At 41.5% G+C, this 57,671-nt stretch carries 56 protein-coding genes (2 of these 56 running past the window's edge); 33 read left to right on the top strand and 23 right to left on the bottom strand.

Annotated features, from left to right (window positions below):
* The 4 genes from argH to argC all read right to left on the bottom strand — a co-directional run.
* Positions 1-908, bottom strand: partial view of an argininosuccinate lyase gene (gene argH / locus G6R09_RS14275; RefSeq protein ID WP_065177349.1) — the beginning only. It extends 970 nt beyond the left edge of the window; only the first 908 of its 1,878 coding nucleotides appear in the window; it begins with the start codon at positions 906-908; the stop codon falls past the left edge of the window.
* Between the two features lie 98 nt (positions 909-1,006).
* Positions 1,007-2,212: an argininosuccinate synthase gene (locus tag G6R09_RS14270; RefSeq protein WP_065169313.1), complete on the bottom strand. Its 1,206-nt coding sequence runs from the start codon at positions 2,210-2,212 to the stop codon at positions 1,007-1,009.
* Positions 2,213-2,296: 84 nt separating this feature from the next.
* A complete protein-coding gene (gene argB / locus G6R09_RS14265; protein ID WP_065169312.1) occupies positions 2,297-3,076 on the bottom strand; it encodes an acetylglutamate kinase in 780 nt (259 codons plus the stop codon).
* A gap of 10 nt (positions 3,077-3,086) precedes the next feature.
* The gene (gene argC, locus G6R09_RS14260; RefSeq protein ID WP_065169311.1) at positions 3,087-4,100 is read right to left on the bottom strand and encodes an N-acetyl-gamma-glutamyl-phosphate reductase; all 1,014 of its coding nucleotides are present in this window, start codon (positions 4,098-4,100) and stop codon (positions 3,087-3,089) included.
* Between the two features lie 625 nt (positions 4,101-4,725).
* Here argC and ppc point away from each other — a divergent pair.
* Together ppc and G6R09_RS14250 are read left to right on the top strand one after the other, a co-directional pair.
* Positions 4,726-7,356 carry a phosphoenolpyruvate carboxylase gene (gene ppc, locus G6R09_RS14255; RefSeq protein WP_163923175.1) on the top strand — a complete coding sequence of 877 codons (2,631 nt, stop codon included), beginning with the start codon at positions 4,726-4,728 and terminating at the stop codon, positions 7,354-7,356.
* A 417-nt stretch (positions 7,357-7,773) separates the two neighbouring features.
* Positions 7,774-8,340, top strand: a complete 567-nt coding sequence (locus tag G6R09_RS14250) for a PadR family transcriptional regulator (RefSeq protein WP_065169309.1) — start codon at positions 7,774-7,776, stop codon at positions 8,338-8,340.
* Between the two features lie 66 nt (positions 8,341-8,406).
* On the opposite strand, the gene G6R09_RS14245 is transcribed toward G6R09_RS14250, so the two are convergent.
* Positions 8,407-10,821 (bottom strand): bifunctional aspartate kinase/homoserine dehydrogenase II, encoded by a 2,415-nt coding sequence (locus G6R09_RS14245; protein WP_163923172.1) that lies wholly within the window; start codon positions 10,819-10,821, stop codon positions 8,407-8,409.
* Complete coding sequence (locus G6R09_RS14240) at positions 10,821-11,987, bottom strand: O-succinylhomoserine (thiol)-lyase (protein ID WP_163923168.1); 1,167 nt, start codon at positions 11,985-11,987, stop codon at positions 10,821-10,823. Before G6R09_RS14240 ends, G6R09_RS14245 begins: the two co-directional genes overlap by 1 nt.
* Positions 11,988-12,292: 305 nt before the next feature.
* On the opposite strand from G6R09_RS14240, the gene metJ reads away from it, so the two are divergent.
* Positions 12,293-12,610: a met regulon transcriptional regulator MetJ gene (gene metJ, locus G6R09_RS14235; protein WP_036789456.1), complete on the top strand. Its 318-nt coding sequence runs from the start codon at positions 12,293-12,295 to the stop codon at positions 12,608-12,610.
* Positions 12,611-12,730: 120 nt separating this feature from the next.
* Here metJ and rpmE read toward each other — a convergent pair whose 3' ends face one another.
* Complete coding sequence (gene rpmE, locus G6R09_RS14230) at positions 12,731-12,943, bottom strand: 50S ribosomal protein L31 (RefSeq protein WP_036789455.1); 213 nt, start codon at positions 12,941-12,943, stop codon at positions 12,731-12,733.
* Between the two features lie 268 nt (positions 12,944-13,211).
* On the opposite strand from rpmE, the gene priA reads away from it, so the two are divergent.
* The 7 genes from priA to rraA all read left to right on the top strand — a co-directional run bounded on the left by priA (position 13,212) and on the right by rraA (position 21,060).
* Positions 13,212-15,413 (top strand): primosomal protein N', encoded by a 2,202-nt coding sequence (gene priA / locus G6R09_RS14225; protein WP_065169307.1) that lies wholly within the window; start codon positions 13,212-13,214, stop codon positions 15,411-15,413.
* Positions 15,414-15,594: 181 nt separating this feature from the next.
* The gene (gene cytR, locus G6R09_RS14220) at positions 15,595-16,620 is read left to right on the top strand and encodes a DNA-binding transcriptional regulator CytR (RefSeq protein ID WP_255454574.1); all 1,026 of its coding nucleotides are present in this window, start codon (positions 15,595-15,597) and stop codon (positions 16,618-16,620) included.
* A 168-nt stretch (positions 16,621-16,788) separates the two neighbouring features.
* Positions 16,789-17,388: an SPOR domain-containing protein gene (locus G6R09_RS14215; protein ID WP_065169305.1), complete on the top strand. Its 600-nt coding sequence runs from the start codon at positions 16,789-16,791 to the stop codon at positions 17,386-17,388.
* Between the two features lie 178 nt (positions 17,389-17,566).
* The gene (hslV, locus tag G6R09_RS14210; RefSeq protein ID WP_045028916.1) at positions 17,567-18,100 is read left to right on the top strand and encodes an ATP-dependent protease subunit HslV; all 534 of its coding nucleotides are present in this window, start codon (positions 17,567-17,569) and stop codon (positions 18,098-18,100) included.
* Positions 18,101-18,110: 10 nt separating this feature from the next.
* Positions 18,111-19,442, top strand: coding sequence for an HslU--HslV peptidase ATPase subunit (hslU, locus tag G6R09_RS14205; protein ID WP_065169304.1), 1,332 nt, complete (start codon positions 18,111-18,113; stop codon positions 19,440-19,442).
* Between the two features lie 150 nt (positions 19,443-19,592).
* The gene (locus G6R09_RS14200; protein ID WP_065169303.1) at positions 19,593-20,501 is read left to right on the top strand and encodes a 1,4-dihydroxy-2-naphthoate polyprenyltransferase; all 909 of its coding nucleotides are present in this window, start codon (positions 19,593-19,595) and stop codon (positions 20,499-20,501) included.
* A 73-nt stretch (positions 20,502-20,574) separates the two neighbouring features.
* Positions 20,575-21,060 (top strand): ribonuclease E activity regulator RraA, encoded by a 486-nt coding sequence (gene rraA / locus G6R09_RS14195; RefSeq protein ID WP_065169302.1) that lies wholly within the window; start codon positions 20,575-20,577, stop codon positions 21,058-21,060.
* A 103-nt stretch (positions 21,061-21,163) separates the two neighbouring features.
* Here the strand turns inward: rraA and zapB are convergent, their stop codons facing one another.
* Positions 21,164-21,406: a cell division protein ZapB gene (gene zapB, locus G6R09_RS14190; RefSeq protein WP_065169301.1), complete on the bottom strand. Its 243-nt coding sequence runs from the start codon at positions 21,404-21,406 to the stop codon at positions 21,164-21,166.
* A gap of 250 nt (positions 21,407-21,656) precedes the next feature.
* Entirely contained in the window at positions 21,657-21,812 is a 156-nt protein-coding gene (locus tag G6R09_RS14185) for a hypothetical protein (protein ID WP_156673570.1), read from the bottom strand.
* 175 nt (positions 21,813-21,987) lie between these two features.
* On the opposite strand from G6R09_RS14185, the gene G6R09_RS14180 reads away from it, so the two are divergent.
* The 7 genes from G6R09_RS14180 to tpiA all read left to right on the top strand — a co-directional run bounded on the left by G6R09_RS14180 (position 21,988) and on the right by tpiA (position 28,667).
* Positions 21,988-22,839 (top strand): MIP/aquaporin family protein, encoded by an 852-nt coding sequence (locus G6R09_RS14180; protein WP_065169300.1) that lies wholly within the window; start codon positions 21,988-21,990, stop codon positions 22,837-22,839.
* 92 nt (positions 22,840-22,931) lie between these two features.
* On the top strand, positions 22,932-24,461 hold the full coding sequence (glpK, locus tag G6R09_RS14175) for a glycerol kinase GlpK (RefSeq protein WP_065169299.1): 1,530 nt from the start codon (positions 22,932-22,934) through the stop codon (positions 24,459-24,461).
* A gap of 206 nt (positions 24,462-24,667) precedes the next feature.
* On the top strand, positions 24,668-25,675 hold the full coding sequence (glpX, locus tag G6R09_RS14170) for a class II fructose-bisphosphatase (RefSeq protein ID WP_065169298.1): 1,008 nt from the start codon (positions 24,668-24,670) through the stop codon (positions 25,673-25,675).
* A gap of 205 nt (positions 25,676-25,880) precedes the next feature.
* A complete protein-coding gene (locus G6R09_RS14165; protein WP_065169297.1) occupies positions 25,881-26,498 on the top strand; it encodes a metalloregulator ArsR/SmtB family transcription factor in 618 nt (205 codons plus the stop codon).
* A gap of 13 nt (positions 26,499-26,511) precedes the next feature.
* The gene (locus tag G6R09_RS14160) at positions 26,512-27,255 is read left to right on the top strand and encodes a ferredoxin--NADP reductase (RefSeq protein ID WP_065169296.1); all 744 of its coding nucleotides are present in this window, start codon (positions 26,512-26,514) and stop codon (positions 27,253-27,255) included.
* A gap of 123 nt (positions 27,256-27,378) precedes the next feature.
* Complete coding sequence (locus G6R09_RS14155) at positions 27,379-27,675, top strand: DUF3135 domain-containing protein (protein ID WP_065169295.1); 297 nt, start codon at positions 27,379-27,381, stop codon at positions 27,673-27,675.
* A gap of 221 nt (positions 27,676-27,896) precedes the next feature.
* Positions 27,897-28,667 (top strand): triose-phosphate isomerase, encoded by a 771-nt coding sequence (gene tpiA / locus G6R09_RS14150; RefSeq protein WP_065169294.1) that lies wholly within the window; start codon positions 27,897-27,899, stop codon positions 28,665-28,667.
* Positions 28,668-28,821: 154 nt separating this feature from the next.
* Here tpiA and pfkA read toward each other — a convergent pair whose 3' ends face one another.
* Positions 28,822-29,784 (bottom strand): 6-phosphofructokinase, encoded by a 963-nt coding sequence (gene pfkA / locus G6R09_RS14145; RefSeq protein WP_065169293.1) that lies wholly within the window; start codon positions 29,782-29,784, stop codon positions 28,822-28,824.
* 497 nt (positions 29,785-30,281) lie between these two features.
* A complete protein-coding gene (locus G6R09_RS14140; protein WP_163923165.1) occupies positions 30,282-30,755 on the bottom strand; it encodes a CpxP family protein in 474 nt (157 codons plus the stop codon).
* Positions 30,756-30,956: 201 nt separating this feature from the next.
* Here G6R09_RS14140 and G6R09_RS14135 point away from each other — a divergent pair, with 201 nt between their 5' ends.
* The 3 genes from G6R09_RS14135 (at position 30,957) to G6R09_RS14125 (ending at position 33,582) form a co-directional block, all read left to right on the top strand.
* Positions 30,957-31,649, top strand: a complete 693-nt coding sequence (locus G6R09_RS14135; protein ID WP_065169291.1) for a response regulator — start codon at positions 30,957-30,959, stop codon at positions 31,647-31,649.
* Positions 31,649-33,022: an envelope stress sensor histidine kinase CpxA gene (cpxA, locus tag G6R09_RS14130; RefSeq protein WP_065169290.1), complete on the top strand. Its 1,374-nt coding sequence runs from the start codon at positions 31,649-31,651 to the stop codon at positions 33,020-33,022. The genes G6R09_RS14135 and cpxA overlap by 1 nt, the downstream gene beginning before the upstream one ends.
* A 95-nt stretch (positions 33,023-33,117) precedes the next feature.
* A complete protein-coding gene (locus tag G6R09_RS14125) occupies positions 33,118-33,582 on the top strand; it encodes a tRNA (cytidine(34)-2'-O)-methyltransferase (RefSeq protein WP_065169289.1) in 465 nt (154 codons plus the stop codon).
* 85 nt (positions 33,583-33,667) lie between these two features.
* Here the strand turns inward: G6R09_RS14125 and cysE are convergent, their stop codons facing one another.
* From cysE to G6R09_RS14105, 4 genes are all read right to left on the bottom strand, one after another.
* Positions 33,668-34,483 (bottom strand): serine O-acetyltransferase, encoded by an 816-nt coding sequence (gene cysE / locus G6R09_RS14120; protein WP_065169356.1) that lies wholly within the window; start codon positions 34,481-34,483, stop codon positions 33,668-33,670.
* A gap of 198 nt (positions 34,484-34,681) precedes the next feature.
* The gene (gene gpsA / locus G6R09_RS14115) at positions 34,682-35,695 is read right to left on the bottom strand and encodes an NAD(P)H-dependent glycerol-3-phosphate dehydrogenase (RefSeq protein WP_065169288.1); all 1,014 of its coding nucleotides are present in this window, start codon (positions 35,693-35,695) and stop codon (positions 34,682-34,684) included.
* 19 nt (positions 35,696-35,714) lie between these two features.
* Positions 35,715-36,185, bottom strand: a complete 471-nt coding sequence (gene secB, locus G6R09_RS14110) for a protein-export chaperone SecB (RefSeq protein ID WP_060997786.1) — start codon at positions 36,183-36,185, stop codon at positions 35,715-35,717.
* 130 nt (positions 36,186-36,315) lie between these two features.
* Positions 36,316-36,753, bottom strand: a complete 438-nt coding sequence (locus tag G6R09_RS14105; protein WP_065169287.1) for a rhodanese-like domain-containing protein — start codon at positions 36,751-36,753, stop codon at positions 36,316-36,318.
* Positions 36,754-37,127: 374 nt separating this feature from the next.
* Between G6R09_RS14105 and gpmM the strand changes: the two genes are divergently transcribed.
* Positions 37,128-38,669 (top strand): 2,3-bisphosphoglycerate-independent phosphoglycerate mutase, encoded by a 1,542-nt coding sequence (gene gpmM, locus G6R09_RS14100; protein ID WP_163923162.1) that lies wholly within the window; start codon positions 37,128-37,130, stop codon positions 38,667-38,669.
* 7 nt (positions 38,670-38,676) lie between these two features.
* The gene (gene envC / locus G6R09_RS14095; protein ID WP_163923159.1) at positions 38,677-39,969 is read left to right on the top strand and encodes a murein hydrolase activator EnvC; all 1,293 of its coding nucleotides are present in this window, start codon (positions 38,677-38,679) and stop codon (positions 39,967-39,969) included.
* Between the two features lie 56 nt (positions 39,970-40,025).
* Here envC and G6R09_RS14090 read toward each other — a convergent pair whose 3' ends face one another.
* Positions 40,026-40,697: a TetR/AcrR family transcriptional regulator gene (locus G6R09_RS14090; protein ID WP_065169284.1), complete on the bottom strand. Its 672-nt coding sequence runs from the start codon at positions 40,695-40,697 to the stop codon at positions 40,026-40,028.
* 289 nt (positions 40,698-40,986) lie between these two features.
* Here G6R09_RS14090 and lpxM point away from each other — a divergent pair, with 289 nt between their 5' ends.
* Genes lpxM through G6R09_RS14050 form a run of 8 tightly spaced genes read left to right on the top strand, consistent with a single transcriptional unit; the run spans position 40,987 to position 48,632 of the window.
* Positions 40,987-41,940 carry a lauroyl-Kdo(2)-lipid IV(A) myristoyltransferase gene (gene lpxM, locus G6R09_RS14085; protein WP_304622191.1) on the top strand — a complete coding sequence of 318 codons (954 nt, stop codon included), beginning with the start codon at positions 40,987-40,989 and terminating at the stop codon, positions 41,938-41,940.
* Positions 41,941-41,947: 7 nt separating this feature from the next.
* On the top strand, positions 41,948-43,132 hold the full coding sequence (locus G6R09_RS14080; RefSeq protein ID WP_163923154.1) for an O-antigen ligase: 1,185 nt from the start codon (positions 41,948-41,950) through the stop codon (positions 43,130-43,132).
* Position 43,133: 1 nt separating this feature from the next.
* Positions 43,134-43,883 (top strand): glycosyltransferase family 25 protein, encoded by a 750-nt coding sequence (locus tag G6R09_RS14075; RefSeq protein ID WP_163923151.1) that lies wholly within the window; start codon positions 43,134-43,136, stop codon positions 43,881-43,883.
* Positions 43,884-43,885: 2 nt separating this feature from the next.
* Entirely contained in the window at positions 43,886-44,968 is a 1,083-nt protein-coding gene (locus G6R09_RS14070; RefSeq protein WP_163923148.1) for a glycosyltransferase family 4 protein, read from the top strand.
* Positions 44,969-44,985: 17 nt separating this feature from the next.
* The gene (locus G6R09_RS14065; protein WP_065169280.1) at positions 44,986-45,366 is read left to right on the top strand and encodes an HAD hydrolase family protein; all 381 of its coding nucleotides are present in this window, start codon (positions 44,986-44,988) and stop codon (positions 45,364-45,366) included.
* Positions 45,357-46,946, top strand: a complete 1,590-nt coding sequence (locus tag G6R09_RS14060) for a capsular biosynthesis protein (protein ID WP_163923145.1) — start codon at positions 45,357-45,359, stop codon at positions 46,944-46,946. Before G6R09_RS14065 ends, G6R09_RS14060 begins: the two co-directional genes overlap by 10 nt.
* On the top strand, positions 46,943-47,674 hold the full coding sequence (locus G6R09_RS14055) for a glycosyltransferase family 2 protein (RefSeq protein ID WP_163923143.1): 732 nt from the start codon (positions 46,943-46,945) through the stop codon (positions 47,672-47,674). Before G6R09_RS14060 ends, G6R09_RS14055 begins: the two co-directional genes overlap by 4 nt.
* The gene (locus tag G6R09_RS14050) at positions 47,667-48,632 is read left to right on the top strand and encodes a WavE lipopolysaccharide synthesis family protein (protein ID WP_163923140.1); all 966 of its coding nucleotides are present in this window, start codon (positions 47,667-47,669) and stop codon (positions 48,630-48,632) included. Before G6R09_RS14055 ends, G6R09_RS14050 begins: the two co-directional genes overlap by 8 nt.
* A 51-nt stretch (positions 48,633-48,683) precedes the next feature.
* Here G6R09_RS14050 and G6R09_RS14045 read toward each other — a convergent pair whose 3' ends face one another.
* Genes G6R09_RS14045 through G6R09_RS14035 form a run of 3 tightly spaced genes read right to left on the bottom strand, consistent with a single transcriptional unit; the run spans position 48,684 to position 51,472 of the window.
* The gene (locus G6R09_RS14045) at positions 48,684-49,454 is read right to left on the bottom strand and encodes a glycosyltransferase family 2 protein (protein ID WP_163923137.1); all 771 of its coding nucleotides are present in this window, start codon (positions 49,452-49,454) and stop codon (positions 48,684-48,686) included.
* Positions 49,444-50,406 carry a capsular polysaccharide synthesis protein gene (locus G6R09_RS14040; protein WP_163923135.1) on the bottom strand — a complete coding sequence of 321 codons (963 nt, stop codon included), beginning with the start codon at positions 50,404-50,406 and terminating at the stop codon, positions 49,444-49,446. The genes G6R09_RS14045 and G6R09_RS14040 overlap by 11 nt, the downstream gene beginning before the upstream one ends.
* 1 nt (position 50,407) lies before the next feature.
* Complete coding sequence (locus G6R09_RS14035; RefSeq protein ID WP_163923133.1) at positions 50,408-51,472, bottom strand: CDP-glycerol--glycerophosphate glycerophosphotransferase; 1,065 nt, start codon at positions 51,470-51,472, stop codon at positions 50,408-50,410.
* A gap of 121 nt (positions 51,473-51,593) precedes the next feature.
* On the opposite strand from G6R09_RS14035, the gene waaA reads away from it, so the two are divergent.
* The gene (gene waaA, locus G6R09_RS14030; RefSeq protein ID WP_163923130.1) at positions 51,594-52,874 is read left to right on the top strand and encodes a lipid IV(A) 3-deoxy-D-manno-octulosonic acid transferase; all 1,281 of its coding nucleotides are present in this window, start codon (positions 51,594-51,596) and stop codon (positions 52,872-52,874) included.
* Here the strand turns inward: waaA and G6R09_RS14025 are convergent.
* Positions 52,871-53,599, bottom strand: coding sequence for a 3-deoxy-D-manno-octulosonic acid kinase (locus tag G6R09_RS14025; protein WP_065169354.1), 729 nt, complete (start codon positions 53,597-53,599; stop codon positions 52,871-52,873). The two genes, waaA and G6R09_RS14025, sit on opposite strands and share 4 nt — an antisense overlap.
* 89 nt (positions 53,600-53,688) lie before the next feature.
* Here G6R09_RS14025 and G6R09_RS14020 point away from each other — a divergent pair, with 89 nt between their 5' ends.
* Together G6R09_RS14020 and coaD are read left to right on the top strand one after the other, a co-directional pair.
* Positions 53,689-54,756 (top strand): glycosyltransferase family 9 protein, encoded by a 1,068-nt coding sequence (locus tag G6R09_RS14020; RefSeq protein ID WP_163923128.1) that lies wholly within the window; start codon positions 53,689-53,691, stop codon positions 54,754-54,756.
* Between the two features lie 10 nt (positions 54,757-54,766).
* Positions 54,767-55,252: a pantetheine-phosphate adenylyltransferase gene (coaD, locus tag G6R09_RS14015; RefSeq protein ID WP_163923126.1), complete on the top strand. Its 486-nt coding sequence runs from the start codon at positions 54,767-54,769 to the stop codon at positions 55,250-55,252.
* Positions 55,253-55,301: 49 nt separating this feature from the next.
* On the opposite strand, the gene G6R09_RS14010 is transcribed toward coaD, so the two are convergent.
* From G6R09_RS14010 to G6R09_RS14000, 3 genes are all read right to left on the bottom strand, one after another.
* The gene (locus tag G6R09_RS14010) at positions 55,302-56,306 is read right to left on the bottom strand and encodes an NAD-dependent epimerase (protein WP_107204554.1); all 1,005 of its coding nucleotides are present in this window, start codon (positions 56,304-56,306) and stop codon (positions 55,302-55,304) included.
* 133 nt (positions 56,307-56,439) lie between these two features.
* Entirely contained in the window at positions 56,440-57,249 is an 810-nt protein-coding gene (gene mutM, locus G6R09_RS14005) for a bifunctional DNA-formamidopyrimidine glycosylase/DNA-(apurinic or apyrimidinic site) lyase (protein WP_065169270.1), read from the bottom strand.
* Positions 57,242-57,671, bottom strand: the 3' portion of a protein-coding gene (locus tag G6R09_RS14000; RefSeq protein ID WP_163923123.1) for a hypothetical protein. 92 nt of this gene lie beyond the right edge of the window; only the last 430 of its 522 coding nucleotides appear in the window; its start codon lies off the right edge, out of view — the gene reads right to left on this strand; the stop codon is at positions 57,242-57,244. The genes mutM and G6R09_RS14000 overlap by 8 nt, the downstream gene beginning before the upstream one ends.

The raw sequence follows: 57,671 nt of genomic DNA, 5'->3' as shown, positions 1-57,671 counted from the left end.
ATAGCACCATAAACACGACCACATTTACCTCGAATAAGCTCCAGCGCGTCTGGATTTTTCTTTTGTGGCATTAACGATGAGCCCGAAGTAACTGCATCATCAAGTTCAATAAAATTAGATTCACCTGAATTATAGAAAATTAAATCTTCTGCCATTCGCGATAGATGTAACATTGAGATCGAGGCGGTTGATAATAATTCCATCACATGATCACGATCAGAGACAGAATCAAGGCTATTACGGGTCGCACGATGGAATCCAAGGCTATGAGCCAACACTTCGCGATCAATCGGATAAGCGGTCCCTGCCAACGCGCCAGAGCCTAATGGGCAAGTATCTAACCGTGCCATGGCATCATTTAGACGCGAGTGATCTCGCTCTAGCATTTCAACATACGCTAAGCACCAATGAGCAAATGTCACAGGTTGCGCTCGTTGTAAGTGAGTATAACCAGGAAGCACCGTTGCTTGATGCTGACGAGCAACGGTCACTAATTGCTGCTGCAGTTTATCGAGCATTAATAATAATTGCTGTCCTTGCTGACGACACCAGAGTTTAAGATCGGTTGCGACCTGATCATTACGTGAACGACCCGTATGAAGCTTTTTGCCCAAATCCCCGACTTTAGCAATCAGTTGTTGCTCAACCCAACTATGAATATCTTCAGCATCTGAGGTCAATATTTGTTCAGGATCTTCCATCACCGCCAGCTTGAGTTCATTGAGTGCTAACTCAAGTTGTTGTTGCTCTTGTTCGGTCAGCACATTCACTTGGCGTAGGGCTTTTGACCAAGCTATTGAACCGACAATATCTTGCTCTGCGAGTCGATAGTCAAAACGCAGCGAATCATTAAATTGTTTGAATCTGATGTCAGCTGCCTGACTAAACCGTCCGCCCCATAATGCCATGGTGAATCTCCTTTACTGCCTAACTCTAATAATATAAATACGCGTAACATGGCAGCGAGAGTGGCACTCGCTGCGATACAGAAATTATCTTAAATGACTTATTTTTGATTGTTCAGCGCACGAATTCGACTCGCCAGAGAGTACAAACGGATAAAGCCACCCGCATGACTGTGATCATAAACATCATCTTCACCAAAAGTGGCAAATTCTTCTGAATACAAACTATTAAGTGAACGCTTCTGAGTCACGGTTGCTTGACCTTTATAAAGTTGGATCACCACTTCACCAGTCACATCTTGGGCTAGCGTGTCAGCAGCCGCGAGTAACGACTGGCACAATGGCGTAAACCAGCGGCCATCATAAATAAGGTGTGAAGCTTTAAGACCAAGGGTTTGACGGAACTCAAACGATTCTTTATCGAGCACTAATTGCTCAACTGCACGCAGGGCTTCCATCATAATGGTGCCACCGGGAGTTTCATAACAGCCACGAGATTTCATACCGACTAACCGGTTTTCAACAATATCAATCCGGCCAACACCGTGCTCTGCCCCTTTTTCATTGAGGTAATTAAGCGCGTTATACGGTGTCATTGGCTCACCATCAACCGCAACCACTTCGCCTTTTTCAACTAAAATAGACACTGTTTCCGCGGTATCAGGTGCTTGTTGTGGATCTTTGGTCCATACCCAACATAAATCGTTAGGAGCATTCCACGTATCTTCTAACACGCCGCCTTCGGTTGATACATGCCATGCGTTAGCATCACGTGAGTAAATTTTTTCCAATGATGCGGTACAAGGAATATTACGCTCAGCCAAGTAATCAAGTAGCGCCTCACGACTACGTAAATCCCACTCACGCCACGGTGCAATCACGGTAAGTTGTGGTGCTAGAGCAGCAAAGGCACCTTCAAAACGTACCTGATCATTCCCCTTACCAGTACAACCGTGGCATAGAGCATCGGCCCCTACTTCCAATGCACATTCAACCTGTGCCTTAGCGATAATCGGGCGGGCCATTGAAGTACCTAGCAAGTATTTACCTTCGTAAATAGCGCCCGTTTTCAAAGATGGATAAATATAATCTTTAACCATCTCTTCTTTTAGATCGGCGATGTAACATGACGATGCGCCTGATGCGATAGCTTTTTCTTCAATGCCAATCAGCTCTTCTTCACCTTGACCGACATCAGCCACAAAGGCGACCACTTCACAGTCATAATTTTCTTTCAGCCACGGAATAATGGCTGAGGTATCTAAACCACCTGAATAGGCTAATACCACTTTATTAATCTTACTCATCTGCTGCACTCCTTTCAGCCTTGTCGCGGTCATCCCGTTGAGGCACATTTCCAAAAATAAAAATCAGTCTTTATTGATAGCGTATTAGGGGGTAAATTTAGTACCAATACTGCTGCCCGCTAATAACGCATTGAGTTTTTCAGGGTAACGCCAACTTGCAACTTCAATCGCGCGTCCTAGTGCCTTAGCTGCTGCAAATGCGGCGCGCACTTTAACGATCATGCCATCGGTGATCACCGCTTGAGTAATTAACGCTTCTGCTTCTGTCTCTGTCAGTTGGTGAATTAAATTACCTTTACCATCAAGCACACCACTCACATCCGATAACAGCACTAACTCACCATCAACGGCGGCTGCGACTGCCACTGCGGCTTGGTCTGCATTTACATTCATCATGTTGCCATTATCATCAAGCCCGATTGAACTGATGATCGGCACAAAACCAAGTTGCATCATTTGAGTGACTAAAGTGCCGCTATTAGGCTCAGCATGACCAACTGCCCCTAATTCTGGATCTAATTGGCTAACACGGCATAATCCACCATCAGCTAAACTGAGCCCAACAGCTGCCACACCCGCTTTTAATGCTTGGCCCTGCAACATTTTATTGGCCGTACCGGCTAATGCACCGGTGATTAAACCAATTTGATCAGCTGGCGTTACCCGTAAACCTTGCTTTTTTATGGTCGGTAATTGCAACTTTGCCAGTAACTCATCCACCAAATAGCCACCACCGTGAACAAATAAAATGGGTCGCTGACAACTGGCTTGATAAGTATTAATAGTGGAAAACAACCGCTCCAAGGTCACGTTGCACTCCAATGCAGCACCACCTAATTTAATCACTAAAGGAACTTGGTTCATGGTATTACTCCTACACCAACGCGGTTAATTGAGGAAAGCCGTTACGAATATTTATGCACTGCATTGCTTGGGAGGAAGCACCTTTTAATAAATTATCAATCGCAGCGGTTAAAATAATATGCTCACCTTGTACCTGCCAGCCAATATCACAGAAGCAACTACCAACCACATTATCAAGTTGAGCCGTGTTATTGTTAAGTAACCGCACCGCATGTTGATCAGTAGCATTTGAATATGCTGCTTCCATTGCAGCAGTAACGTCATTCGCCGTCACTCCTGAGGCTAATTTAGCGGTAATAGTCGCTAAAATTCCGCGCTTAAAATTACCAAGATGAGGTGTAAAAATGACATCACAATTTAAATGATGGGAGATTTCAGGCTGATGACGATGAGTAAACAACCCATAGGCTTGTAAACTGACTTCACAAAAACTATTGGTCATAGATGCTTTACGACCAGCACCAGAAACGCCACTTACTGCATTAATCACCGGCCATTGCTGACAATCAAGTAACCCTGCAATCACTAATGGTTTTAATGCTAGTTGCGATGCAGTTGGATAACATCCGGGAACCGCAATTAATTGTGCCTGAGCAATATCAGTTTGGTTCCATTCTGCTAAACCATAAACTGCATTATCTAGCCACTGACCATATTGATGCTCAAAACCATAATATTGCTGATAAAACCCATCAGCTTTAACTCTAAACGCACCCGATAGATCAAACACCTGACAACCAGCATCAAGAAACTCAGCAGCAATATCATGGCTCACCTCATGGGCGGTGGCTAACAACACAATATCTGCAGTTGCAGCAGTAGTTTTAAAATCGATTAAGGGTTGTAACGGTAAATCAACTATTCCTTTTAGCTGTCCATGAAGTTCACTTAATGGTTTATTTGCATCAAGACTGGTTGCTGATACATACAAACCTGCAAGTGTTAACTGTGGATGGCGACTCACCATTTTTGCTAATTCTGCACCGGTGTAACCACTGGCGCCAATAATGACAGTGTTTAACATTGCTAATTCCATCTGTAGTAATTGTCTATAAACCGTCATTAAAAAATTGAGACTATGCTCTAAAAAAATTGCAATCATAACGGCAAATGAAGGAGTGCTGTCACCAGCGAAGAACAGGCGCGTCAAAGCACCGCAGGCAAAAGATTAGCGTCGTCGAAGGGAGATAATGAGAGATGTTGATATGTAATTCATGATAATAACTTCCTGCATTTAACTATTTCCCCTAAGCGATCCTTGCTCAGAGAGACAATAAACAACCGTGTTGCTTATTCATTAATTTGAATTAATATGTTTACTGGTTAATTTACGCACTGTCAATAGCATAACGATAAAAAAATATATTTTATTATCTTTTTATTAACCTTTACGACATTTAACCATAACATAAATAAACACTTTGAGTGCGTTTTTTTGCTCTATCCAATTAATAACAAACAAAAATGTGCACTAACAATGGCAATAATGAAACAAAATTACAAAATACAATCAATTGTATGACCAGAATCAATATCGACAGTTTTTATTGGCGATAAATGTAATCTCTGTTGACCTGTTACTAGATTCGCGGCTAGATTGTGGGGTAAAGGTTAAATTGGATGTAACAAAATTACGGAATGGATACGATATGAACGAGAAATACAGCGCACTAACGAGTAATGTCAGTATGCTTGGTCATTTGCTAGGCAATACAATTAAAACAGCCTGCGGTGATGAGCTATTTGAAAAAGTTGAAACTATTCGTAAACTTTCTAAATCAGCGGGCACCGGCAATCAAGACGATCGTGAAAAACTGATTGATGAATTACAAACACTTCCCGATGATCAATTACTTCCTGTGGCTCGCGCATTTAGTCAATTCCTTAATCTCACCAATATTGCAGAGCAATATCATACTATTTCACGCCAATGCGAAACCACCTTATGTAGTCCAGGTGCGCTTGATGAGTTATTCACTAAATTAGTAGAAAATGACGTTAATCCAGCCGACTCTTTAGCTGTCGTCAATGAATTAAATATTGATTTGGTGTTAACTGCTCACCCAACTGAAATCGCCCGTCGTACCATGATCCATAAATTGGTACAGATTAATAAGTGTTTATCACAATTAGAGTTAAGTGAGTTATCAACCGCAGAACGTGATCGGGTTGAACAACGACTAGAACAACTGATTGCGCAAGCATGGCACTCAGATGTTATTCGCCAACAACGACCAACTCCGCTTGATGAAGCTAAGTGGGGTTACGCTGTCGTTGAAAATTCACTGTGGCAAGCGGTGCCTGAATTCGTACGTTTATTTGATGAAAAACTGCAACAACATTTAGGTCAAAAACTTCCGCTTGATGCAACCCCTGTTACCTTCTCATCATGGATGGGTGGTGACCGCGACGGTAACCCATTTGTCACCTCAAATATTACTCGTGAAGTATTACGCCTTTCTCGCTGGAAAGCGGCAGAGCTTTACCTCGGTGACGTACAAGAGCTGATCAATGAATTATCAATGATTCAATGTAATGATCAGGTGCGAGAACTGGCTGGCGAAGAACATGAACCTTACCGTGCAATTTTAAAGCAACTGCGTGCTAAGCTCATTACTACCCGCGACAGTTTAGAAGCACAGATTAACGGTCAAGCGCCTCTTTCTAATAATATTATTAATGATGTTGCTGAGCTATGGGATCCGCTATTTGCGTGTTACCAATCATTGCACCAATGTGGCATGGCTATCATTGCCGATGGCTTATTACTTGATACGCTACGTCGCGTAAAATGCTTCGGCGTTCACTTAGTACGACTTGATATTCGTCAGGAAAGTACCCGTCACGAGAATGTTATTTCAGAGCTCACTCGCCACCTTGGTTTAGGCGATTACAGTCAATGGTGTGAACAAGATAAAATTGCTTTCTTAGTCCGTGAACTCTCGTCTAAACGTCCATTACTACCACGTAATTGGGAGCCGTCGGCAGAAGTAAAAGAAGTTATTGAAACCTGTAAAGCAATTGCAGAACAACCACGTGAAGCATTAGGTGCTTATGTAATTTCAATGGCACGTACTGCTTCTGATGTTTTAGCTGTTCACCTATTACTGCAAGAAGCAGGTTGCCCATTCCGTATGGATGTATGTCCATTATTTGAAACATTAGACGACTTAAACAATGGTGCTGATGTTATTGAGCAATTGCTTAATATTGATTGGTACCGTGGCTTTATTCAAAACCACCAAATGGTAATGATCGGCTATTCTGACTCTGCCAAAGATGCGGGTGTAATGTCAGCGGGTTGGGCGCAATACAGCGCGATGGAAAAACTGGTTACAGTATGTGAGCAAGCGGATGTTGAAATCACCTTATTCCATGGTCGTGGTGGTAGTATTGGCCGTGGTGGTGCACCTGCACACGCAGCATTATTGTCGCAACCGCCACGCAGCCTAAAAGGTGGCTTACGAGTTACCGAGCAAGGTGAAATGATTCGCTTCAAATTAGGTTTACCTGAAGTTGCAATTAACAGCCTCAGCCTTTATGCCAGTGCAACCCTAGAAGCAAACTTATTACCACCACCAGCACCGAAACAAGAATGGCGTCATGTGATGGATGAACTATCGAGCGTATCGTGTGAATCATACCGTAACGTTGTGCGTAATAACCCTGAATTTGTGCCTTATTTCCGTGCTGCAACACCGGAATTAGAGCTAGGAAAACTACCACTCGGTTCGCGTCCTGCAAAACGTAACCCTAATGGTGGCGTTGAAAGTCTGCGTGCTATTCCATGGATTTTTGCATGGAGTCAAAACCGTCTGTTACTACCGGCATGGCTAGGTGCTGGTGAAGCGATTCAATATTCAATCGATAATGGTCACGCAGCATTATTAGAAGATATGTGCCGTGAATGGCCATTTTTCTCAACCCGCTTGGGTATGTTAGAAATGGTATACAGCAAAACTAACCTTGGTATTGCTGAATATTATGACCAACGCTTAACAAACGAAGCATTATGGCCATTAGGTAAACAGTTACGCTCGCAATTACTGCAAGATATTAAAGCAGTACTGACGGTGGAAAATAATGACCACTTGATGCAGCAAGACCCATGGGGTGCTGAATCTATTCGCTTACGTAATATTTATGTTGAGCCACTTAATATGTTGCAGGCCGAGTTACTTTACCGTACGCGTCAGCAAGAAGAATTACCAAAAGAGCTTGAAGAAGCACTGATGGTGACAATTGCAGGTATCGCAACAGGTATGCGTAATACCGGTTAATCAACTTATCATCGTAAAATCTTAAATAAGGCTATCTTTTGATAGCCTTTTTTTTTGAGTGGTTATTTACAATTTTGTTAAAAAAGATCGCAAAGTCTCAATTTTGATACAGCACTATATTGCTTATACAGTCTAAGATAGAAAAGCTCAATATGATAAAAGATGAATAGATTTCAATCAGGTTGTTATTTTTTAGGGCTAAATTAACCTCGTGTAAGCTCACAAGATAATAAATTGAAACGCCTCAGTAACAGATAATTCAACTAGAAGTATCGATATTGAGTCAATTAATGATATTCTATGCGACCACAATTAGGCAGTGCAATAGCACGATTATAAATTAAAAACGTCATTTGAAGCGTTACATAATCCAAGCCCTATTGTGTTTTTATTTTATATATTTAACGGATAGAAGAGATGTCACTACCACATGTAATTTTAACAGTGCTAAGCACTCGCGAAGCAACGGGTTATGATATAACCAAAGAATTCTCACACAGTATTGGTTATTTTTGGAAAGCGAGCCACCAGCAGGTGTACCGTGAACTTAATAAAATGGCAACCAACGACCAAGTAACCTGTCGTCTTGAACCTCAAGATGGTAAGCCTGATCGTAAAGTATATGCGATTACGGATCTTGGCCGACAGGCATTATTTGAGTGGTTCCAAGAACCGGCTCGTAATCCCACTACTCGCGATGAGTTTTCTGCCAAGCTACTGATTTGTGGTGTTCACAATTCATTACCTATGCAGCAACAACTTGAAGCTTTAATTGATGAATCACATATTTTGATTGGTCATTATCAAGAGCTAGAGCAAATTCACTTTGGCGATTATAAGAACATGGATCGCCAACAACGCCTAGACCGCTTAACTTTGCGTCGTGGTCTACATAATCGCCAAGCTTGGATATTATGGGCAGAAGAAGTATTAGCTGAACTAAAAGATATGGACGGTGAAAATAGCGCAGTTGCTATCAACTAAACCATTATCAAATAGAAAAGCCGCAGTTTAGAAACTGCGGCTTTTTATTGGGCTCTCTATCACATACTACAACATCGTTGCTAACCGATTAATATCCGAGATTAATGCGCCAGCAGTCACATCCCTTCCCGCTCCAGGGCCCCGAATCACTAACGGATTCTCTCGATACCACTGACTTTCAATCGCAAAAATATTATCGCAAGGTAATAAGTTCGCTAATGCGTGTTCACTAGGCAACGCTTCTAAACCAACATAGGCTTTTCCATGACGATTAAGTCGAGCGACATAGCGTAATACTTTATCTTCCTTAACCGCACGAACTAATTTTTCAGCTAATAACAGATCCAGCTCAGCCATTTGTTCAAAAAAATCATCAACGCTTAAAGTTTGTAAACTCAAAGGGACTAATGACTCAACATATACTTGCTGAGGCTCAATCTCAAACCCAGATTCTCGTGCCAAAATAACCAGCTTACGCATCACATCACTGCCATCGAGATCGTGACGAGGATCAGGCTCGGTTAACCCTTGCTGCCATGCTTGTTCCAATAACGCTGAAAATGGCAGGCTGCCGTCAAATTGTTGAAATAACCACGATAAAGTGCCAGAAAACACGCCTGATATCGCTAAAATACTATCGCCACTTTCACGTAAATCACGCACAGTATGGTTTATCGGCAACCCAGCACCAACAGTTGCATTGGATAGCCAATGACGACTACTTTTAGCAAACGCATCGATGACAGCTTGATACTCAGACGTTGTGGCAGAGCCGGCAATTTTATTGGCTGAAATCAGGTGTAACCCCGTTGCAGCAATGTGTGGATATAGTGCTGCCAGCTGATGACTTGCGGTCACATCAACCACGACTACATCATCATATTCAACCGCAGCTAACTGAGATAATAGCTGCGGTAATTGATAATCTACCGCATGTAATAGAAACTGTTCTAAGGCCGTCTGAGGATCGATTCCCTGGCAGTCTAACCAGCATTGTTGCTGACCAACAATACCAATTAGACTAAATTGCATACCATGACGCTGTTCCAGTGCTGCCTTTTCGCGGCTAAATAAACTCAACCAGTGACTGCCAATATTGCCTTTGCCACACAATACAATTGCGACGCTTTTTTGAGCTTGAAATAGCGCTTGGTGAATAGCGTTAACTAACGCATCAGTGTCAATATCACGCAGCACTGCCACTAAACTTAGCCCTGACTCTGTTTCTGTCATAAATTCAACCGGCAATCCCTTTAATTGCTGATAGAATCCATGGCAATGATTAGGGTTATTTAATACACCAGCCCCAACAGCCGCCACCATTGAAAAACCTTCACGTAGCCGTAATTCGGCAGCAACACCACTGTCTTGTAGCAAGCTAAGAACGCTATTTACCACTTCTTGAGTGTAAGCCAAAATAATCCGTCGCTTACCTTGATCAACGGTTTGAGCCAATGGTTGTAATTGCGATTTATCAAGCAACTGCTGCACATCATGTTGTACCGATGCCAACACCATACCTTGCGGCACACCAAGCTCAATCAAGCACACATCATTTAACGACGAAATAATTTTAGCACCGCGACCCGAGGCTAATACTCGCTCTACCCGTGTTGATCCTGATTCCGGTTGATGGCTACAACGTAAAGTTAAATCAATCGCACTTTGCGCCACCGGCTGTAAAGTACGGCTATGCAATACTGGTGCAGCAAGACGAGCAAGTTCATTAGCTTCATCTAAGCGTAATAATGGCAGTAAGCAAGCATTAGTCACTTTACGTGGATCGGCACTATAAACACCAGCAACATCACTCCAAATGGTCACCCGTTCAACGCCAGCTAAAGCACCAATCATAGTGGCTGAATAATCAGATCCATTACGGCCTAATAATACTGTGTGCTGATGCTGATTTGCGGCCATGAAACCGGTGATCACTAATCGTTGTTGAGGATATTGAACCAATAACTGTTGCAATAATGGTTGTGATAACGCTTTATCTACTGCAGGTTGAACAGCATGATCAGCGCGTAAAAACAGCCGTGAATCAATCGCTACTGCTGCCAATTGGTGCTGATTAAGTAACGCAGCTAATAACCGTGCTGACCATAATTCACCATGGCCTAAAACGGTATTTTTTAGCTCTGTCGTCAATGGTGCTTCGCCCCACTTAGCGATCAGGGCTAACTCAGCATATAGCTGTTGCAGCAGTGGTTGCGCGTGATCTGGCGTCAACAACTCAGTGATTAATTGCTGTTGAAAACTACGAATGGATAATAGCGTTGCATGAGCTAAGCGGCCATCAGTAACCAATTGTTCTAGCCACAATAACAGTTGATTAGTGGTTTTTCCTGCAGCAGAGACGACCACAATATCATTCACCACAGAGTAAGATTCTAAAATCTCAGCCACGCGCCGATAACACTGCGCATCGGCAAGGCTACTACCACCAAATTTATGCAACTGACGCAGATCTTTTATCATTAGCACTCCCCCTGCGCGACAGTAAAGGCGTGGCTAAGATCGGCAATTAAGTCGCGTGGATCTTCTAAGCCTACCGATAGCCGTAATAAAGATGTTGAAATACCAGCTGCCCGTTGAGCTTCATCGGTCATAGCGCGGTGAGTCATTGAAGCCGGATGAGCAATAAGACTCTCCGTTCCTCCTAACGACTCTGCTAATGAAAATAATTGTAATGTTTTTACAAATCGTTGCAGTTGCTGATCAGTTCCTGCAAATTCAAAACTCATCATTGACCCAAATCCACGCTGCTGACGTTTAGCTATCTCATGCCCAGGATGAGTAGGTAAACTCGGGTGGTAAATGGTGCCAACCAAGGGTTGTTGTTGTAAATAGGCTAATACCGCCGCACCATTTTCTTCATGCATTCTCATTCGAGGCGCTAAAGTACGCAAACCGCGCAATGTTAGATAAGCATCAAAAGGTGCGCCTGTGGCACCAATACAATTCGCCCACCAAGTTAAATTTTCAGCCGCTGATTGCTGTTTCGCAATTAATACACCACCAACAACATCAGAATGGCCATTAATATATTTAGTGGTTGAATGCACCACAAAATCAGCCCCTAGCGATAACGGCTGCTGCAATAACGGTGACAGAAAGGTGTTATCAACCGCAACTTGGCAATCGACTGCCTGTGCTTGCTGACTAATAACTTCAATATCAATCACTCTTACCAAAGGGTTCGACGGAGTTTCAAGCCATAACAAAGTCGGTTTTTGTGCTAACGCTGCAGCTAGCGCATCAGGATCAGCTTGATCAATAAACAATACTTTAAAGTCACCCTTTTGAGCACGAGTATTAAATAATCGATAGCTGCCGCCATAACAATCATGTGGAGCAACAAGCAAATCATCAGGCCCTAACAATGCTGACACTAATAAATTCATTGCCGAGGTGCCACAACTGGTGACCACAGCGCCCGCTCCCCCTTCCATGTCGCTTAATGCATCCGCTAATGTATTGCGAGTAGGATTGCCTGAACGAGAGTAATCGTATTGCGGTAACTCACCTAAAGCTGGAAAACTGTAAGTCGAGGTTAAATAGATCGGGGGCACGACGGCATTATATTGTGAGTCAACATCAATACCGGTACGGACTGCAATTGTTGCAAGCTGCTTGTCACTCATAATAACGTTCCTTGTTATAAAGGGGTGATCCCTGAAAATAAATTGTGGTGGCTACACAACCTTAACCACATCAAAACAAGACGTCAACACTTCTGGACGTCTATATGTCTTTGCTTATAGCGGTAAATCCCGCTAAAATTCAATTATTGAAAAAAATAGTCGTGATCTAGCAACAGTTGTATACCACGGTAGAGGACAAACTAACGATGTTCACGTAATATCGCCGCCTATCATGACTATGCACTAACAACCGTCATCGCGACATTGTTATCATTATTAATTAAACATCGCTGAGAAGGTAAAACATGGCAAAGTGGAATGGCGAATATATTAGCCCTTATGCAGAACACGGTAAGAAAAATGAACAAGTAAAAAAAATTACAGTGTCTATTCCATTAAAGGTTCTCAAAATTCTTACTGATGAACGTACTCGTCGTCAGGTCAATAACCTGCGCCACGCCACCAACAGTGAACTATTATGTGAAGCTTTTTTGCATGCTTATACTGGTCAGCCGTTACCTACTGATGACGACATTCGTAAAGATCATCCCGATGATCTGCCAGCAGAAGCAAAAGCCTTAATGGAAGCGATGGGCATCAGTTACGAAGACATTAATGAATAATACGTATATCAGATAGCAGAAAACCAGCTTTTATGCTGGTTTTTTTATGTATTACATATTGAAGCGATAAAAAAAGGGATGCCTAGGCATCCCTCTTCTTTACATTCGGTCGGCAAGTAATTACTTGCTACCAAGTGCACCGAAACGCTTGTTGAATTTGTCAACACGACCACCAGAGCTAACTTGACGTTGCTTACCAGTGTAGAATGGGTGACACTTATCGCATACGTCAAGGTTAACGTCTTTGCTCATAGTAGAGTTAAATACGAAAGTGTTGCCGCAAGAACAACGTGCGTTTACTGCTTTGTATTCTGGGTGGATACCTTGTTTCATGGGGAAACCTCAAGTTAAGGCCGTGTCGCTCTCCCGATCCAAAGCCGGGCACCACACGTGGTTAATAAAATAGTCTGTCGTAGATTTACGACAAATCAGGCGGCGTATAGTAATCAATCATTCCCCAGAGATCAACTCGAGCACTGTTTTTTATCACTCTATTTTATTCATCACTAAAACAGTCAATAATAGTACTCACATTGCAGTACTGATTCCCTATCACGCGATCTGTTACTATTTAGTATAAGCTCAATTAAAGCGATAAAATATGACCCACCCAATAGCACGCGTTGCTTTACCCGTCCCACTCGACAAAAATTTTGATTACTTAATCAAACCTGACATGACACCCGTTATTGGCGGACGAGTACTGGTGCCTTTTGGTCGGCAGCGATTGGTAGGGATCGTAGTGGCTATCGGTAATGATTCAGATTTTCCAATCCAACAATTAAAACCGATTCAGCAAGTATTAGATAACCAACCTCTGTGGCAACCACCATTATTTGGGTTACTAAAATGGGCCAGTAATTATTATCAATACCCATTAGGTGATGCATTAGCCAATGCCATGCCAGCGTTATTGCGTAAAGGTCGCGCCGCATCAACAGCAACATTAAAATATTGGCAGTTAACCGATACTGGACGAGAACAACCGCTTAATGGTTTAAAGCGTGCGCCTAAACAAGCTCAAATTCTCAATCTATTACGTCATGGGCCTTTGAGTCATGACGCTTTACTTGCCGATGATGTTAGCAGTGCTACCCTAAAAACGGTGATGCAAAAAGGTTGGATAGTTGAACAGCAACAACAACCTAAACAACTACAGTGGCAGCCACAGTTTGCTATTACCGAGCAAAAGCCACGCTTAAATGAAGAACAAGCATTAGCGATTGCAACGGTTAACAGTAATCCAGAATTTGGCTGTTACCTATTAGATGGTGTTACCGGTTCGGGTAAAACTGAAGTTTACCTCAACCTGCTAGAACCCGTTTTAGCGGCAGGTAAACAAGCGTTGATTTTAGTACCTGAAATTGGCTTAACCCCGCAGACAATTAACCGCTTTAAGCGCCGTTTTAATGTGCCGTTAGAAACCGTTCACTCAGGCCTCAACGATAGCGAGCGTATGGCGGCGTGGCTTGCAGGACGAGATAATCAAGCCGGGATCATTATCGGTACCCGCTCTGCATTGTTTACGCCATTTGCTGATCTCGGCATTATTATTGTTGATGAAGAACATGATGCGTCTTATAAACAACAAGACAGCTTGCGTTACCATGCTCGTGATCTGGCGGTAATGCGCGCAAATAAAGAAAATATTCCGATTGTTTTAGGCTCTGCCACCCCCGCACTTGAGACCTTACATAACGCGCAAACAGGTAAATACCATTACCTAACCCTTTCAAAGCGTGCTGGTAATGCAAGTGCTGCCCGCCATGGAGTGATTGATGTCAAAGGCTTATATTTAAATGCGGGCTTATCTGCTCCACTCATTGCGGAAATGCGAAAACACTTAAATGCGGGTAACCAAGTGATGCTGTTTCTTAATCGCCGCGGTTTTTCACCAGCAATGATGTGTCACGAATGTGGTTGGATCGCAGAATGTACTCGTTGTGACGCCTATTACACCCTGCACCAGCAATCAGGTGAATTACGTTGTCATCATTGTGCAACGCAGCGGCCGATAATGCATCAATGCCAACAATGTGGTTCAACCCAACTACTGCCTGTCGGTGTCGGTACTGAACAACTTGAAGCACAACTAGCAGAACTGTTCCCTGAATTTAAAACAGTACGTATTGATCGTGATAGCACCCGTCGTAAAGGATCGCTTGAAAACTATTTAGAAGCGATTAAAAACAATGACTATCAGATTTTAATCGGTACTCAGATGCTCGCTAAAGGGCATCACTTTCCCAATGTTACCTTGGTGGCACTGATTGATGTTGATAGTGCATTATTTAGTAATGATTTTCGTGCTTCAGAACGGTTAGCCCAACTATTTATTCAAGTGGCAGGCCGTGCAGGCCGTGCCAGTAAGCCCGGTTCAGTATTATTACAAACCCATCATCCTGAGCATCAACTGCTGCAATCGTTACTGCACAAAGGCTATGGTGTCTTTTCTCAAGCTGCATTAACTGAACGTCGCCAAGCGCTATTACCACCCTTTACACACTTAGTGCTATTGCGCGCTGAAGCCAATGACAGTGATCAAGTGTGCCAATTTTTACAACAAGTGCGCGCTATTTTTGAAGCGAGCCCAGTTTACGATCAAGATTGTTGTGTATTAGGGCCAAATCCAGCCCCGCTAGCTCGACGCGCGGGACGATTTAGATGGCAGTTAATATTACAAATACCTAATCGTAATAAATTGCAGCAAATACTCACTATTGCTAAACCTGCGATACAACTATTGCCCCTCGCGAAAAAAATTCGTTGGTCAATTGATGTCGAACCACAAGATTTAACTTAAACTACACAATGCGATACAGTTCACATAGCGAATGTAATTTATGCTATTGAAAGCAAGTTTCAGCTTCTGTATCCATTCTACAATATGAATATGAATTGACTTTTTTCAGTCGGTTACGAATTAGCTGGAAAGCCTATCTGAGTATTTTTGTCGCAGATAACCAGCTGTACACTAGAGAGATATAGCAAAAGAGGAAAGCACTATGGCGACAATGAAGGACGTTGCCCAGCTAGCCGGAGTATCAACTGCGACAGTTTCACGCGCATTGATGAACCCGGAAAAAGTATCGGCATCAACCAGGAAAAAGGTTGAACAAGCCGTAATGGAAGCTGGATATTCACCCAACTCACTGGCACGTAACCTACGCCGCAATGAATCGAAAACTATCGTGACCATTGTGCCGGACATCTGTGATCCTTATTTCACTGAAATTATTCGTGGAATTGAAGAAGCAGCAATGGAAAATGGCTATTTAGTGTTACTGGGTGATAGCGGTCAACAACAACGTCGTGAAAACTCATTCGCTAATTTAGTGTTTACTAAGCAAGCTGATGGCATGTTGTTATTAGGTAATAACTTGCCATTTGATGTCAGTAAGCCGGAACAAAAAAACCTGCCACCATTAGTGATGGCATGTGAATATGCACCAGAACTTGAGTTACCAACGGTACATATTGATAACCTGACGGCAGCTTTTGATGCGGTAAATTACCTCACCCAAATGGGGCATAAACGCATAGCACAAATTACTGGCCCTGATAAAGCTGCCCTCTCGCAATTCCGTCAGCAAGGTTACCAGCAAGCATTACGCCGCGCAGGGATCACGCTCAATCCAGCCTACACCATTAAAGGTGATTTTAGTTTTGCAGCAGGTGCTCGTGCAATTACGGCCCTACTTGCGCTACCTGAGCCACCAACAGCATTGTTTTGTCACTCCGATGTAATGGCAATTGGCGCGATGCAACAAGCCAAACGGCTTGGATTACGTGTGCCGTACGATATTTCTATTGTCGGGTTTGATGATATTCAATTTGCAGAGTATTGCGATCCACCATTAACCACGGTTTCACAACCACGTTATGAAATCGGTCGTCAGGCGATGTTAATGCTACTTGAGTTACTAAAAGGCAAAGATGTTCAGGCAGGATCACGGTTACTGGATGCAAAACTGGTCATTCGTGAAAGTGCTGCGCCACCAACTCGCTAATGGATTAAGCCCCATATGTAAGCGATGACAGTACCAAGATCATGAAATTGATCATCTTTGTCATTATATGGGGTTAATTATCAACAAACCGCGATAATAACTGGTCAGGATCAATCCAACTTTGTAACATAGCCTTCTGTCTATCTTTCCAACTAATTTGTCGAAATTGTGGCCACTAAAGATTATGTAAAACGCGGGCGCTCCCCCAAAAAAGCGCCAATAAAGGCAAAAGCCACCCCGAAGGGGAAAAAAGCACCAATATCGGGCTTTCCTACTAAATGGGCAGCACTGGCTGTAATGTTAGTCTGTAGTCTGATCGCGGGCCTATTTTTCCTTTCAGGTACAGATGTGCCTGAAACGACACCACCGACTCCTGCTGCCGTTATTGCAAAACCGCAACCAGCAAAAACCAAGCCCGACGTGCTACCGCCAAAACCAGAAGAAAAATGGCGTTATATTCAAGAGTTGGAAAATAAAAAAGTCATTGTGCCGGTATTAACGCCTAAACAAGTCATTGCTAAAGATAAACCAACCAAGCCTTACTTATTACAATGCGGTGCTTACCATAGCCAAGCACAGGCTGAACAACGTAAAGCAACCATTGCGTTTCAAGGCATGAACAGTCAGATCAAAGTATCAACCAACGATAAAGGCACTTGGTACCGAGTTGTGCTTGGGCCTTATAAAAATAAGCGTTTAGCGATGGATGATCAGAACAAATTACAGCAACATGGTATTAGCCCATGTGCCATTTGGTTTTGGGAATAACACTTAGCCAATAATAACAAAAACTAAGGATGCTTAACTGCATCCTTTTTTTATTCCTTGATAGCTCACCATCCAAGCAATTGTCACCCACACCTTGAAAACCAACTTTACTATCCCCAGATCTATTATCATTAACGATGCCGGCTAATCGTCGGAGCTGAATCAAAGAGGGTTTAACGTGACAACTATTGTATCTGTTCGTCGTAACGATAAAGTCGTAATTGCAGGTGATGGTCAAGTGTCACTTGGCAATACCGTAATGAAAGGCAACGCTCGCAAAGTTCGTCGCCTCTATAATGATAAAGTACTCGCTGGTTTTGCTGGCGGCACCGCTGATGCTTTTACTTTATTTGAACGTTTCGAGCGCAAGTTAGAAATGCATCAAGGTCACTTATTAAAATCTGCGGTTGAATTAGCCAAAGATTGGCGTACCGATCGCGCGCTACGTAAACTAGAAGCACTATTAGTTGTTGCTGATGAAACCGGTTCATTAATCATCACTGGTAATGGTGATGTTGTTCAACCAGAGCATGATTTAGTTGCCATTGGCTCTGGCGGTAATTTCGCTCAAGCTGCGGCAATTGCCCTATTAGAAAATACCGATCTTAGCGCCCGTGAAATTGCAGAAAAAGCGCTAAATATTGCTGGTGATATTTGTGTGTTTACCAACCACAATCACACTATTGAAGAACTAGAAACTAAGTCTAAGTAAGGAAGTTGCAATGTCTGAGATGACTCCTCGCGAAATCGTTCATGAGCTTGACCGCCATATTATCGGCCAAGACAAAGCCAAGCGAGCCGTTGCGATAGCACTGCGTAACCGCTGGCGTCGTATGCAGCTTCCTGAAGAGCTGCGAGTAGAAGTTACCCCTAAAAATATTCTTATGATTGGTCCAACGGGTGTTGGTAAAACTGAAATCGCCCGTCGTTTAGCAAAGTTAGCTAATGCACCATTCATTAAAGTTGAAGCGACTAAATTCACTGAAGTGGGTTATGTGGGTAAAGAAGTCGAAACGATTATTCGCGATCTTACCGATGTTGCTGTCAAAATGGTACATCAACAAGCAACAGAAAAAGTCCGTTTTCACGCTGAAGAGTTAGCAGAAGAGCGTATTCTTGATGTGCTATTGCCGCCTGCTCGTGACGCGTGGGGACAAAACGAAGAAGCACCGACGGAATCCACCACTCGTCAATCTTTCCGTAAGAAATTACGTGAAGGCAAACTTGATGATAAAGAAATCGAAATTGATGTCGCAGCCCCACAAATGGGCGTTGAAATCATGGCACCTCCTGGTATGGAAGAAATGACCAACCAGTTGCAAGGTATGTTCCAAAATCTTGCTGGCAACACCAGTAAAAAACGCAAAATGAAAATCAAAGATGCGTTAAAAGCGGCAACTGAAGAAGAAGCGGCTAAACTGGTAAACCAAGAAGAATTAAAAGAACAAGCGATTTTCGCCGTTGAAAATAATGGTATCGTGTTTATTGATGAGATCGATAAAATCTGTAAGCGTGGCGAATCATCAGGTCCAGACGTTTCGCGTGAAGGTGTGCAGCGCGACCTACTACCATTAGTAGAAGGCAGCACAGTTTCAACTAAACACGGTATGGTTAAAACAGACCACATTCTGTTCGTGGCATCAGGTGCATTCCAAGTTGCTAAACCATCAGATTTAATTCCAGAACTACAAGGTCGTTTGCCAATCCGTGTTGAACTAGAAGCACTGACGAGCCATGACTTTAAACGTATTCTTACTGAGCCAAAAGCATCACTGACTCAACAATACGTGGCATTAATGGCAACAGAATCGGTTGATATCGAATTTAGCCCAGCAGGTGTTGATAGCTTGGCAGAAGCAGCATGGCAGGTAAATGAGCGTACAGAAAACATTGGTGCTCGCCGTTTACACACTGTTATGGAACGCTTAATGGAAGAAATTTCTTATGATGCTAGCGAAAAATCTGGCGAGAAATTCTTGATAGATGATGCTTATGTACAAGCGCGTCTAGGTGAGTTTGTAGCCGATGAAGATCTAAGCCGCTTCATTCTATAATCACACCTTACGCCATTATTACCCCTTTAAAACGGTGCGTTATATCGCACCGTTTTTTTTTATTCTATAACGTGCATTGATGGGATAAATTTGCGCATGACCAAATTTACGCCATAATAGCTTTCAATATTCACTTTAAGTATCTAATTTATGAACCCACCTTCTTCACTGACAATTTGGTTAGATGCCGCAAGACCAAAAACCTTACCCCTCGCCATTGCATCCATTTTATGTGGTAGCGCGGTCGCTGAATGGCATGGCACCTTTTCAGCAACCATTGCAGCACTGGCTCTATTAACTGCCCTTTTATTGCAAATATTATCTAACCTTGCCAATGATTATGGTGATGCCGTTAAAGGCACTGATAATGATGACCGCTTAGGTCCCCAACGGGCAATGCAATCGGGGTTAGTTACTGCAGCAACCATGCGTAAAGCAATGATCATTAATATTATTCTCACGGCTATTAGCGGTTTAACATTAATCTTAATCTCATGTAAAAACCCCCATGATATCGTCGGATTTTTAGTACTAGGATTGTTGGCGATTGCCGCTTCAATTGCCTATACCGTCGGTAATAAACCTTATGGTTATCGTGGTCTTGGCGACCTCTCGGTACTGATCTTTTTCGGATGGTTAGGCGTTGCAGGTACCTATTACTTACAAGCTGGACAAATTGATGCATTGATCATGCTGCCAGCAACAGCATGTGGCTTATTAGCTGTTGGCGTTCTTAATATCAATAACTTACGCGACATTGATAATGATAAGGCATGTGGTAAGCAAACATTAGTGGTACGTATGGGTCCACAATGGGGACGTAAATATCACCTTGTTTTACTTAGCGCGAGTGTGGTGTGTTTTAGTTTGTTTGCATTACTTGAAGTTAAATCCCTGTTTGGATGGTTATTTATTCTCAGTTTACCGCTGCTGATTAACCATGGTCGCCAAGTGTATAACTCAACTGATGGTGCCGCACTAAGACCGATGATGGCAACTATCGTTAAATGTGCCTTAATCACCAATCTGTTGTTTGCGATTGGAATGATACTGGCCTAATGGCCTAAGTGCAGACCAAAATAATAACGACCCCACTCACTGTTGTTTTTTACTACCGATAAGAAGCTAATCTATGGAATATAATACCTCTGAACTGTGTGATATTTATCTCGATCAAGTTGATGTGGTTGAACCTATGTTCAGCTCTTACGGTGGTCGAAATTCATTTAGTGGCCAAATAACCACGGTAAAATGTTTTGAATATAATGGCGTTATTCATGATGTGCTGGCTCAAGCAGGGGCTGGACGAATACTATTAATCGATGGTGGTGGCTCATTACGTCGTGCCTTAGTCGATATCGATTTGGCACAATTGGCAGTGGAAAATCAGTGGGAAGGGATAATTATCTATGGCTGTGTACGCCATGTTGATGAGCTCGATCTGCTTGATATTGGTATTCAGGCATTAGCGGCCATTCCTGTGGGAGCCGACCAACAACCGATAGGTGAAGTTGATGTCGCAGTTAATTTTGGTGGCGTGACATTTTTACCAGAAGATTATATTTATGCGGATAATACTGGCGTAATTTTATCTCCTGAAGCCTTAGAGCTCGATTAATCGGGCACAAAAGACACCACCAACAGATAAAAAATCGGCTCGGTATATTTCCTTTTAAAGGATGATATACCGAGCCGATAATCGTATTAAACTAAGGATAAGCTTATTCTACGCTTTCCATTTTACCTAGTAGTGTACGTACACGATCTTGCCATACGTTATGCTCGCCACGTAGCTTTTCGTTCTCTTGAACAAGACTCTCACGACCAGAACGTAGTTCTTGTGCTTCCATAGCTAGGCTATCATTTTTTTCTTGTAATTCATCAATTTCCATTTGTAGCAAAGAAATTGAATCCACAGCCATTTGAACTTTGGCTTCCAATTTTTCCAACATTTCTAGAGACATATTGTTCACCTGATCTATGCCCATATATTTACCCAAACAATTGCAGGTAATCTCTATGAGCAGGGTTATATATACTTAGCTGCTATTCTAGCGAGGCAATGGCTCGCTGACATCTACATTTCCATTGCATTGACGCAAATGAATAAAAATCATACAAGTCTGATGTAAATTTTGCAAAGTTAGTTAACATGGCACCAATTTAGCGATTACAAACAGCAAAATTCAGTCAGCTTAAGCTTATTTACATCACTTAATTACGCTTTACATTCGTCGACAATAATGTGATATCTGCGAACTTTCTCAAATTCTGTACCACATTACCATGATAATTTAGCGCCACAATTTTATATTCCACCACAACCACAACTCTTACCCCTACTGACGTATCAATAATGCCGCGATCCATGATCTCACCCTGCCGATATGACAATAAAAAGCCACCAAACGCTCAAATTAGAAAACATTTTATGCTCGAACGCACATTTATAAGCCGTTATGATTTAAAAAAAAAAGAATTATTGTAAATTACCCAGCATAAAAATAACCAAATACCCTACATCCCCATTAAAAGGACTGACAATATGACAAGTTCCAAACCTAATGCGCTCGTCGGAGAATGTTTAGCGGAATTTATCGGTACTGGGCTACTGATATTTTTTGGTGTTGGCTGTGTCGCGGCAATGAAATTAGCCGGCGCAGATTTTGGTCAATGGGAAATAAGTATCATGTGGGGGCTAGGTGTTGCCATTGCTATTTATGTCACCGCTGGCGTGTCAGGCGCGCATTTAAATCCTGCGGTAACCATTGCACTTGCCAGTTTTCATGGTTTTAATAAACGTAAGGTTGTGCCCTATATTCTGGCGCAATTATTAGGTGCGTTTGCCGCGGCTGCTTTAGTTTATACCCTATACAGCAACCTTTTTTCTGATTATGAAACCAGCCATAATATTGTTCGAGGCACTGTCGCTAGCCTTGATACCGCTTCTATTTTTTCAACCTTTCCTCACCCTTCTTTGAGCTTTGGCGGTGCATTTGCGGTTGAATTCACCATTACTGCGGTCTTAATGTTTGCCATTTTAGCCATTGGTGATGATAAAAATGGTGCACCCCGTGGCGCTATGGGACCATTATTAATTGGTTTATTAATTGCGGTAATTGGCGGCTCACTAGGACCGCTAACCGGCTTTGCAATGAATCCTGCGCGTGATTTTGGCCCTAAGCTACTGACCTTCTTTGCGGGTTGGGACAATGTCGCTTTAACGGGTGCTAAAGATATTCCTTACTTTATCGTACCAATATTCGCCCCTATTTGTGGCGCACTGTTTGGTGGTTGGGCCTACCCTAAGTTGATGGGAGTTTACTTGCCTGGCAATAAATGTACCCTCCCCAATAAGTGTGAAAATACGACGGATACACTCAAAGCTGAAGCGTAATATTTTATCCAACAACAGGCTAAGGAGTCTGCAATTATTCCGTCCTTAGCCACAATCTACTCTACTATAATAAAGATACCGAGGAATTGATCATGACTACTGAACGAAAATATATTGTCGCGCTAGATCAAGGCACCACCAGCTCGCGCGCAGTGGTACTTGACCACAATGCCAATATCGTTTGTTCGTCACAACGCGAATTTACTCAAATCTACCCTAAAGCAGGCTGGGTTGAGCATGATCCTCTAGAAATTTACGCAACCCAAAGCTCCACCATGGTGGAAGCATTAGCCAAAGCGGGCATTCGCAGTGATCAAGTCGCTGCGATTGGTATTACTAACCAACGTGAAACCACCATTGTGTGGAACAAAAAAACCGGTAAGCCGGTTTATAATGCGATTGTATGGCAGTGTCGTCGTACTGCTGATATGTGTGAAGAGTTAAAACAGCAAGGCTTAACTGATTATATTCGTGAAACCACAGGCTTAGTGGTTGACCCGTACTTCTCTGGCACCAAAGTTAAATGGATCCTTGATAATGTCGAAGGAGCACGCGAGCAAGCAGAAGCTGGCGAGTTATTATTTGGCACCGTTGATACATGGCTGATTTGGAAAATGACCCAAGGCCGTGTATTTGTCACTGATTACACTAACGCCTCTCGCACCATGCTATTTAATATCAACACCTTGCAGTGGGATGAAAAGTTACTTTCAGCCCTCAATATTCCATTATCAATGATGCCTGAGGTCAAAGCGTCTTCAGAAGTCTACGGCCAAACCAACATTGGTGGTAAAGGCGGTACTCGTATTCCGATTGCTGGTATTGCAGGCGATCAACAAGCGGCCTTATTTGGTCAAATGTGTGTCTCTGCAGGACAAGCGAAAAACACCTATGGCACCGGTTGTTTCTTACTAATGAACACTGGTAAAGAAAAAGTCACTTCACACAATGGCTTGTTAACTACCCTTGCTTGTGGCCCTAAAGGTGATGTTGCTTACGCCCTTGAAGGCGCGGTATTTATGGGTGGCGCATCGATTCAATGGCTGCGAGATGAAGTTAAATTACTCAGCGATGCCAATGATTCAGAATATTTTGCTGAAAAAGTCGGCAGTGCTAATGGTGTCTATGTCGTACCTGCCTTTACCGGTTTAGGCGCACCTTATTGGGACCCGTATGCACGTGGCGCAATTGTTGGTTTGACTCGCGGTGTTAACTCTAATCATATTATTCGCGCCACACTTGAAAGTGTTGCTTATCAAACTCGTGATGTACTTGATGCAATGCAAGCAGATTCAGGAATTAAACTCGATGTATTACGTGTTGATGGCGGCGCGGTTGCCAATAACTTCTTAATGCAATTTCAATCAGATATCTTAGCAACTGAAGTCCATCGCCCTGTCGTTACTGAAGTGACCGCACTTGGCGCGGCTTATTTAGCCGGACTCGCGATTGGGTTTTGGGACAGCATTGATGAGCTTAAACATAAATCACAATTAGATCGTAGCTTCACTCCATGCAGTGATGATAAAAAACGTAATCGCCGTTACCGTGGCTGGCAACGTGCTGTTGAGTGCGCCAAAGGTTGGGCATTTGACGAAGAAGATGAAGATGATGACGCATAATCATCACTAATCTGTTTACAGGCCTGCTCACTCTAGCAGGCCTTTTTATTTTGTTGCTACCACATAATGCTGATTGTGTTGCGTTAGATCATCAACCGCTAGGGTCTACAATCTAATTTCCCACCGTGTTAATAAATCAATTATGCTAGAATTTACGCTGAATTTTTAAACCTTTGCACCCACCAATTTCTATATCTGGAGTTATCATGAAAGGCGATTTAGCAATAGCATTTGCTCGTGTTACCGAAGGCGCAGCCCTTGCTGGTCATAAATGGTTAGGCCGTGGCGATAAAATTGCAGCGGACAATGCGGCAGTAGAAGTGATGCGCACCTTGCTTAATCACACTAATATAAATGGCGAAATTGTTATTGGTGAAGGTGAAATCGATGAAGCGCCAATGCTCTATATTGGTGAGCATGTTGGTTGTGGTGGCTGCGCGGTTGATATTGCCGTTGATCCGATTGAAGGCACACGCATGACTGCTATGGGACAAAACAATGCCCTGGCGGTATTGGCAGCTGGCGAAAAAGGTAGCCTGTTAAAAGCCCCAGATATGTACATGGAAAAATTGGTTGTTGGCCCACAAGCAAAAGGGGTTATCGATCTTGATAAGCCATTAGCAGACAACCTAGCAGCGATTGCCAATGCACTGAATAAACCACTAACCGAATTAGTGGTGACTGTTCTTGCTAAGCCTCGTCACGATCAATTAATCACTGACATGCACGCTATGGGTGTGCGCGTATTTGCTTTCCCTGATGGCGATGTTGCTGCTTCTATTCTTACTTGCATGCCTGAAAGTGATGTCGATGTGATGTACTGCATCGGTGGTGCACCAGAAGGTGTTGTTTCTGCTGCTGCTATTCGTGCCCTCGGTGGCGATATGCAAGGCCGCTTATTACCTCGTCACTATGTAAAAGGCGATAACGAAGAAAATCGTCGTTTAGGTGAGATGGAAATTCGTCGCTGTAGCGAAATGGGTATTGAACCGCACAAATTACTCCGTCTTGAAGATATGGCGCGTAGCAATGATGTTATCTTTGCAGGTACCGGTATTACTAAAGGTGATTTGGTGGCCGGTATTCAACGCCAAGGTAATATTGCAACCACTGAAACCCTACTTATTAGTGGTCAATGTGGCACCCTCCGTCGTATTACATCCAATTACGATCTTACTCGTCAGGATGATGCGGTTAAACAACACACCCTATAATAGCGGTCAGGTTGATCATAAAAAATGCACTACGGTGCATTTTTTATTACTGTCACAGCATACTGGTTACGCTTTTTCTAGCAACAATGACACCACTCTTAAACCTAAGAAGTCCTACTTTTAACGCACTATTACATTGTAAAGATATTGCTTTATTTAATAAGCTGATCCCATAATATAATAAGAGCAGCAATAATGACTGATTATGAAAACTATCGAAAAAATCCTCTATCACATCAAATGTGATGGTCCAGTTACCGCAAAAGTATTGGCTGATAAATTTCAGTTAACCACGATGGGTATTCGTCAACATTTACAGACGATGGAAGAACAAGGATTAGTCGATGCTTATGATGTAAAAGTCAAAGTCGGCCGTCCAACCCGCCATTGGCAACTGACTTCTCAAGGTCACCAACACTTTAGTGATCACCATGGTGAGCTAGCCGTACAAACACTGGATGCGGTAAATGATTTATTTGGCCCCCAAGGCCTACAAGCAATCATCAACAAACGCGAGCAACAGACGCTAGCACACTATCAAACAGCCATTGCTGATTGCCCTGATTTAAAAACTAAGCTCGTCGTGCTAACAGAGTTACGTCAACGTGATGGTTATATGGCAGAGCTTATTTGCGATGATAACGGCTTTTTATTAGTTGAAAATCACTGCCCTATTTGCCTTGCCGCCACGCGCTGCCCTTCTCTTTGTCAGTCTGAATTGGCTGTTTTTCAACAATTATTAGGTAAAAATACCGTTATCCACCGTCAAGAACACATTATTACAGGCCAAAGGCGCTGTGCTTATCGAATAACATCCAAATAACGAGGAGGCCATTATGGCTGATTGGATCCCCGCACAAGTTATTGCGAACCGTCACTGGAACCAAGATTTATTCAGTTTATCGCTACGCGCGAACATTGAACCGTTTAAAGCGGGACAATTTACTAAACTGGGAATAATGATCGGTGATAACTTGATCCAACGTGCCTACTCGTTTGTTAATCCTCCCCAACAAACTGATATTGAGATCTATGCCACTCGAGTTGCTGATGGTTTATTGTCACCACGATTACACGCTTTACAAGCAGGCGACACAGTACAAATATCAGCGCGAGCAAATGGCTTTTTTACCCTTGACGATATTGCCAATAGTCAGCATTTATGGCTATTTGCAACTGGTACCGCCATTGGCCCTTACCTGTCAATTTTAAGCCAAAAAGACGTCTGGCATCGATACCGTAAAATTATTCTTATTCATGCGGTACGTTTTGCAGCAGATCTCAGTTATCAAGCTGAAATCAGTGCGCTCAAGCAGCAATATGGTGATCAGTTAATTGTGCAGCCGTTTGTCAGTCGCGAACCGGCGCCATTATGTTTAACCGGACGTATTCCACAAGCGATTGCTGATGGATTATTAGAGCGCCATGTCGGCTTATACCTCAGTGCCGAAAATAGCCAGGTAATGCTGTGTGGTAATCCACAAATGGTACGTGATACAAAAGCAGTACTAGAGGCAAAGGGCTTAACAAAAAATCTTCGACGGGCCCCAGGTCAAATTACCATGGAACATTATTGGTAACCGCATTAGCCATTGATTTCTTTCTGAGCCTGACTCATCAGGCTCATTACCAACAAATAAGACAGTGCGATCCTGCCCTATCAACTATCGTTAAAGACTAGGGATGGAATAAGGATCTGCGTAATGCTATCACTGCCTGATTTTGACCAACTGATGCACCTCGCAGCAACAGATCCGCAGCAATTTGCATTATTACGCCAACGCTTAATTGACCAAGCGATCACTCAAGCAAATGCGACAATGCAACCCCGTTTACGAGCCCAGCAGAGCCATATCGATCGGCTGATTAATCACGCTAGTAATCCACTCCATAGCAACATCCTGTTACAGCAAGAATTGCAACGTCAATTACAGCGTTTTAGCCAAGCTCTACAATCACACTCTCCGCTACAACAAGCCAAAATACTGCCGTTCAAATGATAAAATCACTGTCGCCCCTTGGCAGCATATTCCGCCAAAACGTTACAAAAAATCGACAAGAAACTGCATATATTGAAATATTTTTCTATTTGTAGTTCACTTTTTGTCGCGAAAAGGGTACAACCAAGCACATTAATGATTTTGAACAGTAAAAATTCAGTTTCGGCTGGTATATTTTTACGTAGTTAATTAATTACGTCATTTAAATTTGGAGAAAAACTATGCGCCATCCTGTAGTTATGGGTAACTGGAAACTAAACGGCAGCAAAGAAATGGTTGTTGATCTACTAAACGGTCTTAACGCTGAACTTGAAGGCGTTACAGGCGTAGACGTTGCAGTTGCTCCACCAGCACTTTTCGTTGACCTTGCTGAGCGTACGCTTACTGATGCAGGCAGCGCGATCATCCTAGGTGCTCAAAACTCTGATCTACACAACAGCGGTGCATACACTGGCGACATGTCTCCAGCTATGCTTAAAGAATTTGGTGCATCTCACATCATCATCGGTCACTCTGAGCGTCGTGAATACCACCACGAATCAGACGAGTTTGTTGCTCAAAAATTTGCTTTCCTAAAAGAAAATGGTTTAACGCCAGTTCTTTGTATCGGTGAGTCAGAAGCACAAAACGAAGCGGGTGAAACTGTTGCAGTATGTGCTCGTCAACTTGACGCAGTAATTAACACGCAAGGCGTTGAAGCGCTAAACGGTGCTATCATCGCTTACGAACCAATCTGGGCTATCGGTACAGGTAAAGCGGCAACAGCTGAAGATGCACAACGCATTCACGCTCAAATCCGTGCTCACATTGCTGAAAAATCTGAAGAAGTTGCTAAGAACGTTGTTATCCAATACGGCGGTTCTGTTAAGCCTGAAAACGCTGCAGCTTACTTCGCACAACCAGACATCGATGGTGCACTAGTTGGCGGTGCAGCACTTGACGCGAAAAGCTTTGCAGCTATCGCTAAAGCAGCTGCTGAAGCAAAAAAATAATCACACTTGATGATTAGATAAAATTAAGGTCACTTTTGAGTGGCCTTTTTATTACCACAAATATCAGCCTCTCCTAAAACAGCCCCTAAAAACAGCATAAAAAAGGCCGATAAAATTATCGACCTTCTTATTTCAGTATCTTAATAACGTAATTTTAGAACAGCTTTTCAGCCAATTCATATAAATCGTTACGTACTGGACGACGCATATTTTCAATCGCATCGATGATATCGTGGTGAACCAGTTTTTCACACTGAATACCCACACAGCGACCACCTTCTCCTTGTTGAAGAAGATCAACCGCATAAGCACCCATACGTGATGCTAACACACGGTCAAACGCAGTCGGTTGACCACCACGTTGAATATGGCCTAATACTGTTGCACGCGTTTCACGGCCAGTTTCAGCTTCAATAAATTTAGCCAGCGCGTTAACGTCTGTCATTAATTCAGTGATAGCGATAATCGCGTGTTTTTTACCTTTCGCGATACCTTCATTGATATGAGTGATTAGCTTCTCTTTATCAAGGCCAACTTCAGGTGTGATGATGTACTCACAGCCGCCTGCAATTGCTGACATTAGGGTTAAATCACCACAGTGACGACCCATAACTTCAACAATAGAAATACGCTGATGAGAAGATGACGTATCACGTAGACGGTCAATCGCATCAATAACTGTGTTCATTGCTGTCATGTAACCGATAGTGTAATCAGTACCCGCAACATCGTTATCAATCGTACCAGGAAGACCGATACATGGGTAACCCATTTCAGTCAGCTTCTTTGCGCCCATGTATGAGCCGTCACCACCAATAACGACCAATGCATCAATGCCGTGCAATTTTAGGTTTTCAATAGCTTTTTCACGAACTTCCACTTCACGGAATTCAGGAAAACGCGCCGAACCTAAGAATGTACCGCCTTTGTTGATCACATCAGATACACTTTGACGATCTAGCTGTTTAATACAGTTGTTATATAGGCCTTGGTAGCCATCATAAATACCGTAAACTTCTAGACCTTCAGTCAACGCTGCACGTACTACGCCGCGAACCGCTGCATTCATACCAGGTGCGTCACCACCACTGGTCAAAACACCAATCTTCTTAATCATGGTTACCCTCTGACTTTGGGAATTGAAAAATCAAATCCAACACGATATACCAAGGTTCCCCCACTCGGTATCACAGTCGATGACGATCATACTGTGTTCGTGAAAACTGAAACTTTCCTACTTATGTAGAAGTATTACAATTTTAATGAAATAGTTTGTTGATTCATATCACGCTAGCTCGTCACTTCCCCGTCGGCCAATACTTATAATCGGTCATTATGGTTATTTTTATATTTTTTGAGTAAACCTATAATAACTAATAATAGGTGGCGACATTAATGATTGAGGAAATGGTGGCGATAATTAATATCACGCAGTATAGCTGTTTTATAATAAAAATTAATAACAAAACCTACCATAAAAATACAATTACTGCCTTGTTCTAATATCATTTATGACTAAAGAACTAAAAAAAACATCAAATAATAAACTTAATATCAAAAACAAAAAAAGCCATAGTAAAGACTATGGCTAATAAATACTTAACTCACCCTTAATTAGTGATGTTGTTTCGCTTCTAAACGCATAAAATGTTTTTCTGCTTGCTGTTGCTTAAGCTCAACATACTTTTGCTTTTGCTCTGGCGTTAGAATATTCAGCATTTTATGGCGCTGCTCTAACATCGCAACTCGACGTTCAACCTGCTGTTGAGACATTTTCTCAGCCACAGCACGCACTGCTGACTCATCAAAATTGCTCGCTAACACTAATTTTTCAAGTTGTTGTTGATCAGCTTGCATCAACTTATGGTTTTCAACTCGTTGCGCTTTGTACTCACTGCGATTAGCTTGACGCAGAGTTTTCATTTGTTGTTTTTGAGCAGCAGTAAGATCTAACTGACTAAAAAGCTTACCGCCATGATGGCCTTTCTTCATACCATCATGATGATCTTGACCAGCAAAGGCTGACATTGAACCTAGCGCTAATGGTAATGCCATCGCGATAACAATTGTTTTATTAAATAATTTCATTGTGGTTTCTCCAGCATTAGTATTTGATAAATTACCATTCGGTATGGCTTAGTCGTTATCATATCCTGTGGAAGGTAAAACGCTGTCTAGTAAACGTAAACTAGCGTAAAGCTGCTGCAGCTTAACTTGGCGTATACGTAAAGATTAGCGATACTAATGCCTCTTTAATTGGCTGATCGCATTACATAGTAGGACTTCACAATGGCAAAAATTCTCTTAGTCGATGACGATATAGAACTGACCGCACTCCTTAAAGATATTCTTGAGCTCGAGGGATTTGAGGTTGAGGAAGCCAATAATGGCATTGAAGGATTACAAAAAATCGATGCCAGTATTGATTTGATCTTACTGGATGTGATGATGCCAAAAATGAACGGTACTGAAATGTTGCGCCGTCTACGCGAAAAACACACCACACCAGTAATGATGCTGACTGCCAAAGGTGATGAAATAGATCGCGTACTTGGGCTTGAACTGGGTGCTGACGACTATTTGCCAAAGCCGTTTAGCGACCGAGAGTTACTGGCTCGTATGCGCGCGGTACTGCGACGCACTCAAACCAATACTGATGCCAAAGCCAACAATAGCGAGTGTCTGGTTTATCAAGATCTCACTATTTACCCTGGTCGCCAAGAAGTGTTGTATCACCAACAACCGATTGAAATGACCGGAACTGAATTAGCGTTATTAAGTTATTTTGTTCAACATCCGGGCAAAATTATTGCTAAAGAAGAGCTTAGTCTTGAAGTGCTTGGCAAACGCTTAGCCCAATTTGATCGCGCAATTGATATGCATGTCTCAAACTTACGTAAAAAACTGCCAGTACGTAGTGATGGTAAACCACTAATAAAAACCCTGCGTGGTAAAGGCTATTTGTTGGTTGAGGCTCAATAATGAGAGTACCTGGCTTTACCCACCTTTATGGACGTATCTTTGCCATTTTTTGGACCACATTATTGGTGGTAGTGGTCGCTCTGGTGCTGATGTTTCAATATGATCCTCGCTCAGTACAACCGATCCCCGAACACCAATTGCAACGACTACAATCACAAGCCTCTCAAGTTAATCAACGTCTAGAAAACCACCGCTCACCTAGCTATGCTAGGCTCATCAACCACGTAAAAACACTGACAAAACGCCGCGATAACCATAATAGTCAGCTCTATTTCACCACCGTTGAGGGCGATATTATTGCGCCACAAAAGCACACCAAGGCGCTACGTAATTTCATCACCATTGCCGACAACCCTAATCAGCCCAAACAACGTCTTTATGGTCGCTGGCTGATTGCAGGACCATTTATGATCACCACCAAACATCAACCGCTGTATATGTATAGCGGTCAAGTTTGGCGAGGTGCGCCACCATTTTTCATTCAAATAATGGATAAGCCCTTTAAACTATTGTTGCTTACTATGCTGGTAAGCACGCCGTTTTTATTGTGGTTAGCCTGGGCTGTAACCCGTCCTGCACGTCGCTTGCAACAAGCAGCTGAGCGCGTAGCTCGCGGTGAATTTGCGGTAGATCCTAGCTTAGAGCAAGGACCGCAAGAGTTTAAACAGGCTGGCGCGAGTTTTAATCAAATGGTTGATGCTTTAAATAATATCATCAGTGGTCAGCAACGGTTGTTATCTGATATTTCACATGAATTACGCTCGCCATTAACGCGGCTACGAATGGCAACGGCACTGGCTCAGCGCAAACAAGGCCAAAGCAGTGAATTATCGCGTATTGATACCGAAGCCGAACGATTAGAAAAAATGATCAGTGAGCTCTTAGAGTTGTCACGAATGCAAGTCAATAGCCATCAACAGCAACAAATCGTTGATGGCCATAGCCTGTGGTATGAAATGTTAGAAGATGCCCGCTTTGAAGCCGAGCAACATCATAAAACTCTAACCTATCACCACCTCCAGGATTGGCCACTAAAAGGCAACCCTAACTTGTTGATCAGCGCACTAGAGAACGTGATCCGCAATGCGATTAAATACGGTAATGACGTCATTGAAATTAATTTTATTCAGCAACAGCAGCAATTGCTGATCACCATTGATGATAATGGCGAAGGCGTACCCAATGATGAGCTTGATGATATTTTCAGACCATTTTATCGCGTATCAACCGCGCGCGATCGTAGCAGTGGCGGTACCGGATTAGGGCTTGCAATAACAGAAAGTGCTCTGCGTCAGCATAGTGGCAGCATCAAAGCGACCTCGAGCCCACTAGGTGGATTACGGATCAGCATGACATTACCGCTGGCCCGTTAACTATCAAGCTTAACCTCGAGCATAAAGATGATTGCTTGTTGACGTCGTGCTTGTCACAATATGCCATCTTTTTGCACCAAATAAGCAGAATAACTATGTTTGATATTGCGTTATATGAACCTGAAATCGCCCCTAACACTGGCAATATTATTCGCCTTAGCGCTAATTGTGGTGCCAATTTACATTTAATTGAACCGCTAGGGTTTGATTTAGAAGAAAAAAAATTGCGTCGCGCCGGTTTAGATTATCATGATCTAACCCATGTTTTTCGTCATAAAAACTTTGATGCTTTTATGGAGGCAATGGCAGGACGACGTATTTTTGCTTGTACCACTAAAACCACTAACTACCACGTTAATGCCGAATTTACTGAAGGCGATGTGTTGTTATTTGGTCCGGAAACTCGTGGTTTACCCGCTGAATTTATTGCGAGCTTACCTCTAGAGCAACGGTTACGAATTCCAATGCAACCCGATAGCCGTAGCTTAAACCTATCCAATGCGGTCGCTATTATTGCTTTTGAGGCGTGGCGTCAATTAGATTTTGGTGGCGCTATTTAGCATTACTATTCATGCCTAAATATCAAAAAGGCGATCTTATGATCGCCTTTTTTAATGTTCGTATTCTGCTCGAAAATACGTAGCCTTAATCAATATTATTAAAAATATCATCACTACCATTAAACTGCTGATCCATTTCAGTCGCCGGTTTAGCTGTTTTTGGTCGACCGATAATAATTGCAGGCACACCAGCCACAGTTGTATGTGGCGGCACAGATTCTAATACCACGGAACACGCACCAATTTTGGCACCAACCCCAACTTCAATATTACCCAGCACTTTAGCACCGGCACCTATCATCACTCCTTGGCGAATCTTAGGGTGGCGATCACCGCTTTCTTTACCGGTACCACCTAAGGTAACATCCTGTAGGATCGACACTTCATCTTCAATGACGGCTGTTTCACCAATTACAATTCCTGTGGCATGGTCAAACATAATCCCACAGCCAATCTTTGCCGCAGGATGCACATCGACCTGACACGCCACCGAGATTTGATTTTGTAAATAGACCGCTAATGCTTTACGATCTTGCTTCCACAACCAATTAGCAACACGATAACCCTGCAGAGCATGACAACCCTTCAGATAAAGTAATGGAATAGAATAAGCATCAATCGCGGGATCGCGCTCAACAACCGCTCGAATATCACAAGCCGCTGCTTCAACGATATTACTATCACTAACGAAAGCTTCTTCTATTACTTCACGTACTGCCATCGCAGGCATTGATGGTGTTGCCAATTTATTGGCTAAGATGTAACTCAATGCTGAAGCTAAATTTTCATGCTTGATAATAGTGGCATGATAAAAGCTGGCAAGCATAGGTTCTTGTTCGGCTTGCTGTCGTGCTTCTTGCTCGATCGCTAGCCATAATTGATATTGCTGACATTCCTTCACAAGTTCCTCTGCTTTACTCTCTATTGTAATCACTTCCACGACCATCAACAGCCATGACTTCAGTAACAGTGGCGGCTGAATGGTTTTCCACCATCAATCCACTGAACATTATTGTATTTTAGTACAGTTATAAAAAATAACGCGAGCCTAAGCTCGCGTTATTCAATAGATACCAGTTATCACCTACAACAAGCAACTTTATTCGTACTTTTTCTCACGTGCGAGTAAATCTTTTGCTGCTTCGCGTGCATCTTTACCAAGATAAAGCACTTGATAAATTTGCTCAGTAATTGGCATTTCAACTTGATGACGTTGAGCCAATAACCATACTTCTTTGGTATTACGATAACCTTCTACTGTTTGACCAATATCCTGTTGAGCTTGCTCGACGCTACTACCATGGCCTAGGGCTAAACCGAAACGACGATTACGTGATTGATTATCAGTACATGTCAGCACTAAATCGCCCAAACCAGCCATACCCATAAAGGTTTCAGCTTGCGCGCCAAGTGCTGCACCTAAGCGACACATTTCCGCTAAGCCACGCGTGATCAGCGCTGTACGCGCATTGGCACCAAAGCCAATACCGTCTGACATACCAGCACCAATCGCAATCACATTTTTCACCGCACCGCCTAACTGCATGCCAATAAAATCACTGTTGCTATAAACACGGAATGTCTTATCACAATGAATTTTTTGTTGCAGATCAGCTACAAACTCGGTATTTGGTGAAGAAACGGCAATCGCCGTTGGCATCCCTGCTGCTAATTCTTTAGCGAACGTAGGCCCTGACAACACCGCTAACGGTATTTTGTCGCCTAAAACCTCAACAGCAACGTCTTTCAGTAAACGTCCTGTGTTAGGTTCAAGCCCTTTTGTTGCCCAGCAGATACGAGAATCTGGACGTAAAAAAGGTTTCATTTGCGTAAGTACGTTGCCAAAAACATGGCTCGGTACCACCACTAACACATCACGACTGCCTGCAACAGCAGCTTGTAAGTCTGAGGTTAGAATGAGCGAATCAGGAAAACTTACTCCAGGAAGAAACGCTTCATTGGCACGATCGATTTCCAATTGCGCCATATGTTGAGGTTCATGCCCCCACAAAATGACATTGGCACCATTTCTGGCTAATGCAATTGCTAATGCTGTCCCGTAAGATCCAGCCCCTAACACTGCCATCGAAATCGTATTATTAACGTTCATCATATTGGTCACTTTTTACAAATTAAGCTTCTGAATTAGCAGTATTTGCTTCAGCTTGGTTTTCTAGGTAGTTCATGAATAAAGCATCAAAGTTTACTGGTGCTAGGTTCAATTGTGGGAACGTACCTTTAACCACTAGGCTAGAAATTGTTTCACGTGCATATGGGAACAAAATGTTCGGGCAGAATGCGCCTAGGCAATGTGCTAGTTGTGGTGCTTCCATACCAGCAACAGTGAAAATACCACCTTGCTGAACTTCACATAGGAATGCATTTTCTTCTTCGTTCTTTACTGTTACGGTCAGACGAAGTACGACTTCATATACACCTTCAGCTAATTCACGGCTTTGAGTATCAAGATCCAATTTCACATCTGGATTCCATTCTTTTTGGAATACGTCAGGTGAGTTTGGCGCTTCAAAAGACACATCTTTTAGGAATACGCGTTGAATTTGGAAGTTTTGTTGTGCTTCGGTATTTGCTGCTTCAGCCATTTTTGGAGTCCTTTATAAATACTCGCTACCACGAGCTATTAATTATACTAGCAACTGTGAATTCCACAGGCTGCATCAATTTAAATCGTTACTTCACACTCAACAGGCTGCAAAGTCACATCGAATACAATTATTTTTTCTTGCTTGCAACAAGCGGTAAGTTTGCTTCATTCCAAGCAATAAGACCGTCTTTTAAAACGCTAACATTAGTAAAACCATCTTTACTTAACTGGTTTGCACTCTCTTGTGCTGTTTGACCTGTCTTACATACAACAATAATTGGGGCAGCTTTATGTTTTTCAAGCTCTGGTGTGTTCTGACGTTGAATTTGGCTTGGTAAAATGTGAACTGAGCCCACAATATGGCCTTTACGGAACTCATCACGATTACGAATATCAAGAAATACACCATCTTCGTTATTCACTAACGCGGTTGCTTCGTTAATACTAATCGTTTTGTACTTAGCATTTTTCTCCTTCACCATCGAGCTGATCAGTGCAACTACAATACCAATCCAAGCTAATGATAAAACAGGGTTACTGGTTAAAAATTCAATATATTGATGCATTTACTTTACTCTATTGTCATGGTTAGCGACTGCCAGCCATGATATGACGGGGCTAAAAAAATGAGTGTGAGTATACCTAGGATGCTGATCTTGTAACAGCACCCTTGAGTATAAAAGCTTATTGACTAATGACCTATCAATGAAATAGAAAAAAACTGTGATCTAGGGCTTACACTTTAATCAATAAATGCCTATATTCGAGTCTCAGTATAAATAGCGATACAATGATTTAGTTACATCTACTGCTACTGCTTTAATGTGCTTTTGTAGTAAAATCATGATAATTATTATATCAATTACCTTAAGTGGTGCGTCGTACACTGCGCCGATTAAGGTAATTGATGTATTTTATTTAATTCGAAGAGGGACAGCATATGTCTGCCAAGAAACCACTTGCACTTGTTATTCTAGATGGCTGGGGCTACCGCGAAGATAACGCTAATAACGCGATTGCGAACGCTAACACACCCGTAATGGATGCGTTAATGGCAAACAATCCTAATACGCTTATTGCAGCTTCTGGCTTAGAAGTTGGTTTACCTGAAGGCCAAATGGGTAACTCTGAAGTGGGTCATACTAATATCGGTGCTGGCCGTGTGGTATATCAAGATCTTACTCGTATTACTAAAGCCATTAGCGATGGTGAGTTTTTTGAAAACGAAGCACTGGTTAATGCGATTGATAAAGCAGTAAATGCAGGTAAAGCGGTTCATATTCTAGGTCTTGTATCTCCAGGTGGCGTACACAGCCATGAAGACCACATTGCTGCTGCGATTGAAATGGCTGCAAAACGTGGCGCAGAGAAAATCTACCTACACGCATTCCTTGATGGCCGTGATACACCACCACGTAGTGCACAACATTCACTAGAGCGTTTTGATGCCCTATTTGCCAAACTAGGTAAAGGCCGTACAGCGTCTCTTGTAGGTCGTTACTACGCAATGGATCGTGATAACAACTGGGATCGCGTTGAAGTTGCTTACAACTTACTGACGGCAGCTAAAGGTGAATTTACCTTTGCTAATGCAACTGAAGGTCTAGCAGCAGCTTACGAGCGCAGCGAAAACGATGAGTTCGTTAAAGCAACTGAATTACGTGCTGAAGGTCAAGAAGCAGCAATCATGGCCGATGGCGATAGCGTTATCTTCATGAACTACCGTGCTGATCGTGCTCGCGAAATTACTCGTACATTTGAGCCTGGCTTTACTGACTTCGCTCGCGCACAATTCCCACAGTTAGCTGATTTTGTAATGTTAACTCAGTACGCTGCTGACATTGAACTAACTACAGCTTTTGCACCTGCAAGCCTAGAAAACACTTTAGGTGAGTGGCTATCAAAGAAAGGTAAGAAACAGCTACGTATTTCTGAAACTGAAAAATACGCCCACGTTACTTTCTTCTTTAATGGTGGTAAAGAAGACGAGTTTGACGGTGAATCACGCTCATTAGTTGCATCACCAAAAGTGGCAACTTACGATCTTCAACCAGAAATGAGTTCACCAGAGCTAACTGAAAAATTAGTCGCTGCCATTAAGAGTGGTGAATTTGACGTTATTATCTGTAACTACCCTAACGGTGACATGGTTGGTCACACTGGCGTTTATGATGCTGCAGTTAAAGCGTGTGAAGCACTTGATAGCTGTATTGGTCAAGTTGTTGCTGCAATCAAAGAAATGGATGGCCAGTTATTAATCACTGCCGATCACGGTAACGCAGAAATGATGGTTAACCCTGAAACGGGTGGTATCCATACTGCACACACTAACTTACCAGTACCATTAATTTACGTAGGTAATAAAAACCTTGATCTTAAGTCTGACGGTAAGCTTTCTGATCTTGCGCCAACAATGCTGTCGCTAACAGATATCGAAATCCCAGCAGAGATGTCTGGTCAGGTGCTATACAATCTGAAATAATTATCCCATGCGGGATATTATTAATAGACACCTCAACCTAAAAATCCGCGCCAGTGCTTTATGCACTGGCGCTTTTCTATGTGTGGTTTTTGCAGCCCCATGTGCAGCATCCAGTCAAAAACAGCTTGATGGCGTAAAACAGGAAATATCACGCCAAAAAAATCAGCTCGACAGTAATCAGCAAAACTATGCTGCGTTACAAAAACAACTTAAACAACGTGAACTGGATATCGCTCAAACTGCAAATAAAATCCACCAAACCAATGACCAGTTAGCCGCCCTAACTCAGTCAATTACCAAGCTAGAGAATCAATTACAACAGTTACAACAACAACAACAGCAACAACTTAGTGTACTCAAAACCTTGATTAATGCTCAATATCGTCAAGGTAACAACAGTGACATCGCCAATCTTCTCAGCGGTGAAAATTCAGCAAAACTAGATCGAATGACAACCTATGCTGAATATGTCAGTAAAGCGCGCGCGAATGCCATTGATATGCTTGATGCGACCAAAACTGAATTACAGCTTAAAATCCACACTTTAGCTGAACAAAAAACAGAGAAACAGCAAGCACTTAACGAGCTCAACCAACAAAAACAACAACTTGATGGCCAGCAACAATCACGCCAGTTGACGCTCAATAAAATAAAAGCACAAATTCATACTAGCACTGAAGCACTGGCTGATCTGCGCGCAGATGAAAAGAATATGCTTAAGGCCATCGCTAAAGCCAAAGCTGAAGCAATTGCACGTGCTAAAGCTGAAGCTGCTGCACGCGCCAAGGCTGAAGCAGAAGCTCAAGCCCGTATTGCCGCCGCGAAAGAAGCCAAAGCCAAAGCCATTGCAGAGGCACAAGCAAAACAGCTCAATGCGCGTTACGCTAAAATGCATGTCCCTATGGATGGTTTATCCAGCCACAAAGGTAAGTTGGTATGGCCACTACGAGGGCCGATCATTCACAATTATGGTGCGCCATTACAACGTGAACTGCACTGGAAAGGAATGGTGATCAGTCAACCAATTGGTAGCCAAGTAAAAGCGATTTACTCAGGTAAAGTGGTATTTGCTGATTGGCTACGCGGTTATGGCCTGATGATCGCTATCGATCATGGTAAAGGTGATATGAGTTTCTACGGTTATAACCAAACCCTACTCAAGAAGATTGGTGATTCAGTACAAGCTGGTGAACCAATAGCATTGGTGGGTGACAGTGGTGGCCAAGAACAACCAGGGTTATATTTCCAGATCCGCCGCAAAGGTACACCGGTTGATCCACGACCATGGCTACGGCGCTAGTGTAATATCTAGCTAGCAAGGTTGGCCTATTCTATAAGGCCAACCTTGTTCCATGATTATTGACTGCTCGCGATCTTCTGCTGCTCTAAATACTGTTGTTCTTGTTCTAGATAATAGTGCTGCAGTGTTGCCACTCGTTGCTGACCAAGTTCGGTCGCTAATGGACGCACGATATTCAACATTTGTTGCACACCGTGATAAATCACTGTCTGAGTTATTTTTGCGCCCGCGACTTGAGTGGTTTGATAGCTAATCCATGATGAAGCGACCAACTTTAGCGTATCTGCTAATACTTTGAGATCAGCATCAGCGAGTGCAAGCAGACCTGCATCACGAAAATTGATCATAATTTGACTAATATTAAGCTGAAGTTGATTTTGTACTGCAAGGTATTTAGCCTGTAGGGTCGCATCTCGGCGTAAAATATCAGGTAGATTGGCATAGAAAAATCGATAACGCCACATCAATAGAAACACCGCATCAAGATAACGTAATAAATTATCTTCGATCGTTTCATCGGTACCCATAGGCTCAAAACTAACTTTTAAATCAATGGCATATTGATCAAAGATACAATGAATTATTTGTTCTTTATTGCGAAAATGATAATACAGATTACCAGGGCTGATCCCTAAATCAGCAGCAATATGGTTGGTGGTGACATTGGGTTCACCGTGTTCATTAAACAACGCCAATGCTGCATGAATAATTCGATCGCGGGTTTTCATTTTATTATCATCCTTCGCCCTTGCTGTGGATATAATGTTATCATAATTTAAGATTTTTCATCTGAGTAAGGTAATAAAAACCATGGCTTTAGCTACCAATGTAAATAATACTCAATGACTAAAAATGCGTTATTACTCAGTATTAATAAACTGGATGAATGGTTGATTTAATTACCATTTTACCTTCAGTTCAATAACGGTAGAATATACAAATAGCAGTGGTAATAACAACGTTATAAGTACGTTGGCATCATATTCGCCCACACCATAACTTCGTGAGATAAACGTAATTGATATGACTAAAAACCATTACGACAAACAAGCTTATAACCCTCAGTTTGAGTGGTCTTTTATCCACCCTCGTTATTGGGGTACGTGGCTCGCGGTAATAATTGCTTCACTATTAAGCTTATTACCTCATGGCGCACGTCGTGCACTAGCAACTATTTTTGCCAAACAAGCCATCAAACTGAAAAGCGGTGCTAACCATCGTGCGCGCGTTAATCTCAAAATGTGCTTTCCTGAAAAATCAGAGGCTGAGCGCGAAGCGATTTTATTACAAAATTTAATCACTGCAGGTAGCTTTCTAACAGGGTTTGCATCGCTATCATTACGCAATAAAGCTTGGCTTGAGCAGCACACGGTTATTCGTGGTATGGAAAATCTTACCTGCCTTACTGAGCAGCAACAAAGCGTGATTTTATTAGTGCCGCATACGTGGGCTATTGATATTCCAGCGGTGTTACTTGCCTCGCGTGGATTACCTGTATCAGCAATGGCAAAAAAACAAAAAAATCCAGTCTCTGATTGGCTAATGCACCGTCAACGAGTGCAATATGGCGGCCGTGTTTATGAACGCAGCGGCGGTATTAAACCGTTTATTAAATCAGTACGTGAAGGCTATTTAGGTTATTACCTGCCTGATGAAGATTTAGGCCCAGAACACAGTGTATTTGTTGATTTCTTTGGTACCACTAAGGCGACGATGGCAGGCTTAGGTCGACTATCAAAATTAAGTCGCGCTAAAATTGTACCGTTATTTGCCATGTACAACAGTGAAACAGGCATGTATGAATTGGATTTTTATCCTGCCCTGCCGTTTCCTGCAGAAACAGAAGAGCAAGATGCGCGCATGATGAATCAATGCATTGAACAATATGTTAGTCAGCGCCCAGAACAATATATGTGGATTTTACGTTTGTTGAAGACACGTCCGAATAATGATGAAAAACCTTATAATTGAGAATCGCATGTTTAAAAAACATTTAATTAACGGGCTTATACTATTGCCATTTATTTGGTTATCTACTGGGATCTATTTTACCCATAATAGTGATAAAACGATGGTCTTTATGACGATCATATCAATAATTACATCACTAACTATTTTTAAATTCAAAGTAGTGAAAAATAATTTTAAAAACAACCGTTTTATATGGCTATTAATAATAATTCTTAGCTATAATTTATTTTCTTATTTCTATAATGGCATTAGCTCACAAGAAATAAGAACTCTCACTGCCAGTATATTGTTGTTAGGCTGTTTTCCCTATAATATTCTAACTAAAAAAAACTTATCTATTCTAACGATTATTGGCACTATCTTTGGTTTCATTGGTACATGTTACTTTTCAAAAATATTACATCTGCAAAGAGACCAATGGCCGGTTAATGCTATTCCATTTAGTACTATCGTTGCTACTTATTTAGTTTTTTCCCTTGTTTTATTTCTACATACAAAAAGTAGAAAGATAAAAATAACGATGCTTATGATGTTTATCATAAATATTTCATCATTAATATTATCAGAAACAAGAGGAGCTATTCTTGCGGCTTCTATCGCAATAATTTTTATTTTAGCTAGCGAATTAAATTTAAACAAAATAAATTTAAAAGTAGTTGCAATATCTATAGTTGTCATATTCGGAATGTTTTTTATCTTAAAAAAACCGATTGACCAACGTATAGATCAAACAGCGGTTGAGTATCATAAAATTGAATCTGGAAACCTTACATCATCTGTTGGTTTACGATTACAAATGTGGGAAATTGCACCAAAATTAATAGAAAACAACATAATTTTAGGATTAGGTAAAGAACATTTAAAAAAACTAGATCAATTATACTTCCAAGGTTTGATTTCTAAACAATTATATGAAGCTCAAACACCGCACTATCATAACCAATATATTGATAAAATAATAAAAACAGGTCTTATTGGGCTTGTTTTATTCTTGTCCCTACTAATTATTCCTGTTTTTTTATTACGAAAAAAAAACATAATATATCAACAATTATCAATAGGTATAATTATTACTTTCAGTATAGCCTCTCTTACTGATGTACCATTTAATCATGGCCAAACATTATTTATATATCTATTGTTTATTGGCTTTTTTTATACATCGTCTTTAAATAAAGAGAAAGTTAAATAAAATGGTATCTATTTTTGTGATTAATATGGCCTCATCAACCATACGAAAAGAAAATATAATAAAACAATTAAATTGTTTAGATTTAAATTTTTCTATTTTTAATGCCGTCAATGGTAAGGAATCTGCGCATCCTCTTTTTAAGATGTATGATGATAATTTAAGTCAAACATATCGAGGAAAATCTCTCAGTAAGGGTCAACTTGGTTGCTATGCTAGCCATTACTTATTATGGCAAAAGTGTGTTGAATTAAATCAACCGATTATTATTTTAGAAGATGACGCACTGATTTACCCAAAGCCATTTATGGATATTATTACTAATATTGATTTACTGGCTAAAAAATATGAATGTATTCGGCTATTTGATAACAAAAGACCCAGCTTTTTTAAACTTAAGCAAATGATTTTACCGCACACCAGTATTTATAAGTTCAGTAAGGGACACATGAGTACAACAGGATATTTACTCACTCCAACAGGCGCTAAGAAACTATTACAACATTCAAATAAATGGTATATGGCCGTTGATATTTACATGGATCGGTTTTGGGTTAATCAACTAGAATGCTATGGCACAGTGCCTGCATGCCTAACTAACGATCCTATTTTTGACTCTGATATTGGTTATGGGAAACGAGCCCCTCGCAGTCTCGCTTGTAAAATCAAACGTGAAGTATTTAATTTTAAAGAATTAATACGCCGCGAGTACTACAACATTAAGTTCATTCTTAAAATGACACTCAAGAGATAACAATGAAGATTCTAGTTGCTAGCTCATACAACCACGCATGGAACAGCGTTCGCCCTGAAGCGGAAATGTTTATTGAAATGGTGAAGCAAGGACATCAAGTAACAGTAGCAACTCAAGGTGATGCTGACTACGTTGCTCGCTTTCAAGATCATGGAATTAAAGTTATCGATTGTTATCCAACTAAAAAAATCTGTCCTAAAACCATACGTACATTACACCACGAACTCAAAACAGGTGAATACGATATTTGTTATGGTTTTAATTCAAAGACAATTCCTAATGCGGCTTTTGCTTGTATTGGCACTCAAGCTAAAATGATCACTTACCGTGGCACAACAGGAGGGCTATATCGTCACGATCCAACAGCTTACCTTACTCACCTGCATCCAAAAGTCCAAGGCGTTATTTGTGTTTCAAATGCGGTCCGTGATGATGTTCGCCAACATATTCTGTGTAATCCAGAAAATGTAGTGACTATTTATAAAGGCCACCAGTTAGCATGGTATAACGTTGAGCCCACCAATCGTGCCAGTTTTAACCTTAGCGATAATGATATTATTGCAGTATGTGCTGCACATGTTAGGCCAAGCAAAGGTATTTCTGTATTGATTGAGGCAACTCACCATATAAAAAATCCTAACTTTCATCTGTTGCTGATCGGTAGTGGCTTTGAGCCGCACTTTGACGAAATAAAACAAAGCCCAATGGCAGAACGAATTCATCTTATCGGTCATCGTCAAGATGTCCCTGCTATTATGGCAATGGCGGATTTTCAAGTACAGCCATCAATCAGTGGTGAAGGTCTACCGCGTACAATTATAGAAGCAATGGCTAATGGCACCACGTCTGTTGTTACAACAACGGGCGGGTCACCTGAATTAGTTGATGATGGTAAAACAGGATATGTGGTTCCTGTTGGGGATGTGGCTGCATTTGCAACAGCAATGAATAAACTGATTAATGATAAAAATAAAATCCACCAGTTTAGTGTTGCGGCAAAAGAAAAGTTAGACCGTGAATTTAATGCCACAGAAACGGTGCGTCGTCATATCGCGTATTTTAACCGTATCCTTCAACAAAAATAATAAAAGTGACTATTATAATGAAAAAACTGATTGTTGATCTCGATGGCACTATCACATTAGCGAATACCAATGATTATGAAAATGTAGCCCCTAATTTAGACGTTATAGCGCAATTACAACATTATCGTCGCCAAGGTTTTTCTATTACTATCAGTACCGCCCGTAATATGCGGACTTACAATGGTAACGTTGGCCAAATTAATATTCACACACTACCAATTATTACCACTTGGTTGGATAAACATCAGGTTCCTTATGATGAAATTTTAGTGGGTAAACCTTGGTGTGGCCATGACGGATTTTACATCGATGATAAGGCCATTCGCCCGTCTGAATTTACCTCATTATCACTTGATGAAATTAATGCGCTGCTTGAAAAGGAAAAAATATGTTCCTAATCATGTCAGCGGCTTATATTAGTCAAGAACTTGAATCTGAATTTGGTGCACTGCCGCCATCGTTTTTACCGCTTGGTAATCGACGGCTTTTTCAGCACCAAGTCAAAAGCGCGCCAATAAATAAACATATTTATTTGAGTGTGCCTGAGAGCTTCACCCCTGAGCCACATGATCTACAATGGCTAACCAATCATCAGGTGACATTATTATATGTTCCTGATGGTTTATCCCTTGGCGCATCATTAGTTTCAGCTCTCACGCTAGCTGATTACACACCAGAACAATCTCTAAGTATTTTATTTGGTGATACATTACTACCCAATTTACCGACAGATAAAAATATTATTACCATCGCTCCAGTCGAAAACAGTTATGATTGGGCGGTAATTTCTAATGATAAGTCCCAATGGCTAAATACCGTCACCAACCGAGAGCAGCTTAACCAAACCCATGCGGTTTGTGGTTACTTTCACTTTAGTCATCCGCAACAACTGCTAAAATCATTGACTATGGCACATTGGGATTTCATTGAAAGCTTAAATTTCTATCACCAAAAATGCGGCCTAACAGCCATACCTGTAACTGATTGGCTTGATTTTGGCCATTTAAATACCTATTACCGTTCAAAAGCTAAATTTACAACTCAACGGGCATTTAACCAGTTAGAAATAAATGAAAAATGGATAACAAAATCTAGCACTAAAAAACAAAAAATACTGGCTGAAGCACTGTGGTTTAATCATATTCCAGCACCATTACGTATTTTTGTACCTCAATTTTTAGGCTTTCAGCAACAAGCAGATCACGTATCCTATCAACTGGAGTACCTACACTATACTGCACTCAATGAGTTATTTGTTTTTTCTAAATTACCACAATTAGTGTGGCAACAAATCCTCGATAGCTGTTTTGATTTTATTAATAGTTGCCAGCAGCATCCCGCACCTGAGAATACAACTCAAGGTTCAAGTTTGACCGCACTATTTGAACAAAAAACCACTCAACGCTTAACTGAATATTGTTTAAGTCACGGTCTTAATTTTCAACAGCAGTGGCACTATAATAATCAATTTTCGGCATCATTTGAGCAATTACTCACTTTAAGTCAACAATATTTGCCTACAACAATCACACCTGCAACGGTATTACATGGCGACTTTTGTTTTAGTAATATTTTATATGACTTCAGAATGGGAAGAATTAAGACTATCGATCCTCGTGGTATAGATCTGAATAATGAACTCACGATCTACGGTGATACTCGCTATGACTTAGCGAAACTAAGCCATTCAATTCTAGGCTTATATGATTGGATTATTGCAGGCTACTATGAGGTTACAATTCAACAACAACACATTTCATTTACCATAGATACGCCACCGCATATTTTACCGATTCAACAATTATTTATTGCATCGATAAAGGAGCATTACCAGTTAGATGAAACTGCGTTATATGCGATGCAAATTCAATTATTTCTCTCCATGTTACCGTTACATGCTGATGATTCGGCGCGTCAACAAGCATTAATGGCAAATGCATTTCGTTTATATCAATTAATTCTGGATTCTAAATCATGATTGTTATTCCAATGGCCGGGCTTAGTTCACGCTTTTTTAATGCTGGCTTTACGCAACCAAAATACATGTTGGATGCGCATGGCGAAACGCTTTTTGCACACGCAATTAATAGTTTTTCGCATTACTTTGCAACAGAATCATTTCTGTTTATTGTACGAGATGTTCACAATACTGTGGCATTCGTCAAGCAAGAAATTGCCCGCTTAAATATTAAAGACGCCCATATTTTTGTTCTTGATAAATCGACTCGTGGCCAAGCTGAAACTGTGTACCTTGGTTTACAATCATTACCTAATTACCAAGGCTCTGTGACTATCTTCAATATCGATACTTTTAGACCAGGATTTCGCTATCCTGCAGAGATTGAAAAATGGGATGGTTATTTAGAGGTTTTTAAAGGTCATGGGGATAATTGGTCTTTTGCTCTAGCTGAAAATGACAGCTCATCGCGCGTAATAAAAACAACTGAAAAAGAACCGATTTCTGATTTATGTAGTACCGGTCTGTATTATTTTGCTGATTGCCAATTATTTAACCAAGCTTATCAACAATACTTAGCCAAACCACAAACGGAATGGGCAAAAGGCGAACTGTATATCGCACCACTTTATAATGATCTTATTACTGCTAACTATGCTATTCATTATCATTTAATTGATAATAATGAGGTGATATTTTGTGGCGTTCCTAAAGAGTATCAAGCATTCTTAGGAGCACCCCATGAATAATACTTTTCAACAAATTACTGTTGTAGTTCAAGGTCCAGTACAAAATTATCAAGGCCGAACCCACCACGAAGAGGGGATCACTCAACGCTGTCTTACTAGTATTCGCACTCACTTGCCTGATGCTACAATAATTTTATCAACATGGCCTGATCAAGATTTAAGTGGCCTTGATTACGATCAGTTAATTATCAGTCAAGATCCAGGCCAAAACTACGATGGTTTTTGCCCAGTCAACTACCACCGCCAAGTTTTATCAACTCAAGCAGGGTTAGATGCAGTTACAACGCCTTACGCTGTTAAATTACGTACTGATAATTTTTTAACGGGGAATGAGTTTGTTCAAATCCAGCAGCAGTTCGCTAAGACTGAGCTAGACCAACAAATTTTTAGTGAAAAAGTCGTTATCAATTCCAACTTATTCCGTCGCAGTTCTCATGGCCATCGTGTGATTATGAGTCCAAGTGATTTCTTCTATTATGGACGTACAACTGATCTAAAATTAATTTGGCAACAGCCTGATTTTAATCAACATGACTTTTCACAGCAGCTTATTCAGCAAGCACAAAAAGTGGCAGGGACGCCTTTTGCGTTAGAAGCCGAACAAACTTATTGTCAGATCTGGTTAAAGAGTATCGCGCAAGATAAAACTCCGTTACTTAAACATCGATTTGATGTTAATCGTCATGATATTATTGTTTGGGAGCGTTTTTTAGCGAATAATATTATCATTGCCGATCCTGAAACGATGGGACTGGGCTTAAGAAAGATTTCACAACGGAAACTAAAACGCGCTAACGAATACAGTCATATTGATTGGCTTAAGCTATATAAAAAATATTGTGATAATACAATAACAATTACCATCGATAAAAATCAGCGCCAGCTTGAGTTAAGACGCCTCTTTAAATTGCCATTGAGCAAATTAGCTTTTAAAATTAAAAATCGTGTACCTGCTTAAATAAAAAGGAGAGTATCCACTCTCCTTCATTAATAACTAAGCCATCGTTTATTAACTACGATCATGTTCAAGTAACCATAAACCGACATATTTATTAAAGCTCACCTGCGCATAAGTCATCGCAACAATAAAGCCAACGCTACCATCAAGAAACCCACGACGAATAATATAAATTAAAATAAAGGTCCATATTGCGCGTATTAATGCTAAACCTAATCCGTGAGATTTTTTACCTTTGCGATGGTATTTTTTTGAACCTAACCACGCATACTGTGCAGCTTTATCTAAACCATGGCCATAATCGCGATGAGTATAATGTAATAACAATCCATTAAGAACTTCTGTAGTACCGACGCTAGGTATCACCGTTTCATGGACTTCATCTAATGTATAACGCGCACCTTCACGCTTAAATAAACGTAATACTGAACGTGCACTACGTCCATATTTTAACGTCTTACCGTATAATGTAACTCCCCAAGGCAATCGATATGCAGTCGCAGTAATCGTCTCTTGAGACAACAATGATATTAATGCTTGTTGCATTTGCTCATCAAGTGCTTCATCAGCATCAATTGACAACACCCAATCACAGCTGGCTTTATCTAATGCTCGTTGTTTTTGCTTACCAAATCCAGGCCAATCAGTAACAGTAACGTTATCAGTATAACGCTGACAAATTGTAACAGTTTCATCGGTTGAACCACTATCTAATACAATGATTTCATCTGCAATATCAGCAATAGATTGCAAACATAACTCAACCCGATCCGCTTCATTCTTTGTGATTAATATAACGGATAAAGAATGCTTATTTGCCATCAACTAACTCCTTTTTTACTGTATTTAGCTTCAACATATATTGATAACGCTGCTGGTATAGTGGCTGTACTATATATTTTTCTCGATAAGTTTGTTTGGCAACAACACTTACACGAAAAACATCAAACTCATCATCGAGTTCTGCATATTGATTATTTTGCAACATAATTTGTTGCCAAACCGATTGATTTCGCGGTAGTTTTACGACCTCATTAAACAAATAAAACATCCAAAAATAAGGCGCACAATATTTTTTCTCAAGCAATGATAGTAATCGATGACCACTTCCTGCTGCACTTATTAAATCCGTTTTTTCCGCTAATAACCTCGTTGAAGTTAACCCTCTAATATCAAGTACAACTTTGCGAGGTTTGGTTAAATAATTCAAACTTTCCTGCAATAAATCTTGAATGATTGCGTTACCTTTATGGGCCGCTAAAAACCAAGATACTAACTGTCTATCATTGGATTGCTTCTCTCGAAAACAAAAAAAACCGGTCGTTGAGATGTCTAACCAGGTCGTTAATGGCTGTTTACAAAACGTGGTTGCATCAGCCCATACGCCACCAAAACGATTTAATAAATACAATCGTAATAGATCGCTCTTTCCAGCGGCACCGAGATCAACTGTCATCCCTTTAAATACCGCAAAAAAATCAAACCCAAGTTGATGCTGGATAGTCTTATTATCAAGTAAAATAACCTGATAATCAGGGTTCATAGCAACCCAAGAAGCATGACTCAACTTTACAACTTCAGGAGCAGACGCTAAGCCTGAATCCCAAAACATCCATATAACTTTATTCTCTCCACCCGCAATTTCCAGACTCGATAACGCTGTCAAAGCTGATGTAAAAGATTGATTTTCATCAGAAGATAAGATTGCTTTACGCTTAAATCGACATTTGATAATGCGTAAATTTTCTTTTAGTTTTCGATGCCATGATGCCATTTTATAATCCCCAATAGCCAAGCTTCTTACGCATTTTAAACTCACGTACGATATTAAGCGGTTTTGGTTTAAGTCCAGATAGACCTTCATTTAATAATTCGTTGGTTGCTGCCAACACTCGCTCACTTGAACACCCATCCTGATATGGATGGATTTGCTGACAATAGTTTTTAATATTAACCATTAAATCTGCGGGATAGGTCAACGCCTCACCAATCGCATGCTCCACTTCATCAGTACTGGTAACATTTAATAAATGCGGTAACGGATGTTGATTATTAAAGGTAACAACGGGCTTCCCTTGTAGTAGAAACATTAACAAAATCGATGAGGTATCACATAGCATAACATCAGCCGCCTGCAACACCGGGATCACGTTATCCGTTTCTACAAATGTTAAATTTGGCCCTTGCAACGCTTTATATTTTGCTACCGTTTCAGATGCCATCTTGGGATGAAACTGCACTAACCAGCGCCATTTACCAGTCGCAACCAATGCCTTGATGGTGTCATATAAATGAGGTGCACATGTCAAATTGCGTGAAAATGTCGAACACATAAGTACCGTTGGTCGAGGATCATCTATCGCACTATATGGGTTCGATTCAAGTGCAGTAAATAATGGGTCAAGCATAGGCCAGCCAGTTTGCTTTACTTTAAAGAAACCATATTGCTGAGCTAATTGCGTGAACCTTACCGTAGTATCCGGCCCTTGAGTACAATATAAATCAAAACAGCCACGAATTTCAAAATGGTCCTCTCTACCACGGCGATTTAGCTTGCCCGCATTAAACCCATGAAAAACACCAACTTTCAAACCTGGAATACAACGCGGAACAACATTCCCCGGCACAAAAACAGCATCAGGCTGCCAAGCTTTAACTTCAGCAACAGAGGTTAGCAGTTGCTCATTCTCATGTAAAAAACGACCATCGACATCATTCCCCTCAAAAAACCAACACACTTGCCCACCTTGTTTTAAGATCGCTTGTTGTAAAGGTCGTAAAATAGCAAATGAATAATTTTGAGCGATATACATTAAGTAGCGCTGAGGTAAATGAGTCATCGTTTTACTCTTTGTCCATAAAAGATCACAACATTCTACCTGAATTATTCGCTGAATCATCAGCTGTTAGATTTTTGATTGCTAGTTATAATAGAACTTTATTGTTACAGGTAGAGCCACCATGCTTGTTCGTGTTTTTTATACCCTACTATTAGCTTTAGCAGCTCCCATATTATTATGGGAGTTGTACCGAACTAAACCTGGAAAGCCCCGCTTTGGCGCTCGTTGGAAAGAGCATTTTGGTTTTACGCCAGCGTTACTCACAGCAGAACAACCGATTTGGATTCATGCAGCGTCAGTCGGAGAAGCTATTGCAATTGTGCCGGTTATTAAAGCACTCAAACGAGCCTCCCCTGAGCAAGCCATTGTGGTGACCACGACCACCAGCACTGGTGCTGAGCAAATAGCAAAATTAGGTGATTGGGTTGAACATCGCTATATGCCAATTGATTTTGGATGGTGTGTGCGTGGCTTTTTAAAAGTAATAAAGCCCAAATTATTTCTTATCGTAGAAAAAGAATTATGGCTCAATACCTTAACGTGTGTTCACCACCAAAACATTCCAACAATCATTGTTAATGCCCGCTTATCGGAACGTTCAGCCAAGCGCTACCAATCGTTTAGTTTTTTTACTCATCAATTGATCAATAAAATAGATAGAATTCTATGTTTACATGATGATGATGCTCGACGATTTATTGCTATTGGTGCTCAACAACATCAGGTAACGGTGACGGGCTCAATCAAATATGATCTCAGTATTGCTGACACTGTTTTTGAGCAAGCACGCCAACTGCGCCAACAACTCGGTATAGAGCGCCCTATTTTTGTCGCAGCGAGTACTCATCAAGGAGAAGACGAGCAAGTACTGGATGCCTATCAAGCCGTACAACAACAATATTCTAATGCGATGGTCATTATTGTTCCGCGTCACCCACAACGGTTCGACAGTGTAGCTAAACTCGCGCTAGATCGTGGCTTGCAAGTCCATCGCCGCACAGATGCCACACCAATCAATGCGAACACTCAGTTATATCTTGCTGATACGATGGGAGAAATGTTAGTCATGCTGGCCGCTGCTGATGTGACTTTTATGGGAGGAAGTTTAATTGGTGAAAAAGTAGGTGGGCATAATCTATTAGAGCCAGCAGCGGTGGCAAAGCCTGCCATTACCGGCCCTAGTTATTATAATTTTGAGGATATCACCCAGCAATTATTAGCCGCTGGTGCGATTGAAATCTGTAATAATAGCTACCAATTAGCGCAACAATTGATAGCATTATTTAATGACCCTCAACGCCAACAACATATGGGTATACAGGGCCAAAGAATAGTGATTGAAAACCAGGGTGCGGTGAATAAAACTATCGCAAGTATTAGTCACTATTTAACAGATGATTAACCTATCGTAATTCGAAGCTGACTTTTGTGTGCATAACCATCACACAAGGCAATCCAATCATCTTCACACCATTTAATCGCACGTTTATCGACTTCTTTGAGAAAAGAGCGCTTTAAACGTGCCAAATTGTCGACTTTCCAATCATCACCGTCACGACAACCACATTTATCAAAATCAATCAGCCATGGGCGCTGACTATCGTCTAATAAAATATTATGGGCATTTAAATCGGTGTGGCACACTTGCAAATCATGCATCTTACCAATCATTTCACCAATATCACGCCATACTGTTGCCGCGACCGTTTGGGTTTGTAGTAATGCGACTAAATCACGACTATTGGCAATCTTCTCTACCAAGATATCCGCTTTATATGTCAGACCTTTTTTAACTGCACGCGCGGCAACAGGACGTGGCACATTAACCCCACCATCACGTAATAATTTTAATAGCGCTAACTCAGCCCCACTGCGAGTGTTATGCCAATCAGTAAACCAATAGCTATCATTGTTCAGTTTAGCAAACAGCCCTCCACGGTGATAATGACGCAATGCCATTTCCAGTTTTTCATCGGCAACAAACCATGTTGTGCCACGCCCTTTGGCTGAACCAATAACTGCATCACGCTGACGCCAATACTCAATATCAAAGCAACCATGCGGATCTGCACTTAGATAATCGCTATCAAACCAAATGGCCTGGTTGTTACTGATAATTTCCTGCACTACAGCCTCTCTCGCATTTATTGTTGAATATTTTACAATTTCAATGGCTAGCGGCATAATTCACCAACCACTTTTAATAAGGTAATCTCATGGCTCTGTTCTCAACGCCACCACGTTCAATTTGTATCTTACGTTTATCTGCTATTGGTGACGTATGCCATGCGATTGCTGTTGTTCAAGCCATTCAACGCCAGTGGCCAACGACCGAAATCACTTGGGTTGCTGGTAAGGTTGAAGCACAGTTAATCAATGCATTACCCAATATTAAGGTGATCAGTTTTGATAAGAAAGCTGGCTGGAATGGCATTAAACAGGTTTGGCAACAACTTAAATCACACCGTTTTGATGCACTACTCGATATGCAAGTTGCCTTACGTGCAAGTGTACTATCTTTAGGTATTAAAGCTAAGTATCGAGTTGGGTTTAGTAAAAATAGAACCAAAGAAGGCCAATGGTTAGTTACGAATAAACACTTACCCAATACCGACAGTATACATGTTCTCGATAATATGGCTGATTTTGCACGTTTTATTGGAGTGTCTTTTACGACCCCAGAATGGAATATTCCACTGACGGCTGCAGATAACAGCATTGCTGCACAATATATTAATCAGCCAACACTGGTAATATCACCAGCAGCCAGTAAAGATGAGCGTAATTGGCTCCCTGAACGCTATGCGGCCATTGCAGATTATGCCGCAACTAAAGGCTTGGCCGTTATACTCTGCGGCTCACCGAGTGAACGTGAGCAACAATTGGGTCAACAAATTATCAGCCACAGCCAAGCACCAATCACTAATTTGATTGGTAAAACAACTCTGTTACAACTAACGGCACTATTACGTGCAGCGACTGTTGTGCTTGCGCCAGATTCAGGCCCAGCTCACTTAGCAACCACCCAAAACACGCCAGTAATTGGTCTCTATGGTCATAGTAACCCAGCGCGTACTGGGCCGTATTTATCGCAGCCATACACTGTTAGTGTGTATCAGCAAGTTGCGGAACAACATTACGGTAAACCATTGAGTGAGTTACCATGGGGAGCTCGCGTCAAAGGCAGTGATATCATGCCGCAAATTAGTGTGGCGATGGTCAAAGAAAAACTTGATAGTGTACTTCTATCAACATCGGTAATATCAACTTCACAACCCAAGTAAGTAACCTATTATGACAACACGTGTTATCTATCCCGGTACCTTTGATCCAATCACTAACGGCCACCTTGATCTTATTGAGCGTGCTGCGGCCATGTTTGATCATGTCATTGTTGGTGTGGCATTTAACCCGACTAAAAAGCCATTGTTCACATTAGAAGAGCGGGTTGACCTTGCCCAACAAATTACAGCACATTTGCCTAATGTTGAGATTGTTGGTTTTTCTGGCTTATTGGTCAATTTTGCCCAAGAGCACCATGCCAATATTTTAGTGCGTGGGTTACGTGCGGTGTCTGATTTTGAATATGAATTTCAACTCGCCAATATGAACCGACGTTTAATGCCTGAACTGGAAACGGTATTTTTAACACCGGCAGAAGAAAACTCATTTATTTCTTCAACCATAGTTAAAGAAGTCGCGCTCCATAAAGGGGATGTGAGTCAATTTGTTGATCCAATCATCACTCAAGCTTTATTGGCTAAATTTACTCAAATATAAACAAAAAAAGGGAGCACATCGGCTCCCTTTTCTACTCAATCATCATGACTTATTTGTTATAGTATTCGCGATACCAATCAACAAAGGCTTGTACGCCCTCTTTAACTTTCACTTCAGGCTTGTAGCCCGTTGCTGCAAATAAATCATCGGTATCAGCATACGTCATGTAAACATCACCCGGTTGCATTGGCATAAAGTTTTTCTTCGCCTCAACACCTAGTGATTCTTCAAGTGCTTCAACATAATCCATTAATTTAACTGGGCTACCATGACCAATATTATAAATACGGTATGGCGCAGAGCTCGTCGCTGGTGAGCCGGTTTCTACTGTCCACTCAGGGTTAGGTTGTGGAATCACATCCTGAATTCGAATAACACCTTCAACAATATCATCGATATAAGTGAAATCACGACTCATATCACCATTGTTATAAATATCAATTTCTTTACCTTCCATAATCGCATTAGTAAATTTAAACAATGCCATATCAGGACGACCCCACGGGCCATAAACAGTAAAGAAACGTAAGCCTGTCGTTGGAATGCCATAAAGGTGTGAGTAGCTATGCGCCATCAGTTCATTGGCTTTTTTAGCTGCTGCATACAATGATACCGGATGATCAACGCTATCTGCGGTATCAAATGGCATCTTTTGATTTAAGCCATATACCGAACTTGATGAGGCATAAACAAGGTGCTCAACCTTGTTATGACGGCAGCCTTCAAGGATAGTCAAATAGCCAATTAAGTTACTATCACCATAAGCCATTGGATTATCTATTGAATAACGTACACCCGCTTGACCTGCTAGATGGATCACGCGATTAAATTGTTGCTCTGCAAATAAGTTAGCAATTGCGTCACGATCAGCAAGATCCATTTCAATAAAGCTAAAATTATCATGCTTGATACGATCTAAGCGAGCATGCTTTAACGCAACCTCATAATAATCATTAAGGTTATCGATACCAACCACTTGGTGGCCTTGAGCACATAAACGCTCTGTCACTGCACTACCAATAAAACCAGCAGCTCCAGTTACTAAATATTTCATTTCCTAGCCCTTTCTGTGTTTTAAAAACACGCAGTATACTTATAAAATTTTTAGCTATGATAGCAATATTGGTCAGGATTACTGCTCAAAAAAAATGAACCTATGCTTAATTAAAATCGAATAAATAACTCACTCAGTGCTGACACTTATCACAAAAAAACGTGGCTCGTTGACCAAGTTTTATCTCAGTTAAAAGCTCACCACAACGTGGACAAGGCTGACCACCTTTACCATAAACCTGTAATTCTTGCGCAAAATAACCTGGTTTACCGTCAGCATTTTTAAAATCTTTTAGCGTTGTTCCGCCTTGAGCAATCGCTTTGTTTAATACTTTTTTTATTTCATTGACCAGCAAGTGTAACTTTTGAGATGAGATTTTACCTGCAGGACATTGTGGATCAATTCCTGCCGCAAATAACGATTCATTGGCATAAATATTACCGACGCCAACCACAACATGATTATCCATGATCAGTAATTTAATCGCTTTACGCTTTGCTTGCGCCTTAGCAACTAAATAATCGCCATTAAAATCCTCGCTTAATGGCTCTGGGCCCATTTTATCTAATACGGGATGTTGTTCCCCTATCGGCTGCCATAGCCATGCCCCAAAGCGACGAGGATCGTTATAACGCAAGATCTCACCACTCCCCAACACCAGATCGACATGATCATGTTTTTCAACCACCGATCCTGCCGCTAAAATACGCAAACTGCCAGACATACCAAGATGAACAATCGCATAGCCGATATCGGTTTCTAATAATAAATATTTGGCTCGTCGAACAACCTTGTGAATTACCTGCCCTTCAATCTGTTTTATCGCATCAGGAATTGGCCAACGTAATTTTGCATTACGTATGATAATTTTAGTTACCGTTTGTCCAACGATATGAGGAGTGATCCCCATACGAGTCACTTCAACTTCAGGTAATTCAGGCATCTTTCACTTGCTCCGATAATAATGATAATTTTGACGATAATGGTGGAAATAAAAAATCACCCGCCACTGTTACCGCTAACCAGTCGCCAGTGCCAGTGTTTAGCAACCAAAAATGCGATAATTGATAAGCAGTGATCCGCTGGGGTTGCGACAGACCGACAAACCATGCTTCAACAGTGTGCGGCAACAACAATTGCTTTTTTAATACTGATAACTGCTGTTGGCTAATTTGGGTCCCCTTTAAGGTTTGCCACCGAGCAATAACAGCTGCGATATCGAACGTCACCACAGGCTGACTCTTCCACCCCATCGCTGACTGCTGAAAAGTCATTGTTGGTAACACTAATCGTTGAATAATACGATCCTGAGCAAATAATGGTATCACCACCGCTGACGTATTCATCTCTGTTGTAGTGAAACGT

Source organism: Photobacterium sp. Alg240-V54, from assembly GCF_900537155.1.
In the GTDB taxonomy this organism is placed as follows: Bacteria; Pseudomonadota; Gammaproteobacteria; order Enterobacterales; family Vibrionaceae; genus Photobacterium.
This window is presented reverse-complemented; position numbering and strand designations above follow the sequence as displayed.

What these genes read in the sequence shown, in the direction of transcription:
- G6R09_RS14270 (WP_065169313.1), bottom strand. Translation starts at nt 2,212, where the DNA reads ATGAGTAAGATTAATAAAGTGGTATTAGCCTATTCAGGTGGTTTAGAT.
- argB (WP_065169312.1), bottom strand. Translation starts at nt 3,076, where the DNA reads ATGAACCAAGTTCCTTTAGTGATTAAATTAGGTGGTGCTGCATTGGAG.
- argC (WP_065169311.1), bottom strand. Translation starts at nt 4,100, where the DNA reads ATGTTAAACACTGTCATTATTGGCGCCAGTGGTTACACCGGTGCAGAA.
- ppc (WP_163923175.1), top strand. Translation starts at nt 4,726, where the DNA reads ATGAACGAGAAATACAGCGCACTAACGAGTAATGTCAGTATGCTTGGT.
- G6R09_RS14250 (WP_065169309.1), top strand. Translation starts at nt 7,774, where the DNA reads ATGTCACTACCACATGTAATTTTAACAGTGCTAAGCACTCGCGAAGCA.
- G6R09_RS14245 (WP_163923172.1), bottom strand. Translation starts at nt 10,821, where the DNA reads ATGATAAAAGATCTGCGTCAGTTGCATAAATTTGGTGGTAGTAGCCTT.
- G6R09_RS14240 (WP_163923168.1), bottom strand. Translation starts at nt 11,987, where the DNA reads ATGAGTGACAAGCAGCTTGCAACAATTGCAGTCCGTACCGGTATTGAT.
- metJ (WP_036789456.1), top strand. Translation starts at nt 12,293, where the DNA reads ATGGCAAAGTGGAATGGCGAATATATTAGCCCTTATGCAGAACACGGT.
- rpmE (WP_036789455.1), bottom strand. Translation starts at nt 12,943, where the DNA reads ATGAAACAAGGTATCCACCCAGAATACAAAGCAGTAAACGCACGTTGT.
- priA (WP_065169307.1), top strand. Translation starts at nt 13,212, where the DNA reads ATGACCCACCCAATAGCACGCGTTGCTTTACCCGTCCCACTCGACAAA.
- hslU (WP_065169304.1), top strand. Translation starts at nt 18,111, where the DNA reads ATGTCTGAGATGACTCCTCGCGAAATCGTTCATGAGCTTGACCGCCAT.
- G6R09_RS14200 (WP_065169303.1), top strand. Translation starts at nt 19,593, where the DNA reads ATGAACCCACCTTCTTCACTGACAATTTGGTTAGATGCCGCAAGACCA.
- rraA (WP_065169302.1), top strand. Translation starts at nt 20,575, where the DNA reads ATGGAATATAATACCTCTGAACTGTGTGATATTTATCTCGATCAAGTT.
- zapB (WP_065169301.1), bottom strand. Translation starts at nt 21,406, where the DNA reads ATGTCTCTAGAAATGTTGGAAAAATTGGAAGCCAAAGTTCAAATGGCT.
- G6R09_RS14185 (WP_156673570.1), bottom strand. Translation starts at nt 21,812, where the DNA reads ATGGATCGCGGCATTATTGATACGTCAGTAGGGGTAAGAGTTGTGGTT.
- G6R09_RS14180 (WP_065169300.1), top strand. Translation starts at nt 21,988, where the DNA reads ATGACAAGTTCCAAACCTAATGCGCTCGTCGGAGAATGTTTAGCGGAA.
- glpK (WP_065169299.1), top strand. Translation starts at nt 22,932, where the DNA reads ATGACTACTGAACGAAAATATATTGTCGCGCTAGATCAAGGCACCACC.
- glpX (WP_065169298.1), top strand. Translation starts at nt 24,668, where the DNA reads ATGAAAGGCGATTTAGCAATAGCATTTGCTCGTGTTACCGAAGGCGCA.
- G6R09_RS14165 (WP_065169297.1), top strand. Translation starts at nt 25,881, where the DNA reads ATGAAAACTATCGAAAAAATCCTCTATCACATCAAATGTGATGGTCCA.
- G6R09_RS14160 (WP_065169296.1), top strand. Translation starts at nt 26,512, where the DNA reads ATGGCTGATTGGATCCCCGCACAAGTTATTGCGAACCGTCACTGGAAC.
- G6R09_RS14155 (WP_065169295.1), top strand. Translation starts at nt 27,379, where the DNA reads ATGCTATCACTGCCTGATTTTGACCAACTGATGCACCTCGCAGCAACA.
- tpiA (WP_065169294.1), top strand. Translation starts at nt 27,897, where the DNA reads ATGCGCCATCCTGTAGTTATGGGTAACTGGAAACTAAACGGCAGCAAA.
- pfkA (WP_065169293.1), bottom strand. Translation starts at nt 29,784, where the DNA reads ATGATTAAGAAGATTGGTGTTTTGACCAGTGGTGGTGACGCACCTGGT.
- G6R09_RS14140 (WP_163923165.1), bottom strand. Translation starts at nt 30,755, where the DNA reads ATGAAATTATTTAATAAAACAATTGTTATCGCGATGGCATTACCATTA.
- G6R09_RS14135 (WP_065169291.1), top strand. Translation starts at nt 30,957, where the DNA reads ATGGCAAAAATTCTCTTAGTCGATGACGATATAGAACTGACCGCACTC.
- cpxA (WP_065169290.1), top strand. Translation starts at nt 31,649, where the DNA reads ATGAGAGTACCTGGCTTTACCCACCTTTATGGACGTATCTTTGCCATT.
- G6R09_RS14125 (WP_065169289.1), top strand. Translation starts at nt 33,118, where the DNA reads ATGTTTGATATTGCGTTATATGAACCTGAAATCGCCCCTAACACTGGC.
- gpsA (WP_065169288.1), bottom strand. Translation starts at nt 35,695, where the DNA reads ATGATGAACGTTAATAATACGATTTCGATGGCAGTGTTAGGGGCTGGA.
- secB (WP_060997786.1), bottom strand. Translation starts at nt 36,185, where the DNA reads ATGGCTGAAGCAGCAAATACCGAAGCACAACAAAACTTCCAAATTCAA.
- G6R09_RS14105 (WP_065169287.1), bottom strand. Translation starts at nt 36,753, where the DNA reads ATGCATCAATATATTGAATTTTTAACCAGTAACCCTGTTTTATCATTA.
- gpmM (WP_163923162.1), top strand. Translation starts at nt 37,128, where the DNA reads ATGTCTGCCAAGAAACCACTTGCACTTGTTATTCTAGATGGCTGGGGC.
- envC (WP_163923159.1), top strand. Translation starts at nt 38,677, where the DNA reads ATGCGGGATATTATTAATAGACACCTCAACCTAAAAATCCGCGCCAGT.
- G6R09_RS14090 (WP_065169284.1), bottom strand. Translation starts at nt 40,697, where the DNA reads ATGAAAACCCGCGATCGAATTATTCATGCAGCATTGGCGTTGTTTAAT.
- G6R09_RS14080 (WP_163923154.1), top strand. Translation starts at nt 41,948, where the DNA reads ATGTTTAAAAAACATTTAATTAACGGGCTTATACTATTGCCATTTATT.
- G6R09_RS14075 (WP_163923151.1), top strand. Translation starts at nt 43,134, where the DNA reads ATGGTATCTATTTTTGTGATTAATATGGCCTCATCAACCATACGAAAA.
- G6R09_RS14070 (WP_163923148.1), top strand. Translation starts at nt 43,886, where the DNA reads ATGAAGATTCTAGTTGCTAGCTCATACAACCACGCATGGAACAGCGTT.
- G6R09_RS14065 (WP_065169280.1), top strand. Translation starts at nt 44,986, where the DNA reads ATGAAAAAACTGATTGTTGATCTCGATGGCACTATCACATTAGCGAAT.
- G6R09_RS14060 (WP_163923145.1), top strand. Translation starts at nt 45,357, where the DNA reads ATGTTCCTAATCATGTCAGCGGCTTATATTAGTCAAGAACTTGAATCT.
- G6R09_RS14055 (WP_163923143.1), top strand. Translation starts at nt 46,943, where the DNA reads ATGATTGTTATTCCAATGGCCGGGCTTAGTTCACGCTTTTTTAATGCT.
- G6R09_RS14050 (WP_163923140.1), top strand. Translation starts at nt 47,667, where the DNA reads ATGAATAATACTTTTCAACAAATTACTGTTGTAGTTCAAGGTCCAGTA.
- G6R09_RS14045 (WP_163923137.1), bottom strand. Translation starts at nt 49,454, where the DNA reads ATGGCAAATAAGCATTCTTTATCCGTTATATTAATCACAAAGAATGAA.
- G6R09_RS14040 (WP_163923135.1), bottom strand. Translation starts at nt 50,406, where the DNA reads ATGGCATCATGGCATCGAAAACTAAAAGAAAATTTACGCATTATCAAA.
- G6R09_RS14035 (WP_163923133.1), bottom strand. Translation starts at nt 51,472, where the DNA reads ATGACTCATTTACCTCAGCGCTACTTAATGTATATCGCTCAAAATTAT.
- waaA (WP_163923130.1), top strand. Translation starts at nt 51,594, where the DNA reads ATGCTTGTTCGTGTTTTTTATACCCTACTATTAGCTTTAGCAGCTCCC.
- G6R09_RS14020 (WP_163923128.1), top strand. Translation starts at nt 53,689, where the DNA reads ATGGCTCTGTTCTCAACGCCACCACGTTCAATTTGTATCTTACGTTTA.
- coaD (WP_163923126.1), top strand. Translation starts at nt 54,767, where the DNA reads ATGACAACACGTGTTATCTATCCCGGTACCTTTGATCCAATCACTAAC.
- G6R09_RS14010 (WP_107204554.1), bottom strand. Translation starts at nt 56,306, where the DNA reads ATGAAATATTTAGTAACTGGAGCTGCTGGTTTTATTGGTAGTGCAGTG.
- mutM (WP_065169270.1), bottom strand. Translation starts at nt 57,249, where the DNA reads ATGCCTGAATTACCTGAAGTTGAAGTGACTCGTATGGGGATCACTCCT.